Raw genomic sequence first — 57671 nt, 5'->3', positions numbered from 1 at the left:
TTCCTTGCCGTTCCGGTCGAGAAATTTGACCGAGACGACAGCGGGGCGTTCGACCTCGGCATAATAATCCGGGATAGACAGGCAGCCTTCCTCATAGACCGAGCGCTCGTCGGAGGATTTGACGATCTCCGGGTTGATGAAGACCTGCGGCTGCTTTTCCTCGCCCTCGCGCGACACGTCGATGACCAGCATGCGGCGCGGCACGCCGATCTGGATCGCCGCAAGGCCGATGCCCGGCGCGTCGTACATGGTTTCCAGCATATCGTCGGCAAGACGCTGCAGATCGGCATCGACCCGCTCGATCGGCTTGGAGGCCTGGCGGAGAATAGGATCGGGAAGAATGATGAGTGGCTTGATGGTCATGGCGTTCCCATAACCCATCTTTTCCGACTATGGAATTATCCGGCAGGCGGGGAAGACGCTTTTTTGCATCCCCGCCCGGAATTTCGCCATATTCGCCGCGGGCCGCTGGCCGAGCTGGCAGACTTTTGAGCCAGGACGGCACAATCCTCGCCGACACGCGAAATCGTTCGATCGAGCCGCAATTTTCCGCAGGCGCCGGCAGGAGCCGCTGCCTGCGAGGATATTGGGGACCGCCAATTCCGTTCACGTTTTGATCTATATATTGCCGTCTCTTCTGGTATGGTTGCGGCATGTCCGTCAATTCCGATTCGTTCACTCTGTCGTTTGCCTCGATCAGCCCGGCCATGCTGGCGCTTGCCGGCGGCATTCTCCTGGCCCTCATCCTTCTGGTCATCGTGCTTCTGCTGCGGGGCGCAAGTCTTCGCCGCGAGCAGGCCGAGGAAGCGAGTTTTCGCGCTGGAGAAAGCGAGGCGCGCATGGCCGAGCTTCTGAAGATCCAGGCGGAGATGCAAGGCCGTATCGCGGCGATGACCGAAGTCTTCGGCGCGCGGCAGAGCGAGCTCAACCAGGCGATCAGCCAACGCCTCGACGGCATGTCGCAGCGCGTCAACTCGACGATCACCGAGCAGACCAAATCGACGCATGAGAATCTGCAGCGGCTGCAGGAGCGGCTGGCGGTGATCGATGCGGCGCAGAACAATATTCAGACGCTTGCCAAGGATGTCGTCGGGCTGCAGGCCATTCTGTCCAACAAACAGACGCGCGGCGCCTTCGGCCAGTCGCGAATGGAAACCATCGTTGCCGACGGCCTGCCGATGGGCGCCTATGCCTTTCAGCAGACGCTGTCGAACGGCTCCCGGCCGGACTGCACGATCCGCATGCCGAACGGCGCGCCGCCGCTGGTGATCGATGCGAAATTTCCGCTCGAAGCCTGGAACGCGATCCGCGACGCCGGCAGCCCGGAGGCCGGCAAGATCGCCGGCCAGCAGTTCCGCCGCGACATGGAGGTCCATATAAGGGACATTTCCGAGAAATACCTGATCCAGGGGGAAACCCAGGATACGGCCTTTCTCTTCGTGCCGTCGGAATCGATCTTCGCCGAGATCCACGAAAACTTCGAGCCGGTGGTGCAGAAGGCGCACCGCGCGCGCATCGTCATCGTCTCGCCGTCGCTGCTGATGCTGTCGATCCAGGTGATCCAGGCCGTGCTCAAGGATCAGCGCATGCGGGCGCAGGCGCATCTGATCCAGGGCGAAGTGGCGATCCTGATGGACGATCTCGGCCGCCTCGATGAGCGGGTGCGCAAGCTGCAGGGCCATTTTGCCATGGCGCAGAAGGATATCGACATGGTCGTTACCTCGGCCGACAAACTGACCAAGCGCGGCGCCAAGATCGAAGCGCTGGAATTCGAGGCCGGCGGCGACAGCAAACCGGGCCGCGACGCCGAACCCGCAGCCAAATCGGTGGAAAGCCGCACCGGTCTTCTCAAGCTCAGGGTGGTTGACGAAGAGTGACCGCTTCGGGCAGTGTCTCGCCCGCATGCGCCAAAGGACGGGACACCCCTGATGATCACAGTTTTCGGGTCCATCAACATGGATCTCATCGCCACCACCGAACGTCTGCCGAAGCCCGGCGAGACGGTGGCCGGCAATGGTTTTGCCACCGCTGCCGGCGGCAAGGGCGCCAACCAGGCGCTGGCCGCGCGGCGCGCCGGCCGCTATGTCCATATGGCCGGCGCTGTCGGCAAGGATAGCTTCGCCGCCGATGCCCTTGCCCTGCTCGATGATGCGGGAACCGATCTTTCTCTGGTCAAGCATGTCGACGGTCCCACCGGCACGGCGCTGATCCTTGTCGGCGGCGACGGCGAAAACATGATTGCCGTCGTTCCCGGCGCCAATGGCCTGGTCACCCCCAACGATGCCGAGACGGCAATCGGCGGCATGACGGAAGGCGATATCCTGATGCTGCAGTTCGAAGTGCCGGCCGATGCCATCGAACGCGCGCTCTCGGCCGCCCGCGCCAAGGGCGTCACCAGCATCCTCAACCTTGCTCCCTTGATTCCCGATGCGCCGCGTCTTGGCCGGCTTGCCGATATCGTCATTGCCAATGAGACCGAGTTCGAGCGGCTCGCCGGACAGGACGGCATGGACACACCAGCGCGCGAAGCAGCCCTGACACGACTGCATGCCGAAACCGGCCAGACGCTGATCGTGACGCTTGGCGGCGACGGCGTCATCGCCATCCGCGACGGGGCGATCTCAAGGGCGCAGGGTCTGAAGATCGAACCGGTCGACACGGTCGGCGCCGGTGACACTTTCTGCGGCTATTTCGCAGCGAGCCTCGACGAGGGCCTGGATTTTGCCTCGGCGCTGCGCCGTGCCGCCGTTGCCGGTTCACTCGCCTGCCTCAAATCCGGGGCACAGCCTTCGATCCCTCGGGGTGAGGACGTCGTAGCCAGGATATAAGCCGCGTCTCTTTGCGAAGCCGCCGGCAGAGCCCTTAATTTTAAGGGGAATTCTTGCCTTTTTGCCGCGGCCCACGGCTCAAGTTTCATTCAAATTTAACAGATCCGCGGCGATGTTGCTGCTGGTCGCCGGTGACACATGCCTTTGATCCGGCGTCCACTGCATAATTCAAATGCTGCGGCGTCCTTTGCGCGTCTTTAAAAGATGCACCGCGCTGCAGGCGGCGGCTCCATGACGGGGCGATGCCTTCGCTCCTGCGCCGGAGAATGCCCGTTCGGCGCATCCTTGCCCGAGGATTCCCATGTCCATTTTCCGCATGAAATCGCTTGCTGCGAAACTCATCGTCATCACCGGCATCGCCATCGCGCTTGTCCTTGTCGTTTCGAACTTTTTCCTCATCGGCCAGACCCGGGACCGCGTCCAGACGCTGACGATGGATCAGGCGAACCTCGAGGCGAAAGCGATCGCCAATGAAATCGCCGCCAATGTCGGCGAACTCGCCAGCGCCGCACGCACCATGTCCGGCGTCATCGGCCGCGGCCATGAAGGCAAATCGCTCGATCGCAAGGGCATGATCAACGTGCTGAAGGCCAATCTCGAACAGAACGCCTTCGCCTTCGGCAGCTGGTTCTGCGAACAGCTCGGCGCGCTTGACGGCAAGACCACCGAGATCGCCAACAACAATGATGAGGGCACGAACAAGAACGGCGCGTTTGCGCCCTACTGGTCGAAAACCAAGGACGGCGGCATCCAATATTCGACGTTCGACAATGATTATACCGCCGAATGGTGGAAGCTCGCCGCCGACAGCGGCAAGGGCGCGATCACCACGCCTTATATGGCCGAAGGTACCGACGTTCCGACGCTGTTGACCTCGATCGCCTATCCCGTGATGTCAGGTGGCAAGATGATCGGCGTCGGCGGCGTCGACATCTCGCTGAAATCGCTGACCGACAAGCTGCAGGCGCTGCATCCCTTCGGCTCGGGCCGCGTCACGCTGCTGTCGCAGACCGGCAACTGGATCGTCGCGCCGATCCCCGACCTGATGACCAAGCAGTATGACGGCGAAGGCGCCGACACCGTCAAATCGGCGCTGTCGAGCAAACAGCCAGGCCTCGTCAGGAACCTCACCTATGACGGCCTCGATCCCTTCGACCGTGTCGTCTATCCGTTCGCGGTTCCCGGCGTCAACGCCACCTGGATCGTGCTCGTCGATGTGCCGCATACGGCGATCAACGCACCGGTGCAGGATCAGACCACCATGATGATCGTCAACGGCCTGATCGTGCTCGGCGCGGTGATGCTGGCGCTCTATTTCGCCGTCCGCTCGCTGGTGCAGCGGCCGCTCGGCGGGCTGGTTGCCAGCGTCGAAGCGCTCGGTGACGGCAAGTATGACGAGCCGGTCGCCGCCCAGGACCGTACCGACGAAATCGGTTCGGTCGCCAAGGCACTCGAAGGCTTCCGCTTCACGCTCGCCGACAGCCGTCGTCTCGAAGACGAGGCCGCCAGGGAGCGGCAGGCGGCGGAGACCGAGCGCGGCCGTTCGGAATCGGAACGCCAGCAATCGGTATCGCTGCAGCGCCATATCGTCTCGATCGTCGGCACCGGCCTTTCGGCGCTGTCGCAAGGCAATCTCAGCCACCGCATCACCGATGATTTCCCCGGCGAATACGGCAAGCTGAAACAGGACTTCAACGCCGCCCTTGCGAGCCTCGAAGAAACCATCAATACGATGAACCTCAGCGTCGCCAATATCGGCTTGGGCACCGGCGAAATCAGCAACAGCGCCTCCGACCTCGCCAAGCGCACCGAACAGCAGGCGGCAAGCCTGGAGGAGACGGCGGCGGCGCTCAACGAACTCACCGCCCAGGTCGATTCCAGCGCCGACAACGCCCGTACGGCCGCCGACAACGTCAACCTCGCCTGCCAGGATGCCGAAAAGTCCGGCGAAGTGGTGCAGAAGGCGATCGCCTCGATGCAGGGCATCGAACAGTCTTCGACGGAAGTTTCGAGGATCATTAGCGTCATCGACGAGATCGCCTTCCAGACCAACCTGCTGGCGCTGAACGCCGGTGTCGAGGCGGCGCGTGCCGGGGAAGCCGGCAAGGGCTTTGCCGTCGTCGCCCAGGAGGTGCGCGAACTGGCGCAGCGTTCGGCCAATGCCGCCAAGGAAATCAAGACGCTGATCAACACCTCGGCCGTCCAGGTCAAGGAAGGCGTCGATCTCGTCGGGCGAGCCGGCGGCACGCTGCACAAGATCGCCGAACAGGTGATGAGCATCAACGATCTCATCCGGCAGATCTCGGCATCGGCCAGCGAACAGGCCGTCGGCCTGAAGGAGATCAACCAGGCCATGAACCAGATGGACCAGGTGACGCAGCAGAATGCGGCGATGGTGGAGGAAGCAACGGCCGCCAGCGTCGCCCTCAACGACGAGGCACAGACGCTGAAGGCGCTTGCTACCCGTTTCAGGGTCGCAGGCTCGAGCAATGCCGCAGCACTGACCTCGGTTGCCCAGCAGATGCGGGCGCCGACTGCCTCGGCCGCTTCGCCGCATGCCACCCCCGCGGTCCGCCGTGCGGCAGCGCCATCGCGCGGTTCGGCTGCCGTGGCGCAGGATAGCTGGGAAGAGTTCTGAGCATCAGGTCCTTACCATGCAAAAGGCGCCGGGATGAGCCGGCGCCTTTTGCATTTCAGGGATGAATGACGCTCAGGCAGCGTTCGACGTCTGCTCTTCGTTGAGGAAGGCGTAGATTGCCGAAGCGGAATCAGTAGCGCGCAGCTTGGCGACCAGATCGTGATCGCGCAGCACGCGGGCGATCCGCGACAGGGCCTTGAGATGATCGGCGCCCGCACCTTCCGGCGCCAGCAGCAGGAAGACGAGGTCGACAGGCTGGTCGTCCAGGGCTTCGAAATCGACCGGCTGCTCCAGCCGGGCGAAGATGCCGACGATCGAATGGATGTTGACCAGCTTGCCGTGGGGAATGGCGATGCCGTTGCCGACGCCGGTCGAGCCAAGGCGTTCGCGCTGCAGGATGACGTCGAAGATCTCCCGTTCGGAGAGCCCGGTGATCCTGGCGGCTCTTGCGGCCAATTCCTGAAGCAACTGTTTCTTGGAATTTACTCTGAGGGCGGGAATGATCGCATCCTGATGGAGCAAATCTGCCAATGCCATTTCTTTTTCCTTCTGTCGCCGGGATCAAATGCAACGAGCGGCGGCGATACCGCCGCTCACCGCCTGATCTCAGCCTTTGATATTGGCTGAATCGATCCAGCCAATATTTCCGTCGTGCCGACGGTAAACGATGTTCAAGTGTTCCTTGCCGGGGCTGCGGAACAGGAGAAGCGGCTCGTCGGTCATGTCGAGCGCCATCACGGCGGTGGCGACCGACATGGTCTTCAGCTGCTTCGTGCTTTCGGCGACGATGGCGGGCGCGAAATCGTCGGGGATTTCATCCTCGTGGTCAGGAACGGAATCCATGACCGTGTAGGAGACTTCTGCAAAACCGTTCAGATGGTTTCCGGCATGATGGTCCTTCAGCTTGCGCTTGTAGCGGCGCAGGCGCTTTTCGATGCGCTCCGAGGCGGCGTCGAAAGCCAGCAGCGGGTCCGTCGCCTCGCCGGCCGCATGCAGCACCACCCCACTGTCGAGATGAAGCTTGCAGTCTGCCGAGTAACGAGAACTCGCCTTTTCCACGGTCACCTGACCCGAATATCCCCCGTCGAAGTATTTCGTGATGGCCATACCAATTTGGTCCTCGATCTTTTGACGGAACGAGTCACCAATTTCCATATGTTTACCGGACACACGCACACTCATGGAGTTTCCCTTCTTATCGTCGTTTGCGGGTATCAGTTTACGCCAAGCCTCAGGTTCATCCAAGCACTTCGCGCAATCTCAAGCAAGATCGGCGTCAGCCTGCTGGTCCTTGGTGCCCTTCTGATGCTGGGGATAACTCCAGACGCCGTTTGCGGCATCGATTGCGGCGGGCTTCTAGCCAGCCGCCGTTGAAAAGTCAATAGGGCGAAAAATCGGCATCACTAATACACGCGAAGCACGCAGCGAAAACACGGAAATTACAGCATATTTCATCGGCCGCTTGCCAATGGTTTCTAGTGGATTCTCGCTGTGGTTGCTCTAACCCGCGCAGGGATCGTCATGGCTGCGACACCGAAAATGACGCAAACGAGTCCAATCCAGGCCGTCGGACTCAGCCTTTCGCCGAGGAAAACGATACCGATCGCGACACCGATCGGCACCCTGAGATAGGCTTGCGACGTCGTTCCGACCGAGCCCAACGTTTGGACGAGACGGAAATAGATCGCAAAGGCAAGCGCCGTCGAAAAGGCGGAAAGAGCCAGCAGCGCCAGAATCGATGCGGCCGAGGGATCGAGCGTCCACGGCCGGTCGACGAGGAGGCTGACCGGCAAGAGAATGACGGCGCCCGAGATCAACGAGCCGGCCGCCGGCACGGCGGGATCGAGCCCCTTGAAATTCTTGCTGAAAATTGCCGCACCGGCGTAGCAGGCGGTCGCCAGGATGATGGCGAGCTGCGCCATCAGGCTTTTGCCGAGACCGCCGAGCACCTCGACGCCGATGACCAGGCAGATGCCGGCAAGCCCTGATATCACGCCGAAAAGCTTTCGCGCCGTCACCTGCTCATGGCGGGCTATCAGCACGGTCAGCAGGAAGGTGAAGATCGGCGTTGCCGAATTGAGGATCACCGCCAGCCCGGCATCGACGGATTGTTCCGCCCAGGCAATCAGCGTGAAGGGAATGACGCTGTTCAGACAGGCCTGAACGACAAACCGCCGCCACGTCTCGCCGTCAGTCGGCAGGCGGATTCGCCGGTAGCGAAGGACGATAAGCAGGATGCCGCCGGCAATCAGCGTGCGGACGGCGATCAAAGTCACCGGCGGGATCGTCTCGACACCGATCTTGATGAAAGTATAGGAGGACCCCCAGAGGGTCGCCAGCGCCAGCAGCAGGAGAAGCTCCCTGGCAAGCTTCGGATTTTGCGGCGTCATGGTCGGCTTTCCCCAGTTCGTTGAAGACGTCGGAGAGATAACGGGGATTTGGAGCTGGATGCTTCGATCAAGACCGAAGCATTGCGGCGTCAGAAACCGGCGACCTTGGCGAGCGCGCGTTTTTCGCGGCGCCGCTGGACCGAGGAGGCGATGTTCATAGCCTCGCGGTATTTGGCAACCGTGCGGCGGGCGAGATCCACACCGCCCTTCTTCAGCATGTCGACGATATCGTCGTCGGAAAGCACCGCGTCAGGGCTCTCCTGCATGATCAGCGCGCGGATCTTGTGACGCACCGCCTCGGCCGAATGGCTGTCGCCGCCGGCAACCGCGCTGATCGAGACGGTGAAGAAATATTTGAGCTCGAAGAGGCCGCGCGGCGTCAGCATGTATTTGTTCGAGGTGACGCGGCTGACGGTGGATTCGTGCATCTTGATCGCCTCGGCGACCGTCTTCAGGTTCAGCGGGCGCAGGTGGTCGACGCCATTCAGCAGGAAGGCATCCTGCTGGCGGACGATCTCACTTGCCACCTTCATGATGGTTTTTGCCCGCTGGTCGAGGCTGCGCGTCAGCCAGTTGGCGCTCTGCAAGCATTCGGAAAGGAAGGCGTGATCGTCGCCATTCTTGGTCACCCGGGCAAAATAGGACTGGTTGACCAAGACGCGCGGCAGCGTATCCGGATTGAGCTCGACCAGCCAGCCGCCCTCGAGGGAAGGCCGGACGACCACATCGGGCATGATCGCTTCGGAAACGCCGGTCTCGAAACCGCTGCCGGGCTTGGGATTGAGCTGCCGGATTTCGCCGAGCATATCGAGAAGGTCTTCCTCATCAACGCCGCAGAGCCGCTTCAGCGTGGCAAAATCGCGCCGCGCCAGCAGTTCGAGATTTTCGACCAGCGCCTGCATGGCGGGGTCGTACCGGTCCTTCTGCCTGAGCTGGATCGCCAGGCATTCCGAGAGGCTGCGGGCGAAAACCCCGGGCGGATCGAGCGTCTGAAGGGCGGCAAGCACACGCTCGGCCGCAGTCAGGCTCGTGCCCAGCCGCTCGCCGGTCTCGACGAGATCGACTTGCAGATAACCAGCATCGTCGAGCTGATCGACGAAGTTCTGGGCAATCAGCCGATCGGCCATGTCGGGCAGGACGAAGGGGATCTGCTGGGCGAGATGATCGCGCAGCGACACCTGGCCGGCGACGAAATCGTCGAGATCGTAATCGGCGCCCTCGCCGCCGCTGCCTGGCATCGATTTCCACTGGCCGACGAGTTCGGGCGCATCGAGGCGCTGCGGCGCGCCGTCATCGGGATAGACATTGGTATAGTTGGCGTCGAGCTCGTCGTTCAGCCGGCTGGTGCTGGCACTGCCGCCATTGTCGTACCAGTCGCTGGAGAGCGCGTCGGTGCGGTTGTCGTAGCCGTCGTCCGAGCCCGCATCTTCCGGAGAATGACCATAGGGCTCGTCCTCGGATTCGCCGCGTTCGGCGCCCGCCTCGCCGTCATTCGACGGAAATTCGAGCAGCGGGTTCTTCTCCACTTCCTGGGCGATGAACTGAGTGAGTTCGACATGGGTCATCTGCAGCAGCTGGATGGATTGCATCAGCTGCGGTGTCATCACCAGCGATTGGTTCTGGCGCAGGAAAAGACTGGCGGACAGTGCCATGACGGACGCGAAACTCCCTCAATTCCTCCGGGAAACCGCGTCCGATCAAGGCTTCAGGCCACGGAAATCCAACTTGGCCCAAAAATTGCTCTTTTGTTGTATTTGGTCAAGCGGAACTATGCCGCAAGGTGAATTTCTGAAGGATCGGCCGTTCAGAGGCTGAAATTATCGCCGAGGTAAAGCCGGCGCACTTCCGGATTGTTGACGATGTCATTCGCCCGGCCATGGGTCAGCACTTCACCGGCATGGATGATGTAGGCCCGGTCGATCAGGCCCAGCGTCTCGCGCACATTGTGGTCGGTGATGAGAACGCCGATGCCGCGCGCCGTCAGGTGGTGGACGAGATTCTGGATGTCGGCGACCGAGATCGGGTCGACGCCGGCGAAGGGCTCGTCGAGCAGCATGAAGGTCGGGTCGGTCGCCAGGGCGCGGGCGATTTCGAGACGGCGGCGCTCACCGCCCGACAGGGCAACTGCCGCACTCTTGCGCAGCTTCTGGATATGGAATTCTTCCAGCAGCTCGTTCAGCTTCTGCTCGCGCTCGGCCTTATCCTTGACGTGCACTTCAAGGACGGCGCGGATATTTTCTTCCACCGTCAGGCCGCGGAAGATCGAGGCTTCCTGCGGCAGGTAACCGACGCCGAGGCGGGAGCGGCGGTACATCGGCATTTTCGTGACGTCGTTGCCGTCGATCTCGATCGTGCCTTCATCCACCGGCACGAGGCCGGTGATCATGTAAAAACAGGTGGTCTTGCCGGCGCCGTTCGGGCCGAGCAGGCCGACGGCCTCGCCACGGCGCACCACCAGCGAGACGCCATTGACGACGCGCCGCGTCGCATAGGTCTTCGTCAGACCGCGTGCGATCAACGTTCCCTGATAGCGGCTTTTGTCGGCGCCGCCCGCAGCTTGTGGCTCGGGCTGGCCGAACATGGTGGATAGCGATGATAATTTCACGTGGGAGGCCGGCTTCTCAGTTCTGCTTCTGCTGCGCATTCGGCTGCGATTTTGGATCGAGCTGAATCTGGACACGCCCGCCGCAGCTTTCAAGCTCCGCCTGACCGGTTTGCATGTGAACGGTCAGTTTGCAGCCGGTAAAGACGTTCGGCCCATCCGACAGAATAACCTTGTTGCCCTGATCCGCCGTGAGGATGAATGTCTGCGAGGCCATATCGAATTTGCCGTCATCGGCGGTCGCCGTCTGCGTGCCCGATGTCAGCAGGACCTTGTCGGTCACCAGGATCTTGTCGATATCGGCGCTGCCCGATGCCAGCGAGGCCGACTGCTGCGGCTGGGCGGCCGGCTGCGTGCCGTCGGCGGCCGGCTTTGCCGCCTTGTCCTTGTAATAGACGGTCATCTTGCCGGACTGCATCGTCGTCGTCCCCTGGACGACCTTGACCTTGCCGGTGAACAAAGCGGTGTGTTCCTGATCGTGGATTTCCAGCTTGTCGCTTTCGATCTGGATCGGCTGGTCGTTGGAAAGCTTCATGCCCGACATCGTGGCCGCCTGCTGCGCGCCCGCGCCCGAGGCCGTCAGAACAAGGGCAAATGCGCCGGCAATGAACGCCAAGCCAGTCTTGCAAGTGGAAATGCGACAATCTTTTGTCATGGATGACCCGGCTGGTTAAGTGCCCTGTTTATGGATGGTGGATGGATCGACATTCATGCGAACATTCCCCTCGAATGTGATCACCCGCCCCTTATCGGTTATCTGGAGCGTCTTCGCAACAATGGAGGCATTGTCCTTGGTGATGGTGACGGGGTCGTCGCTGCGCATGTTTCCGCCCTTGATATCGAGGCGGGCGGACTGGAAATTCGCGTTGAGGCCGCTGCTGAGCACCAGGGTGAAAGGAGCGGTCATATGCAGGTTGTCGGTGGCGCGGTTGTAATCGGCGGTCGAGGCGACGACGCGGGCGATCAGGCCGTCATTCATCGGCACGGCAGCCTTGATGGTCTCCAGCGTGATGAGATCGGGATTGCGGATATCCTGCAACGCCCGCTCGGCGAGCATCGAATAATTGATGCCGTCGGAATTGCGGCCCGCGATCGCCGGCTTTTCCATCACGACCTTGCCGTTTTCGATCTTGGCGCCTTCGAACTTGACGTTTTCGGGCAGATAGATGCTGACCAACGCCACCGCCAGGAGGGCTGCCGCGATGATGAGGGCTGCCACCGGCAGCAAAATCTTCAGCCGCCGCACGCGGGCGGAATGGAACAACGCATCGCCATAGGCGCTCCGGCCGGAGCCCGCATAGGCGGCATTTCCGTTGTTCTTCAGGGTATCGAGCATAGGTCTCGTTCCATGTGCGGTGATTGCCGCGCCTCGTAACAAAGCCGGCCGCCAATCACAGTTCGTTTCGCATTATTACATTGGCTTGCCAATATGGAATTTTTTCTGCAACAAGCAACAAAACGGAAAAACATCAAAAAGTGGCATTCGTACGCGCCGCTGCCACCTATTTCACCGGATCGATCGGCGGCATGCCGATGCCGGGCCAGCGCTGGAGGTTTCTCATGGACAGTTCGATCATCGCCGATCGTCGGCGGCTGCGCCGCAAGCTCGGCTTCTGGCGTATCGCCGCGGTCGCCCTCATCGTGGCGCTTGGCCTGGCCTTCTACAGCTTCGCCTTCGGCAATGCCGGAACGGAGCGCCCGCATATCGCCCATGTGACGATATCGGGGCTGATCGTCGACGATGACGAGCTTCTGGAGCGGCTGAAGAAGGTCGAGACCAGCGATCAGGTGAAGGCCGCGGTGATTTCGATCTCCTCGCCCGGCGGCACCACCTATGGCGGCGAAAAGATCTTCAAGGCGATCCGCGCGATCGCAGCCAAGAAACCCGTCGTCTCCGACGTGCGCACGCTTGCCGCGTCCGCCGGCTACATGATCGCCACCGCCGGCGATACGATCATTGCCGGCGACAGCTCGATCACCGGCTCGATCGGCGTCATCTTCCAGTATCCGCAGATCCAGCCGCTGCTCGACAAGATCGGCGTCTCGCTGCAGGAGATCAAATCCTCGCCGCTGAAGGCCGAGCCCTCACCGTTCCATGAAGCGAGCGAGGAGGCCAAGGCAATGATCCGCAACATGGTGGTCGACAGCTATAACTGGTTCGTCGATCTGGTCGCCGACCGGCGCAAGCTGCCGCGCGACGAGGTGCTCAAACTCGCCGACGGCACGATCTATACCGGCCGCCAGGCGCTCAAGGTGAAACTCGTCGATACGATCGGCGGCGAGCCGGAAATCCGGGCCTATCTCAAATCGCGCGGCGTCGACGCCGACCTGCCGATGGTCGACTGGGACAAGAAGAGCAATACACCCTTTCTGCTCGCTGGGGCTGTTTCGCGGTTGATTACGATCTTCGGTTATGATGATCTCTTGAAAGGCCAGGATATCAATGGAATCCTGCCCCCAAAGTTGCTTCTTGACGGGCTGCTTTCAGTTTGGCAGGTTGGCCGCGATTGATAAGAAATCAATAATTTAAGGGGGCGAACGTGATCAAGTCCGAATTGGTGCAGATTGTTGCAGCGCGCAACCCGCATCTCTATCATCGCGACGTCGAGAATATCGTCAACGCGGTTCTCGACGAGATCACGGATGCACTGGCTGCGGGCAACCGCGTCGAATTGCGCGGCTTTGGCGCGTTTTCGGTCAAGAACCGCCCGTCCCGCTCCGGCCGCAACCCGCGCACCGGCGATACCGTCTTCGTCGAGGAGAAGTGGGTTCCCTTCTTCAAGACCGGCAAGGAGCTGCGCGAGCGCCTCAATCCAGGCCAGGCCGACGAAGAGGATTGATCGGCGCACGCCGCCTGCGGCGAATCCGCACTTGATCTCGAAGACCGTTTTCCTATTCTGCTAACGCATCGGCCCCGAAAATCGGAATCGATTTTCGGGGCCGATGCGTAGTTACACTGCGCAGCTCAGAACGGGCGGCGCCATCCGACGCATGGAGACCTCCAATGGCCAAGAAGATCGTCAACCTGTTGATTTTGCTGCCGCTCGGCGTCATCCTCATCGTCTTCTGCGTCGCCAACCGGCAAAGCGTCACGCTCGCCTTCAATCCGTTCCGGCCGGAAGATCAGGTGCTTGCGGTTTCTGCACCCTTCTTCGTCTTCCTGGTCGTTGCGCTGATCGCAGGCATGCTGATCGGCTCGGCCGCCACCTGGTTCAGCCAGGGCAAACACCGCAAACGCGCCCGCACCGAGGCCAAGGAAGCCATCCGCTGGCAGGGCGAGGCCGACCGCCACAAGAGCCGCGCCGAGGAAATCGCCGGGCAGCTGCCCGCACGATAACCGGCTCGATTTCGGCGACGCTTCGGCCGCGGTCAGACCGGGGAAAAGCTCAGTTCCTCATAGTCGCCCTCCGGCGACGTGCCGTTGCCGGTCACGCGGAAACCGTGAGCGAGGTAGAAAGCCTTCGCCCGCCGGTTCTTCACCAGGCACTTCAGCCGGTAGCGGTGGTCTGGCCATTCCGGCAGCGCCTGCAGCAGCGCCGTACCGGCGCCAAAGCCCTGGAAGTCCGGGCTGATATAGAGCATGTGGATGAAATCATCGGCCGGCCAGAGCGACAGGAAGCCGGCTACTCCACCCTTTTCATGCTCGCAGACGAAGACGGTCTCGCCATTGGTATGGGCGGCGAAATCTTCGCGATGGAACTTGCCGGGATCGACCCAGACGAATGTTTCGCGGCGCACGGAAAGATAAATCTCCGCGAGCATTTCCTGGTCTTCCGCCCGCGGCGGCCTGATTGTCCACGTCATGACGTCGATTTAACCCATGGTCCATGCCGCGCCAAGCCCAAAGCGCGTGGCGTCTGGCCGGGATCAGCCGGCCGCCATCTTGGCGACGACGGCGGCATTGAAATCCGAAAAGAACCCTTCGGCGAGCCGCTGTGAGGTCGCATCGAGCAGGCGTGCGCCGAACTGGGCAAGCCTGCCGCCGAGCTCGGCTTTTGCCCGATAATGCAGGATGGTATCAGTGCCGTATTCTTCGAGCACGATATCGGCGGCTCCCCTGGCGAAGCCGGCAAGACCACCCTTGCCTTCGGCCGACAGCGTGTAGCTGTTCGGCGCATCGACATTGGACAGCGTCAGCAGCCCATGGAAGGTGGCCGACAGCAGGCTGAACTTGACCTTGATCGTCGCCTCGAAGGTATCCGGCGACAGCCGCTCGATGCCCTGGCAGCCGGGAATGCAGCCGCGCATGATCTCGGGATCGTTGAGCGCTGCCCAGACGACATCCCGCGGTGCGGCGATGCGTTCTTCGCCGGTGAAATCCATTCGACAGCCCCATCTCCGATTCGTTCACCTTATCCCAGCGGGAAAGGCTTTTGCCAGGCGGAGAGGAATGTTATCCCGCTCGTTCCGGAGCAAGGAACTGGCGATGAGTGACGAATTGAAGCCGTGGAGCGTGACGGCAAGCCGCATCACATATGAGGACCGCTGGATCCGGCTGCGAAGCGACGATTGCGTCACCGCCGACGGGACCGTCGTCGCGCCCTTCCATGTGCTCGACTATCCCGACTGGATCAACGTCGTCCCTGTCATGCCCGACGGGCGCGTGCTGCTGACGCGGGAATACCGGCATGGCCGCGGCGAGATCATCCACGGGCTCGTCGCCGGCGGTGTCGAGCGCGGCGACAGCAAGACCGGCGATGCGGCGATGGCGGCAGCCCGGCGCGAGCTCCGGGAGGAGACCGGCTATGAGGCTTCGACCTTCGTCAAGCTGCTGACCTCCTACCCGAATGCCGCAAGCCACAGCAACGCGGTGACGAGCTGGCTGGCACTCGGCCTCAGCCGGGCCGGCGAACCGCGTTTCGACCCCGGCGAGAAGGTCGAGCTGCTGTTGGCGGATCTTACCGCCATCCTCGACGACCTGCAGTCCGGCACGGTCATCATGCAGTCGATGCATGTCGCAGCCCTGTATGCGGCGGAAAGCTGGCTTCGCAGGCGATCATCGGAGGCTTGAAATACATGCCGCGCCGGCGCGCAGTTGATCCGGCACGCTTTTCTGGGCTACTGCATAATTCAAGGGGCGCTGTAGAAGATGCAGGCGCTCTCACCATATCCCGACAGAGACGCGGAAGAGCACGTTGAAACAAAGAGAACGCCGGCCGGGCCAGAAGAAGACATCAGGTCCTTCCGGTGAAAGCCGCAGGGACGACCGGGCCGGCCGGCCGCCGAAGCCGGTCGCGCGGCCTGCGGCTGCCCGCGAGACGGCGCGCGAGGCTGCCGTGCCTGCCGCCCCCGAACGGCCGCTGATGACACGCAGCGGCGAGCGTCCGGCTGAGCGCGTGCCGGTGATCCTCGAATCGCTCGGGGCCGGCGACTTCCACCTGATCGACAGCGGCAACGGCGAAAAGCTGGAGCAATACGGCCCCTACCGTATCATCCGCCCGGAAGGCCAGGCGCTGTGGCGGCCTTCGCTGCCCTCGCATGTCTGGGAAAAAGTCGATGCCGTCTTCACCGGCGATACCGACGAGGAAGGCAGCGGCCGCTGGCGCTTTCCGAAGGAGGCGCTGGGAGAGACCTGGCCGCTCAACCTGCTTGGCGTCGATTTCCTCGGCCGTTTCACCTCTTTCCGTCATGTCGGCGTCTTCCCCGAGCAGATCGTGCACTGGAGCTGGATGAAGGAGCAGGTCGAAAAGGCCGGCCGGCCGCTGAAGGTGCTGAACCTTTTCGGCTATACCGGCGTCGCCTCGCTGGTTGCCGCCGCAGCCGGCGCCGAAGTCACCCATGTCGACGCCTCGAAGAAGGCGATCGGCTGGGCGCGGGAAAACCAGGCGCTCGGGCGCATGGAGAAACTGCCGATCCGCTGGATCTGCGAGGATGCGATGAAATTCATCCTGCGCGAGGAACGCCGCGGCAGCCAGTACGACATCATCCTCACCGATCCGCCGAAATTCGGCCGCGGCCCGAACGGCGAAGTCTGGCATCTCTTCGAGCATCTGCCTTTGATGCTCGATGTCTGCCGCGAGATCCTGTCGCCGAAGGCCGTTGGCCTGGTGCTGACCGCCTATTCGATCCGCGCCAGCTTCTATTCGATCCACGAGCTGATGCGCGAGACGATGCGGGGCGCCGGCGGCGTGGTCGAATCCGGCGAGCTGGTCATCCGCGAAGCCGGCCTCGACGGCAAGACGCCGGGCCGCGCGCTTTCCACCTCCCTCTTTTCCCGCTGGGTGCCGAAATGAGCAAGGACTTCCACGATCAGGGACCGCGCAGGGTCGGACAGGTGAAGGAAGTCACCTCGCTGGCCAATCCGATCATCAAGGACATCAAGGCGCTGACGAACAAGAAGTCGCGGGAGGAAAGCGGAACATTCCTCGCCGAAGGACTGAAGCTCGTCATCGACGCGATCGAGCTCGGCTGGACGATCCGCACGCTGGTCTATGCCAAAGCCGCCAAGGGCAAGCCGCTGGTCGAGCAGATGGCGGCAAGGACCGTCGCCTCGGGCGGGCTGGTGCTCGAAGTCAGCGAAAAGGTGATCGCCTCGATCACCCGGCGCGACAATCCGCAGATGGTCGTCGGCATCTTCGAGCAGCGCTGGATGCCGCTGCGGGACATTCGGCCGAGGGATGGCGAGACCTGGGTGGCGCTCGACCGGGTGCGCGACCCCGGCAATCTCGGCACCATCATCCGCACAGCCGATGCGGCCGGCGCTTCCGGCATCATCCTGGTCGGAGAGACGACCGATCCCTTTTCGCTCGAGACGGTGCGGGCCACCATGGGTTCGGTCTTTGCCGTTCCGGTGGCGCGGGCAGCGCCGGAGGAGTTCATCGCCTGGCGGAAATCGGCCGGCGTTTCCGTGGTCGCGACGCATCTTGCCGGCGCGGTCGATTACCGCACCATCGACTACCGGAAAAAGCCCGTCGTGCTGCTGATGGGCAATGAGCAATCCGGCCTGCCGGACCAGCTGGCCGGGCAAGCCGACGCGCTTGCCCGCATTCCCCAGCAGGGCCGCGCCGATTCCCTGAACCTCGCCGTCGCCACCGCCGTCATGCTTTTCGAGGCGCGCCGCCATCTCCTCTCACTTGCCGAGGGCAAATGACCGAACTGACGCCTGCCCGCCCCGCGCTGTTTTCGCGCCCCGCGCCCATCCTCTTCTTCATCATCGTCGCCGTTCTCCTCGACCAAATCGTCAAGATCGCTGTCGATCATTACCTGCCGCTGCAGGAGGCCGTGCCGGTCATTCCGATGCTGGCGCTCTACCGCACCTACAATCTCGGCGTCGCCTTTTCGATGCTGGAGGGCATGGATGGCTGGTTCATCGTCGGCATGCGGCTGATCATCGTCGCCTTCGTCATCTGGCTGTGGTACCGCACGGCGAAGGACCGCTGGCTCGCCCATCTCGGTTACGCGCTGATCATCGCCGGCGCGATCGGCAATCTCGTCGACCGCTTCGCCTATGGCCACGTGATCGATTACATCCTGTTTTACACCGACAGCTGGTCCTTCGCGGTGTTCAATCTCGCCGACAGTTTCATCACCATCGGGGCTGGCTGCGTCATTCTCGACGAGCTGCTGCTGCCGAAAAAGGCCGGCCGCTAAAATCTTATCGAATTCCTGAAGGCATTCGGAAGAGGCCTCATGTTAGCCAGATTGCATGCACAATCTGGGACAGTTGCAGGAAAGATTGTCCGCCGCCTTCGGCGGACCCGCCGCCAAGCCGCGTGAAGAGCGGATGGCGGAGTTCTTCTCGCGACCCGGCACATCGGCGCCTCAAGCGGCCGACGACGCCAAGGTGGGGTCTGCAGCGACACGGCGCCTGCTGGTCTATTGGCTTGGCGGCGCTGGCCTGCTTGCCGCATTGATCCTGACGCTGCTTGCTCATGCCGGCGATCCTCTGCTGCTTTCGGGCGGTCTTGTCGTCCTCGGCCTTGCCGTCATATCAAGCTATGCCGTCCTGATGTTTCGCCGGCGCAGGCCCCCTAGCGGCGGCAAATCCCTGCCGGATTGGAACGACGGCGCCAAGCTCTTCGCAGACGTCCATGACGTGCTCGGCGATATCACCGTCAGCCGCAGCATGGACCGGCGCATCATCTCCGCCAACGATACGTTTCGCCGCCTGACCGGGCGGCTGCGTCCCGAAGGACACAGTTGCGAGGAGATCGGGCTTGCCTTTCGCCCCGGCCCGATACCGCACTGCTTCGATGTCGAGATCTCGACACCGGACGGCCAGCGCATCTTTCTCTGGCGCGACGTCGTCACCCGCGACCCGGCAAACGGCCGGCTGCTGCTGCAGAGTGTCGCGCGTGACGTGACCGACGAACGGTTGATCGCGCAGGGCCGCGAGGAGGCCCGCCAGAAGGCCGAATATAACAGCGCCGCCAAATCGAGGCTGCTTGCCACCGTCAGCCACGAGGTGCGCACGCCGCTGTCCGGCCTGCTCGGCATGACGCATCTGCTCGCCGAGACGCGGCTGACGCAGGAGCAGCAGGACTATCTCGCCAATATCCGCCAGTCCGGCCACGCGCTGACGCAGTTGGTCGAGGATCTGCTCGATTTCTCCACCATCGAGGTCGGCCGCTTCGCGCTGCACCCGCGCTCGGAATCGCTGCGCAAGCTTCTGGAAAGCGTCGTCGAGATGCTCGCCCACCGGGCGCATGAAAAGGGCATCGAGATCGGCGCCACGGTATCCTCTGATGTGCCGGAGAATATGAGCTTCGACCCGGCGCGGCTGCGCCAGGTTCTGTTCAACGTCATTGGCAATGCGGTGAAGTTCACCCAGGTCGGCGGCGTCTTCATTCGCGTGTCGCTCGATGCCGACGACCTGTCCATCACCGTCACCGATAGCGGCCCCGGCATGACGGCGGAGGAGCAGGCGCGCGTCTTCGGCGAGTTCGAGCAGGGCGGGACCGTTGCCGACAGGAGCAGCGGCACCGGGCTCGGCCTTGCCATCTCTGCCCGCATCATGCGCGAATTCAATGGCACGCTGACGGTTGCCAGCGAAAAGGGCAGAGGCAGCGAATTCACCATCCGCTTCCCCGTCGATATCGGCAGCGAGCGCCCCGACCGGCGCAATACACTGCTTGCCGGCAACAGCGTCGTGCTCCTGGCGCCGACAGGTGCTGCGCGCACCGCCATCGCCGAGACGATCACCACGCTTGGCGGCCTCTGCCATCTCGTCGCCGACGGCGAGAGCGCGCGGGCGACGCTGCTCGGCTTGGCCAATAGCGGAAAGCGGCCGACCGATATCATCATCGACCATCGCATGTCGGCGGAATTTGCCGCCCATCTTGCCGATCGCGCCGAAATCGCCGCCCTTGGGCTGCGCAAGGTCCTGCTCGTCAATCCGGAGGAGCGCAGCGCCCATCCGCTCGACCTCTTCGATGCCTGGCTCATCCGGCCGCTGCGCGAACAGTCGCTGATCGACGTACTGCGCGGGCGCATGCGCGGCATGGAGAAGCGCGACGCGCTGAACGACAACCAGCCGGGCTTCGGCCTTTCGGCGGCGGAGCCGATAGTTGCCGCCAGCGGGCTCAACATCCTGCTTGGCGAGGACGATCCGATCAACGCCATGCTGGTGCGCGTCGTGCTCGAAAAGGGCGGGCATGAGGTGCGCCATGTCGAGGATTTCGAAGCGCTGCTCGATTGCGCTCTCTGCGAGGCGAATGCCCGGCCCGATATCATCATCAGCGACCTGTCGATGCCCGGCGGCAACGGCATCGACATGCTTGGACGCCTGCGCGGCCACGAAAGACGGCTCGATCTGGCTTCGGTGCCGGTGATTGTGCTGACCGCCGACAAGAGCGACGAATCGCGCCGCCAGGTGTTGCTGAACGGCGCCAACCGGGTGATGGTGAAGCCGGTCGACCCGGTGCGGCTGCTGACCGAAGTTCAGGCGGTCGCCGCACTTTCCGCCCGCCGGGCGGAGGCGCGATAACGTGCCGCGGGCCCGGCATGCTTCTTGCGTTCACAAATTCAATATGTCACTTTCCTGTCGCAGAGAAGTGTTTTATGGCGTCGATAAGCCGGCAACGGGAGAATCGCCATGTCCGCCATCGACATCCTGAATCGTGACACCACCGAGGCTGCACCGCCCTCGACGGCGGCTGCGCAGAAGGACGGCGACATCCTCGGCCGCATCGGCAATCTGGAAACCCGACTTGCCCGCACGGCGCGCGAGATCGATGCCGCCCAGGCCGTGCGTTACCGTGTCTTCGTCGACGAAATGAAGGCGCAACTGCCGCTGGAGGCCATGCGCCGCCAGCGTGATGTCGATGCTTATGACGCCTTCTGCGACCATCTTCTCGTTCTCGACCGGACGATCGAGGGTGACCCGGAAGACCAGATCGTCGGCACCTACCGGCTGCTGCGCCAGGATGTCGCCATGGCCAATGGCGGTTTTTACTCGGCTTCCGAATTCGAGATCGAGGGCCTCCTTGCCAAACATCCGGATAAGCGCTTCATGGAACTCGGCCGTTCCTGCGTGCTGCCGGAATATCGCACCAAACGCACCGTCGAGCTGCTGTGGCAGGGCAACTGGGCCTATGCGCTGAAGCACGGTGTCAGCGCCATGTTCGGCTGCGCCTCGTTCCCCGGCGTCTATCTGGAGGGCCATGCGCTGGCGCTGTCTTTCCTCTACCATAATGTGCTGGCGAAGAACGAATGGGCCGTCAGCGCATTGCCGCATCTCGCCCGCAACATGGACCTGATGCCGGTCGAGGCCGTCAACCCGAAGCGGGCGCTGATGGCGCTACCGCCGCTGATCAAGGGTTACATGCGCTTGGGCGCGATGGTCGGCTCCAGCGCCGTCATCGATCACGCCTTCAACACGACCGACGTGCTGATCGTGCTGCCGATCTCCAGCATTTCCGACCGCTACCTGAATTATTACGGCGCCGACGCCGGCCGCTTCGCGAGCTAAAGCTCTTTGTTTCGATGCATGTCGTTATCCCGGAACCGCTGCACACTTCCGGGCGACGTGCATTAAAACTGAAAGATCGCGACGCGCTTTAGGCTCGCCGATGGCGCGCCCTCATATCTCGAATCGCCTTCGCGTGTCCGACGGGTTCTCGCCATACGCCGCCCGATAGGTTGCCGCAAAACGGCCGAGGTGAAAGAATCCCCACTTCAGACAGATGTCCCGCAACGGCTGCCGGTTTGAAGGATCGCGCAGATCCTCCCGGACCGCTTGCAGGCGGATCGTCCTGAGGTAGGCCGACGGCGTGGTTCCCTTGAAGGCGCGAAAGCCGACTTCCAGAGCACGAATGGAAATGCCTGCCGCCTCCGCGACACTCTGCATTGTCAACGGCTGTGCGATGTTCGCATGCATAAATTCAATTGCCCGACGGACGTGCCGCGGCGCGATCAGGTGGATTTTCTTGTCAAGAAGATGCGAGAGCCGATGAGGAATCGTGCGCACCACCAGATCGGCAAACATCTGCATCAGGTTCAGCATGGCAATCGGCGAGTGAAGCAGCGGGCCGTTGTTGCGCATGCCGATGATCATCGTTTGGGCGAGATTGCCGATCAACTGTCCCGCTGCCGTGGAACGATCAACGACCGGCACCAAGTCCAATGACCCGATCAGCGGGGTCTCCAAGACGGAGGCGACGGTCTGCGCCAGGATCGTCCAGCTCAGACTGAGTGTGTCCGAGCGGTGCGGGGCTGCCCTCACGGAAACCCGTTCCGGCTCGATATTGTTCATCAACAACAGCCGACCGGGTGTCGCTTCGGCCACAGTCCGACCAAAGGCTGCGTCGAGAGCACCGGTGCGCGGAACGACGATGGCCAGAGTTTCCGGCGTTCCCTGTCCCGTTCTTGCACCCCAGCCGCCGGAATCCTGGTTGCTGACCAGCGACAACCTCTCATCACCCCAAAACCCGACCTTCCAGTCGAGGGGTTTTTCTCGACCATGGCGCCATGCGTCGAACGAACCGAACCCCTTGGTCAGCGCCTCGACCATGTCGTCGAAAGTTGCCCCCTGAAATCGGGGGCTGAAATTGGCGGATGCATTTTCCGGCATGGGAACCCAAACGGCTGATGAAATATTAAATTATGCCTCGCGTATAAGATTATCGCATCAAAAGTATGACTTATATGACTTATCGGATGAACCCTTTCAACCGTCTCCTGGATGCGTAAGCCACAAAAAGCTGTGCCCGGCCGAGGTGCTGTCGGCCGGGCACGAAATGCGTCTCACAGGGAAGGCCGAGAGTTTACGAACCCGCGCCATAGGCGGCGATCGCCGCCATGTTGACGATGTCGCTGTCCTTGGCGCCCATCGAGGTGATCTGCACCGGCTTGTCGAGACCAACGAGGATCGGGCCGATCACCGTGGAGCCGCCGAGCTCCTGCAACATCTTGGTCGAGATCGAGGCCGAGTGGAAAGCCGGCATGACGAGCACGTTGGCGGGACCCGAGAGGCGGCAGAAGGGATATTGCTCCATCACCTTGCGGTTCAGTGCGACATCGGCGGCCATCTCACCGTCATATTCGAAATCGACGCGGCGCTTGTCGAGGATCTTCACCGCCTCGCGCACCCGCTCGGAGCGTTCGCCGGAGGGATGGCCGAAGGTGGAATAGGCAAGCATGGCGACACGCGGCTGATAACCCATGCGCCGCGCCAGACCGGCGGCCTCTTCGGCGATATCGGCAAGCTGCTCGGCCGTCGGCATGTCGTGCACCGCGGTATCGGCCACGAAGACCGTGCGGCCGCGGCAGAGCGCCAACGAGACGCCGATGACGCGGTGGCCGGGCTTTTCATCGATGCAGCGGCGCACATCTTCCAGCGCTGTCGAATAATTGCGGGTGATGCCCGTCACCATGCCGTCGGCATCGCCGAGCGCCACCATGGTGGCGGCGAAGTGGTTGCGGTCGTTGTGGATCAACCGCTGGACGTCGCGGTGGAGATAACCGTGCCGCTGCAGCCTGGCATAGAGATAGTCGATATAGGCCTCGACCCGGGTGGAAATACGAGCATTGACGATTTCCAGCCCCGGCCGGTTGAGATCGATGCCTGCGCGTTCGGCCGTCGATCGGATCAGGTCCTCGCGGCCGAGCAGGATGGCGGTGCCGAGCTGCTGGTTGGCGTAAGAGAGTGCTGCGCGCAGGACCTGTTCTTCCTCGGCCTCGGCAAAGACGATCCGCTTCGGGCGGCGGCGCACCCGCTCGTAGAGGCTGGCAAGCGTCGAGGCGATCGGATCGCGGCGCGCCGAAAGCTCGCGGGCATAACCCGCCATGTCGGTGATGACCTTGCGGGCGACGCCGGTTTCGATCGCCGCTTCCGCGACCGCGACCGGGATCGCCGAGATCAGCCGCGGGTCGAAAGGAACCGGGATGATGTATTGCGAGCCGAAGCGCGGCCGGTTGCCCTGATAGGCGGCAACCACGTCATCCGGCACGTCCTCGCGGGCAAGATTTGCCAGCGCCTTGACGGCGGCGATCTTCATCGCGTCGTTGATTGTCGAGGCGCGCACGTCGAGGGCGCCGCGGAAGATATAGGGAAAGCCGAGAACGTTGTTGACCTGGTTCGGGTAGTCCGAGCGGCCGGTCGCCATGATGGCGTCGTCGCGGATGCGGGCCACCTCTTCCGGGGTGATTTCGGGATCGGGATTGGCCATGGCGAAGATGATCGGCCGATCCGCCATCGAGCGGATCATCTCGGCCGAGAAGGCGCCCTTCTGCGACAAGCCGAAAACGACATCGGCGCCGTCCATCGCCTCCTCAAGCGTGCGTGTATCGGTCTTTGCCGCATGCGCCGATTTCCACTGGTTCATGCCCTCGGTGCGGCCCTGATAGATGACGCCCTTGGTGTCGCAGAGGATGATATTTTCCGGCGCAAAGCCCATCGCCTTGATGAGCTCGATACAGGCGATCGCCGCAGCACCGGCGCCGTTGCAGACAAGCTTGGTCGTCTTCAGGTCGCGGCCGGTCAGTTCCAGCGCGTTGATCAGGCCGGCGGCGGCGATGATCGCCGTTCCGTGCTGGTCGTCGTGGAAGACCGGGATGTCCATCAGCTCGCGCAGCCGGCTTTCGATGACGAAACAATCCGGCGCTTTGATATCCTCGAGGTTGATGCCGCCGAAGGAGGGGCCGAGGAAGCGCACGCAGTTGATGAACTCGTCGACATTTTCCGTATCGATTTCGAGGTCGATCGAATCGACGTCGGCGAAGCGCTTGAACAGCACCGCCTTGCCTTCCATCACGGGCTTGGAGGCCAGCGCGCCGAGATTGCCGAGACCGAGGATCGCCGTGCCGTTGGAAATGACGGCGACCATATTGCCGCGGGCGGTGTAATCGTAAGCCGTCTGCGGATCGGCGGCGATCGCCTTGACGGGCACGGCGACACCCGGCGAATAGGCAAGCGACAGGTCGCGCTGGGTCGCCATCGGCTTGGTCGGGACGACTTCCAGTTTGCCGGGCCGGCCCGTGGCGTGAAAATCGAGCGCCTCCTGGTCGGTAACTGATGTCGCCGGCCGGTCTTTCTTATCGATATCGGGCATAAATCCTCCAACGTCCTGTGGGCGACGCTTCGCTCTTCCTCAAATGCTGTTGTCATCTATAGCGGCGCGCGGATAGGGTTGGCACCTGTTTTTTTGGGAAAAACTGCACCTCCGTGAACGCACGAATAGACACAGAGAATGAAGCCTTTTCGGCTGCCGAGCTTGCCACGGCGGAAAGCCGTGCCTCGGCGACGCCGATGATGGAGCAATATATCGAGATCAAGGCGAACAATCCGGGTTCGCTGCTCTTCTATCGCATGGGCGATTTCTACGAGCTGTTCTTCGAGGATGCGCTGGAAGCCTCCCGCGCCCTCGGCATCACGCTGACGAAGCGCGGCCAGCACATGGGCCAGGATATCCCGATGTGCGGCGTTCCGGTGCATGCGGCCGACGACTATCTGCAGAAACTGATCTCGCTCGGTTTCCGCGTCGCCGTCTGCGAGCAGATCGAGGATCCGGCCGAAGCGAAAAAACGCGGTGGCAAATCCGTCGTCAAACGCGATGTCGTCCGCCTGGTCACGCCGGGCACGATCACCGAGGAAAAGCTGCTTTCGCCCTCGGAATCCAACTATCTGATGGCGCTGACCCGCATTCGCGGCGGGGCAGAGCCCTTGCTGGCGCTTGCCTGGATCGATATTTCCACCGGCGTCTTCCGGCTGGCCGAAACCGAAGCCTCGCGGCTGCTTGCCGATATCCTGCGCATCGATCCGCGCGAACTGATCCTGCCGGAGACGATCTTCCACGATCCGGAACTCAAGCCGGTCTTCGACGTGCTCGGCCGCACCGCGGTGCCGCAGCCTGCCGTGCTCTTCGACAGCGCCAGCGCCGAAGGCCGGATCGCGCGGTATTTCGGTGTCTCGACGCTCGATGGCTTCGGCACCTTCTCGCGCGCCGAACTGGCGGCGGCGGCCGCCGCCGTCGCCTATGTCGAGAAGACGCAGATCGCCGAGCGGCCGCCGCTTGGAAAGCCGGAGCGGGAAAGTGCGGCGTCGACGCTGTTCATCGATCCCGCCACCCGCGCCAACCTGGAGCTGGCCCGCACGCTGTCGGGCGACCGCAACGGCTCATTGCTGAAAGCGATCGACCGCACCGTTACCGGCGGCGGCGCGCGGCTTCTGGCCGAGCGGCTGATGTCGCCGCTGACCGACCCCGCCCGCATCAATGCGCGGCTCGATTCGATCGGCTTCCTGATCGACGAACCCTCGCTCTGCGGCAATCTCCGCGACACGCTGAAACATGTGCCCGACATGCCGCGGGCGCTGTCGCGCCTGGCGCTCGACCGCGGCGGCCCGCGCGATCTCTCAGCCATCCGCCAGGGCCTGCAGGCAGCGAACGACGTGGTAGCCATGCTCGCAAGCGCGATGCTGCCGGAAGAGCTTGGCCAGGCACTGTCCGGGCTGCGGGCCCTTCCCGCAACGCTCGAAACCCTGCTGGCCGAGACGCTTGCCGACGAATTGCCGCTGCTGAAGCGTGACGGCGGCTTCCTGCGCGACGGCGCCAGCGCCGAGCTCGACGAGGTCCGGGCGCTGCGCGACCAGTCGCGCCGGGTGATCGCCGGTCTGCAACTGCAATATGCCGAAGAGACCGGCATCCGGTCTCTGAAGATCAAGCACAACAACATCCTCGGCTATTTCATCGAGGTGACCGCCGGCAATGCCTCGCCGATGACGGACACGGCTGAGGCCAAGGCCCGCTTCATCCACCGCCAGACGATGGCGAGCGCGATGCGTTTCACCACCACCGAACTTGCCGATCTCGAAAGCCGCATCGCCAATGCCGCCGATCGGGCGCTGACGATCGAGCTCGCCGCTTTCGAGAAGATGACGGCGGCCGTGGTTGCGGAAGCCGAGGCGATCAAATCCGGCGCGAGGGCGCTTGCCGTCATCGACGTTGCAGCTAGCCTGGCGCTTCTCGCCGAGCAGCAGGCCTATTGCCGTCCGCAGGTCGACGGCTCGAAGATGTTTGCCATCGAGGGCGGCCGCCATCCGGTCGTCGAACAGGCGCTGCGGCGGCAGGCGGGCGGCCCCTTCGTCGCCAACAATTGCGATCTTTCGCCGAAGGCAGGCGACAAGGACGGCGCGATCTGGCTCTTGACCGGCCCGAACATGGGCGGCAAATCGACCTTCCTGCGGCAGAACGCGCTGATAGCCATCCTGGCGCAGATGGGCTCCTTCGTGCCGGCGACCTCAGCCCATATCGGCATCGTCGACCGGCTTTTCTCGCGCGTCGGCGCCTCCGACGACCTGGCGCGTGGGCGCTCCACCTTCATGGTCGAGATGGTCGAGACCGCTGCGATCCTCAACCAGGCGAGCGACCGCTCGCTCGTCATCCTCGACGAGATCGGCCGCGGCACCGCCACCTTCGATGGCCTGTCGATCGCCTGGGCCTCCGTCGAGCACCTGCACGAGGCCAACCGCTGCCGCGGCCTCTTCGCCACGCATTTCCATGAGCTGACCGTGCTTTCGGAAAAGCTTGGCCGGCTATCGAACGCCACGATGCGCGTCAAGGAATGGGACGGCGACGTCATCTTCCTGCATGAGGTCGGGCCGGGGGCGGCCGATCGCTCCTACGGCATCCAGGTCGCCCGCCTTGCCGGGCTTCCGGCCTCGGTGGTGACGCGGGCCCGCGATGTGCTCACCCGTCTCGAAGATGCCGACCGCAAGAACCCGGCGAGCCAGCTGATCGACGACCTGCCGCTCTTCCAGGTGGCGGTGCGCCGCGAGGATACCGCTCGCGGACCCTCAAAGGTCGAGGAGACGCTGAAGGCGATGAGCCTTGACGACATGACGCCGCGCGAGGCAATGGACGCGCTTTACGACCTCAAGAAAAAATTGAAATAGGGCAGCGGCACGCGATGTTCATGGAAAAGCTGATACGCGAAACGGAGCGCCTCTCGCTCATCTGCTCCATGCTCGACACGATGCGGCGCGCCGACGCCGATCGCAATGCGCGCGGCTGGACGTCGCCGATCGGCATGCTGAAAATTACCCGCTGCTGCGCTATGATCTCGGAACTCGGAACGTCGATCGCCAAGGCCGGCTATCGCGAGTGCGACAGACAGTCGCTTGAGGAGATCATGAGAGAGACGCGGCAGGTGCTGCATTTGCTGAATGCGCGGGCCACCACCTGAGTTTTCAGGAAAGCCGTCGCGCGGCTGACCAACACCATTTCGCCAAATTTAAAGGTTCTTGCAATATGAGGGCCCGTGTCAATCGCCTGATAAAGGGGTTATAGCGCATGCGGACGAAACACGAGGCGAGCCCGGATGCGGCCGCCCGGCATGAACAGGAAACCGCCCCGGCGACAGCGATGCGCGAGCTTGATTTTTCCCATATTCTCGACGTCGAGCTGTTGCAGAAGCAGTGCGACGCCGTTGCCGAGGCCAACCGCAACCGGCCCGACGTGCTGCGCGCCGACCTGCTGGCGGTTCTGAAAAAAGCAAGCACGGAAGGCCGGCAGAAGGCGCGGGCCGCACTGATGGCCGATGGCGGCGGGCTGAATTGCGCCTATCGGATTTCCTGGCTGCAGGACCAGATCATCACCGTCCTCTACAAGTTCGCCACCGCCCATATCTTTCCGCAGCAGAAGGACAAGTTCGCGGTTACCGCCGTCGGCGGCTACGGCCGCGACACGCTGGCGCCCGGCTCGGATATCGACCTGCTCTTCCTCTTCCCGCCGCGACCGACCGAGGAGACGCACAAGGCGGTGGAGTTCATGCTCTACGTGCTCTGGGACATGGGCTTTAAAGTCGGCCATGCCACCCGCACGGTGGAGGAATGCATCGCGCTTTCCAAGTCCGACATGACGATCCGCACGGCCATCCTGGAGATGCGCTACATCTGCGGCCTGCAGCGGCTGGAAACCGAGCTCGAGACCCGCTTCGACAAGGAAATCGTCACCGGCACCGGCCCCGAGTTCATCGCCGCCAAGCTTGCCGAGCGCGACGAGCGCCACCGCAAGGCGGGCGACACGCGCTATCTCGTCGAGCCGAACGTCAAGGAAGGCAAGGGCGGGCTTCGCGACCTGCACACGCTGTTCTGGATCTCGAAATATTATTATCACGTGCGCGACCAGGCCGAACTGGTCAAGCTCGGCGTCTTGTCGAAGCACGAATACCGTCTGCTCGAGAAAGCCGACGATTTTCTCTGGGCGGTGCGCTGCCATATGCACTTCCTCACAGGCAAGGCCGAGGAGCGCCTGTCTTTCGACATTCAGCGCGAAATCGCCGAAGCCTTCGGTTATCACACCCGCCCGGGCCTTTCGGCCGTCGAGCGTTTCATGAAGCACTATTTCCTCGTCGCCAAGGATGTCGGTGATCTCACCCGCATCCTTTGCGCCGCACTTGAAGACCAGCAGGCGAAGTCGATCCCGGGCCTGACCGGCGTCATCAGCCGCTTCACCCATCGCAACCGCAAGATCGCCGGCAGCGTCGAATTCGTCGAGGATCGCGGCCGCATCGCGCTTGCCGATGCCGACGTGTTCAAGCGCGATCCCGTCAGCATCCTCCGGCTCTTCCACGTCGCCGACATCAACGGGCTGGAATTCCATCCGGACGCGCTGAAACGCGTCACTCGTTCGCTTGCCCTGATCGACAATCGGCTCAGGGAAAACGACGAGGCGAACCGGCTGTTCATGTCGATCCTGACGTCGAAGCGCGATCCGGCGCTCATCCTGCGGCGGATGAACGAGGCCGGCGTGCTTGGCCGCTTCATCCCCGAATTCGGCAAGATCGTCGCGATGATGCAGTTCAACATGTATCACCACTATACGGTCGACGAACATCTGATCCGCACCGTCGACGTGCTCTCCGAGATCGATCAGGCACGCGCCGAGGATCTGCATCCGCTCGCCAACAAGCTGTTCTCAGGCATCGAAGACCGCGAGGCGCTTTTTGTCGCAGTTCTCCTGCACGACATCGCCAAGGGCCGCCTGGAGGATCATTCGATTGCCGGCGCCCGCGTCGCCCGCAAGCTCTGCGGCCGCTTCGGCCTGTCGCAGAAGCAGACGGAAATCGTCGTCTGGCTGATCGAGGAACATCTGACCATGTCGATGGTGGCGCAGACCCGCGACCTCACCGACCGCAAGACGATCACCGATTTTGCCGACCGGGTGCAGTCGCTCGACCGGCTGAAAATGCTGCTGATCCTGACGATCTGCGATATCCGCGCTGTCGGCCCCGGCGTCTGGAACGGCTGGAAAGGCCAGCTTCTGCGCACGCTCTATTATGAAACCGAACTGCTGCTGGCCGGCGGCTTTTCGGAAGTCTCCCGCAAGGAGCGCGCCAACGCCGCCGCCGAGGCGCTGCATGCCGCCCTTGCCGACTGGAGCCAGAAGGACCGCAATACCTATACCAAGCTGCACTACCAGCCCTATCTGCTCTCCGTGCCGCTTGAGGACCAGATCCGCCATGCCCATTTCATCCGCCAGGCCGACAAATCAGGCCAGGCGCTCGCCACCACGGTGCGCACCGACAGCTTCCACGCGATCACCGAAATCACCGTGCTGTCGCCCGACCATCCGCGCCTGCTCGCCGTTATCGCCGGCGCCTGTGCTGCGGCCGGCGCCAACATCGTCGACGCGCAGATCTTCACGACGTCGGACGGTCGGGCGCTCGACACCATCCATGTCAGCCGCGAATTTACCGACGATGCCGACGAGCTGCGTCGAGCCGCGACGATCGGACGGATGATCGAGGACGTGCTGTCCGGCCGCAAGCGGCTGCCGGAGGTCATTGCCACGCGGGCGCGCAATCGCAAAAAGAGCAAGGCCTTCGTCATTCCGCCGTCGGTCAACATCACCAACAGCCTGTCGAACAAGTTCACGGTCATCGAGGTCGAATGCCTCGACCGGCCGGGCCTCCTGTCTGAGATCACCGCCGTGCTCTCCGATCTGTCGCTCGACATCCAGTCGGCCCGCATCACAACCTTCGGCGAGAAGGTGATCGACACATTCTACGTCACCGACCTTGTGGGACAGAAGATCTCCGGCGACAGCAAGCGCGCCAATATCACCGCCCGGATGAAGGCCGTCATGGCCGAGGAGGAAGACGAACTGCGCGAGCGCATGCCCTCCGGCATCATCGCGCCGGCCGCCACCGCCCGGACATCGCCGTCAGCCGAGAAGAAAGCCGATTCCCCCGCATGAGCCAATACGCATGAGCCTCGTCAAGAAATTCGCAACCGTCGGCGGCGCCACTCTCGGCAGCCGCATCTTCGGTTTCGCCCGCGAAACGCTGATGGCCGCCGCACTCGGCACCGGGCCGATGGCCGACGTCTTCTACGCCGCCTTCCGCTTCCCCAACCTGTTTCGCCGGCTGTTTGCCGAGGGCGCCTTCAACGCCGCCTTCGTGCCGCTTTTTGCCAAGGAGATCGAGGCGAACGGCACGGAGGGCGCCAAGCGCTTTTCGGAGGAAGTCTTCGGCGTGCTGTTTTCGGTGCTGCTCCTCATCACCATCGTGATGGAGCTTGCCATGCCGCTTTTGGTGCGCTTCGTCATCGCGCCGGGTTTTGCCGACGATCCCGACAAGTTCTCGATCACCATCCGCATGGCGGCGGTGATGTTTCCCTATCTGATGTGCATGTCGCTGACGGCGATGATGAGCGGCATGCTGAATTCGCTGCATCATTTCTTTGCCGCGGCAATCGCGCCGGTTTTCCTGAACGTGGTGATGATCGGGGCGCTGTTTTATGCGCTCTATACCGGCGCCGATCCGCTGGCGACGGCATGGTACCTGTCGTGGGGTGTCCTTGCCGCCGGCGTGCTGCAGCTCGCCGTCGTCTATATCGGCGTGCTTGCGGCCGGCATGAGCATCGGCTTCCGCTTCCCGAAGATGACGCCGAACGTCAAGCGGCTGCTGATCCTTGCGGTGCCGGCCGCGGTGACCGGCGGCATTACCCAGATCAACCAGCTGATCGGCCAGGCAATCGCCTCGTCGCGCGACGGCGCGATCGCAGCCCTGCAATATGCCGACCGGATCTATCAGCTGCCGCTCGGCGTCGTCGGCGTCGCCGTCGGCGTGGTGCTGCTGCCGGAACTTGCGCGGGCGCTGAAGGGCGGCAACCTGCGCGAAGCCGGAAACCTGCAGAACCGCTCGATCGAATTCGTGCTGTTCCTGACGATCCCCGCCGCCTTCGCGCTGTGGATCCTCTCCGACGAGATCATCCGCGTGCTCTACGAGCGCGGCGCCTTCCATCAGGAAAACACCGCCGTCGTCGGCGCGATCCTGGCGATCTACGGCATCGGCCTGCCGGCCTTCGTGCTGATCAAGGCGCTGCAGCCGGGCTTCTATGCCCGCGAGGACACCAAGACGCCGATGCGCTTCTCGGCGGTCGCCGTTGCCACCAACTGCGCCACGGCGCTCACCCTCTTTCCCTTTATGGGCGCGCCCGGCATCGCCGTTGCCGAAGCCACCGCCGGCTGGATCAGCACCGTGCTGCTGTTCACCACGCTGTTGCGCCGCGGACATCTGACATGGGAATGGGCGCTGGCAAAACGCACCGCCCTGCTGATCGTCGCCGCGGCGGTGATGGGGGCTGCCATCGTCTTCCTCAAGCAGTATTTCGCACCCTGGCTTGCATCAGGCGCGCCGCTGCTGACCAAGATCGGCACGCTGGGGCTGCTGATCGCGATTTCCATGCTGGTCTATTTCGCCGCCGCCTTCCTGATCGGCGGCGCCGATCTCGGCATGATCCGCCGCAATCTGAACCGCAAGCCGGCGGCGGCAGAGGATGCGCAAGGCTAGAGAGATTGCCGAGAGCAGCCCCTCATCCGGCTGCCGCCACCTTCTCCCCGTAAACGGGGCGAAGGAAATATGCCGCAACCTCTCCGTCCCCATCTACCCTCTCGCGCGGCACGTCCCCTCTCCCCGTCAGGACGGGGGTCCGAAGGACGGGTCGAGACCGGTGGCTCGACCCCGGCAAGGGTGAGGGTGAGGGGTGGCATTCCGGATCACCTTCAACAATCCACCCATCGCCTCTGCGGCCCGACATCGACATGAACGATGCCGTTGCAATAGGTGCCGATGCCGCCGATGCCGGGCGCGCTTCTGGCGGCTGCGATGATGGAGCGTTCCGACAGGCCCGGCATCCTGATATCGGCCGCCAGGCATTTTCCATGCAGGGAGCCATGGCGGCGGGGATGCGACCGGAGGCCGGAGGTGATCATCGGCCGGCGTCCAGTTTTTGCGGCGATATGCGACAGCACCGCTTGAAGACTTGCGGGAAAACAGCCGGTGCGGACACTGACGGTCTGGACCGTGTAGGCGAGACGCGCCTCCTGCTTGGGAAGATGAATGACCGGCCGTTTGCTGTCTTGACCGACGGCGCTGGTTGCGGATTGTAGGGCGAAAAGGCCTGCCATGGTGAGCAAACTGGCGGTCTGCATGGTTCCTCCTGGCGGTTGACAGGGCGGCCATCGCACACCCCTGCGCGGTCGAGGATTTTCAATTCAATAAAAGCTTTTCTGTGAAATTTTATACTCAATTATAAGTAAGGCGCTTGATCAATTCGGCTTAAAATAACGGATATTACCGAACCAACCAGGAATAAACATCTCAATCAGGAGATATGACATGACGATCCAGTCGCTTTTCCTCGTCACCCTCGTCGTCGACGACTACGACCGCGCCAAGGCTTTCTATTGCGGCGCCCTCGGTTTCGACTGCCTTCAGGACGAGCCGCAGCCGGAGGGCAAGCGCTGGGTGGTGGTGAAGCCCAGAGGAGGAGCCATGGTTGGAGACGGGGCAGCCTTTCTGCTGGCGCAGGCCGCAAACGAGACGCAGCGGGCGGCGATCGGCAATCAGACGGGCGGCCGTGTCGGCTTCTTTCTGAAGACCGATGATTTCGCCCGCGACCATGCCGCGATGCTTGCAGCCGGCGTGCGCTTTCTGGAAGAGCCGCGGCATGAGGTTTACGGCACGGTCGCGGTGTTTGCCGATCCCTACGGCAACAGCTTCGATCTGATCCAGCATGCCGCAGGCCAAACCCCTTGATTGCGGCCGGTTGCCCGTGCATAAGCCGCGGCGTTAGCAACATGGGCGAACAACCCTGCTGCCATGCAGCAAACCAAAGCTGTGGGCCCTCCACCAGCCTATTGAGGACGACATGAGCGAATTCAAGAAACTCGTATTCTCCGGCGTGCAGCCGACCGGCAATCTGCATCTCGGCAATTATCTCGGCGCGATCCGACGCTTCGTGGCGCTGCAGGAAGGCAATGACTGCATCTATTGCGTCGTCGACATGCATGCGCTCACCGCCCAGCTCGTGCATGAGGACATGCCCGGCCAGACGCGCTCGATCGCCGCCGCCTTCATCGCCGCCGGTATCGATCCGGAAAAGCATATCGTCTTCAACCAGTCGGCCGTGCCGCAGCATGCCGAACTTGCCTGGATCTTCAATTGCGTCGCCCGCATCGGCTGGATGAACCGCATGACGCAGTTCAAGGACAAGGCCGGCAAGGACCGCGAGCAGGCCTCGCTCGGCCTTTACGCCTATCCGAGCCTGATGGCCGCCGATATTCTTGTCTACCGCGCCACCCATGTGCCTGTTGGTGAGGATCAGAAGCAGCATCTGGAGCTTGCCCGCGATATCGCGATGAAGTTCAACCTCGATTATGCCGAGCATATTCGCAAGACCGGCTACGGCGTCGACATCACCGTCGGCAACGAGCCGGTGCATGCCTATTTCCCCATGGTGGAGCCGCTGATCGGCGGACCGGCGCCGCGGGTCATGTCGCTGCGCGACGGCACCAAGAAAATGTCGAAATCCGATCCGTCCGATCTCTCACGCATCAACCTGATGGATGACGAGGACGCGATCTCGAAGAAGATCCGCAAGGCAAAGACCGATCCGGACGGCTTGCCGAGCGAGGTGGACGGGCTGCAGGGCCGGCCGGAAGCCGACAATCTGGTGGCGATCTATGCGGCGCTGACCGACAAATCGAAGGCCGAGGTGCTTGCCGAATTCGGCGGCCAGCAATTCTCCGTCTTCAAGCCGGCGCTGGTCGATCTCGCCATCCATGTGCTGGCGCCGATCACCGGCGAGATGCGCCGGCTGATGGACGATACCAGCCATATCGACGCCATCCTGCGCAAGGGCGGCGAACGCGCCAGGGCCCGCGCCGAGGTGACGATGCGCCAGGTCCGCGACGTGATCGGCTTCCTCTACTGAGGGTGATCTCTTCTTCTCCCGCTTAGGGGCGAAGGGAACCTTCTCCCGGGGGGAGAAGAGGAAAAACTGGGCTTGCAAATTTTCCGCTTCGGGTGTCAGAGTCCGCGCCATGGTATCGAAGCGACTCTCACGGCTCGAAGGTCATCGCCGCAAATTCATGGCGGTGATCGACGGTACACCCGAATGCCAGCGCGCCGTTCATTATGCCGGCCGGCGCGCGAAGAATTCCAATGGCGGGCTGGTGCTGCTCTACGTCATTCCCGACGGGGATTTCCAGCAATGGCTCGGCGTCGAGGCGATCATGCGGGCCGAGGCGCGCGAGGAGGCCGAGGCAGTCGTTGCCAAGATCGCCCAGATCGTGCGCGAGACGATCGGCATCGAGCCGGAGATCGTCATCCGCGAAGGTGGTGCGGCCGAACAGATCAATGCCGTGATCGAGGACGACCGCGATGTGGCGATCCTCGTTCTGGCCGCCGGTTCGGCGAAGGAAGGTCCGGGACCGCTGGTTTCGTCGATCGCCGGCCGCGCGGCGGCGTTTCCGATCCCGGTCACTGTGCTGCCGGATACGCTGACCAATGAGGAAATCGACGCCCTCTGCTGATAATTTCTTGAGTAAAAATCTCTTGAATGGCACCGGCAATCGGCTTATCTTCTTTTGAAGAGTTCTAAAGACGGCGTGGCATGGGCCGGCCGCATGGAGACCCAGATGTTCATTCAGACCGAAGCCACGCCGAACCCCGCCACGCAGAAGTTCCTGCCGGGCAAGGTGGTGATGGAAAACGGCACGGCCGAGTTCCGCAGTGCCGAGGAGGCCGAAGCTTCGCCTCTCGCTGCCCGCCTGTTCGAAATACCAGGCGTCACCGGCGTCTATTTCGGCTATGATTTCATTTCCGTCTCCAAGGACGATGCCGAATGGCAGCATCTTAAGCCGGCTATATTGGGCTCGATCATGGAGCATTTCATGTCGGGCAAGCCGGTCATGGGCGATGCCTCCATCCTCTCCGAAGACGTCGACGCCGGCGACGAGTTTTTTGACGAAGGCGACGAGTCGATCGTGCTGACCATCAAGGAGCTGCTGGAGACCCGCGTGCGCCCCGCCGTTGCCCAGGACGGCGGCGACATCACCTTCCGCGGCTTCAAGGACGGCAAGGTCTATCTGAACATGAAGGGTTCCTGCGCCGGCTGCCCGTCTTCGACGGCAACGCTGAAGCACGGCGTCCAGAACCTGCTGCGCCATTTCGTTCCGGAAGTGCAGGAAGTGATTGCCGCTTAAAAACGTGAGTTCGTCCGGCCGTTCATCTCCCGTTCGGCCGGATGAATTTATCATCGGGCGACAATAGATTTTTCGGAAATTGATGGCATGATTGTTCTGGCGCTCGACACGGCAGGTGTAGACTGCGCTGCCGCCGTTTACGACAGCGGCAGGAATACGATGCTGGGGGAGGCATCGGACATGATCGGCAAGGGGCATGCTGAACATTTGATCGGTATCGTCGATCGCGCGCTCGATCAGGCTGATATGACGCTTTCCGATATCGACCGCATTGCCGTCACCATCGGTCCCGGCTCGTTTACCGGTATCCGCGTCGGCGTTGCCGCAGCCCGCGGTTTTGCGCTTTCCCTCAACGTGCCCGCCGTCGGCATCACCACGCTCGAGGTCATGGCATCAGCCCAGCGCGAAAAGACGCCCGGCCACGCCGTGCTGGCCGCGATGGACGCCAAGCGGGACGAAATCTACCTCCAGTCCTTCTCACCGGACGGTTCGCCGCTCGACGCGCCACGGGCGCTCAGCGTGGCGCAAGCGCAGGCTTTTGCCGCCGGTTTCGACGGCGAGATCACCGGTTCGGCGACGCCGCTGCTGAAGGCGGGCGCTGATGGCGATCACAGCAACAATTTCCCGATCTCCGTCGTGGCGCGCCTCGGTGCTGCCGCCTCCCCCGATGCCGGAAAGCCGAAGCCCCTTTATCTGCGCGGACCCGATGCCAAGCCGCAGGCCGGGTATGCGATTGCCCGACGAGTATGACGATGCTGGAAGCCTATCTGACGCTGAAGCCGGAATTCGAGATCATCGCCATGGAGCGCGAGGATTGCCGCGATGTCGCCGTCCTGCACGGCGAGCGTTTTGCCCGGCCCTGGGGCGATGGTGAATTTCACGGCCTCCTGATGCAGGACACCGTGTTCGGCTTCGTCGCCCGTCAGACCAACGCCATCCTGAAAAAGCCGCTGCCCGGCTTCATCCTTGCCCGCCACGTCGCCGGCGAGGCGGAGATCCTGACGATCGCCGTGCAGGCGAAGGTCGCCCGCGCCGGGCTTGGCTGGCGGCTGATGCAGGCGGCGATGCGGGAAGCCCGCGCCCGCGGCGGCGAGAGCATGTTTCTCGAGGTCGACGACGGCAATATGGCAGCGCTTGGCCTCTATCGCAAGCTCGGCTTCGAAAAGGTCGGGGAACGCAAGGGTTATTACAAGCAGGAAAACGGCGCCCTCTCCACGGCGCTTGTCATGAAGCGCGTTCTTCGCTAGTTCCCTGACAGAGAGGGACATGCTGGCGGGCGCAAACGCCGTCCGGCATTGTCGCAGGACGAATATCTTTTGAAGGCGGGCCATGCCTGATGTAGCCAAGACCCTTGAGGAGCTTTGCACCGAACGCGGCATGCGCATGACCGAGCAGCGCCGCGTGATTGCGCGCATCCTCGAAGATTCGGAAGACCATCCCGATGTCGAAGAGCTCTACCGCCGCTCGGTGAAGGTCGATGCGAAGATCTCGATCTCGACCGTCTACCGCACGGTAAAACTGTTCGAGGATGCCGGCATCATCGCCCGCCATGATTTCCGCGACGGGCGCTCGCGCTATGAAACGGTGCCGGAAGAGCATCACGACCACCTGATCGACCTGAAGACCGGCACGGTCATCGAATTCCGCTCGCCGGAGATCGAGGCGCTGCAGGAGCGCATCGCCCGCGAGCACGGCTTCAAGCTGGTCGACCACCGGCTGGAACTCTACGGCGTTCCGCTGAAGAAGGAAGACCTCTGAAGCAATGGCCGCCGGGGAGACCAGCATTTGATCGCCTGGCTGCGCATTGCCTGTGCTGCGGTCGTCATCCTGATCGTCAGCATCGTGCTCGTGCCGCTGCAGCTGCTCGCCCTGCGTTTCGACTGGCGGCTTCGGCGCCGGCTGCCGCGCGTCTGGCACCGTATCATCTGCTATTGTCTCGGCATCCGCGTCCGCGTCACCGGCCAGCTGGAAGCGCGCCGACCGCTGATGCTCTGCTCCAATCATTCCTCCTGGATGGATATCATGGTGCTGTCGGCGGTTGCCGACGTCGCCTTCATCGCCAAGATCGAAGTGGCGGAATGGCCGATCTTCGGCACACTCGCCAAGCTGCAGAAGAGCGTCTTCGTCGTTCGCGAGGAGAGGCGCAAGACCGGCCATCAGGCAAACGAGATCGCCGGGCGCATGGCCGACGGCGAGATCGTCGTGCTCTTCCCCGAGGGCACGACCTCGGACGGCAACCGGCTGCTGGAGGTCAAGTCCTCGCTGTTTGGCGCTGCTGCAATGGCCGTGCCCGCTTCGCCCACAGGAACCGTCGTGGTGCAGCCGGTGGCGGTTGCCTATACAAGAGTGCACGGCATCGCCATGGGCCGCTATCACCGGCCGCTCGCCGCCTGGCCGGGGGATATCGAGCTGCTGCCGCACCTGATCGATATCGTGCGATGCGGCGCGATCGACGCCGAGGTTTCCTTCGGTGAGGCGGTGGAATACCGCTCCGACACCAATCGCAAGGAGGTGAGCGCGACCATCGCCTCGCGCATCCGCAACCTCTTAAATAGCCGCCTGCGTGGGCGGGAAATCTCCTGAAAGAAGATTTCGATTTTCTCAGGCGGCAAAAACCACTAAATAGCGCGCCATGACACAGGACAACGCCCTCCTTCAGGCCCCGGAGCCGACGCTCCGCGATGGTTCCAACAGCCGCAAGGTCTTCATCAAGACCTATGGCTGCCAGATGAACGTCTATGATTCCACGCGCATGAGCGATGCGCTCGCCCGCGACGGCTATGAACCGACCGAAGATATGGAAGAGGCGGACCTCGTTCTGCTCAACACCTGCCATATACGAGAGAAGGCGGCCGAGAAGGTCTATTCGGCGCTCGGACGGCTGCGCGACATGAAAAAGAAGAAGGGGGCGGACGGACGGGAGATGATGATCGGCGTTGCCGGCTGCGTCGCCCAGGCCGAAGGCGAGGAGATCCTGCGCCGGGCGCCCGCCGTCGACGTCGTCATCGGCCCGCAGACCTATCACCGCCTGCCGGAGGCGCTGCGCCGGGCCAAGGAGGGCCAGCGCGTCGTCGATACGGACTATGCGATCGAGGACAAGTTCGAGCATCTGCCGATTGCCGAGAGCCGGAAGATCCGCGCCCGCGGCGTCACCGCCTTCCTGACGGTGCAGGAGGGCTGCGACAAGTTCTGCACCTTCTGCGTGGTGCCCTATACGCGCGGCTCGGAAGTGTCGCGGCCGGTTGCCCAGATCGTCGAGGAAGCCGAAAAGCTCGTCGAGGGGGGCGTGCGCGAGATCACCCTGCTCGGACAGAACGTCAATGCCTGGCACGGCGCCGGACCGCGCGGCGAGGCATGGAGCCTCGGCGACCTGATCTACCGGCTTGCCGAGATCCCCGGCCTGGCGCGGCTGCGCTACACCACCAGCCATCCGCGCGACATGGACGACCGGCTGATCGACGCCCATCGCGATCTCCGGGCGCTGATGCCCTATCTGCACCTGCCGGTGCAATCGGGCTCCGACCGCATCCTCAAAGCCATGAACCGGCGCCACACGGCAGCCGAATATCTGGCGTTGATTGCGCGCATCCGCACGGTGCGCCCCGATATCGCGCTGTCGGGCGATTTCATTACCGGCTTTCCGGGGGAGACAGACGCCGATTTTGAGGATACACTCAGGCTTGTGGAGGAGGTCCGTTATGCACAGGCCTTTTCGTTCAAATACTCGACACGGCCGGGCACGCCCGGCGCGGAACTGAAGGACCAGGTGCCGGAACAGATCAAGGCAGAACGGCTGGAACGCCTGCAAGCGCTTCTCCTGAAGCAGCAGCAGGAATTTGCCGAATCCTGCATCGGCAAAGAGATCGACCTGTTGCTGGAAAAGCCCGGTCGCATGCCGGAACAGCTGATCGGCCGTTCTCCCTGGCTTCAATCCGTGAATGTTGATGCAAAAGCATCGCAAATCGGTGACATTATTAAAGTGCGAATCACCGGAACCGGAAACAACAGCCTGTTTGCCGAACGCGCAGAGGCTGCGGTTTAACCCAAGGAGCCCGACCGCTTGAACGGACAAGAATTGGTTTCTTCTTCACCGCGCCACCCCCGCACGCCGAGCGACTCCAATCACTTCGTCCTGACGTTCGAGAACAACCGCTTCGCCAGCGAGCTTTTCGGTCAATTCGACCAGAACCTCAAGCTGCTCGAGGAACGGCTCAACATCGATGCGCGGGCCCGCGGCAATTCGGTCGTCATCACAGGCGATGTCGTGACCACCAACCAGGCGCGGCGTACGCTCGACTATCTCTATGAAAAACTTCAGAAAGGCGGCAGCGTGGAACGATCCGACGTCGAGGGCGCAATCCGCATGGCGGTCGCCGCCGACGATCAGCTCAGCCTTCCCACCATGGAGCGCAAGGCCAAGCTGACGATGGCGCAGGTTTCCACCCGCAAGAAGACGATCATTGCCCGCACCCCGACGCAGGACGCCTATATCCGGGCGCTGGAGCGTGCCGAGCTGGTCTTCGGCGTCGGCCCGGCCGGCACCGGCAAGACCTATCTCGCCGTCGCCCATGCCGCCCAGCTCCTGGAGCGCGGCGCGGTCGAAAAGATCATCCTGTCGCGCCCGGCCGTCGAAGCGGGCGAGCGCTTGGGCTTTCTGCCCGGCGACATGAAGGAAAAGGTCGATCCCTATCTCCGCCCGCTCTATGACGCGCTCTACGACATGATCCCCGCCGACAAGGTCGACCGGGCGATCACCGCCGGCGTCATCGAAATCGCGCCGCTCGCCTTCATGCGCGGCCGCACGCTTGCCAACGCCGCCATCATCCTCGACGAAGCGCAGAACACGACATCGATGCAGATGAAGATGTTCCTGACGCGTCTCGGCGAGAATGCGCGGATGATCGTCACCGGCGACCCGAGCCAGATCGACCTGCCGCGCGGCGTCAAATCCGGCCTCGTCGAGGCGCTGCAGCTTCTGAACGGCGTCGAGGGCATCTCGATCGTGCGCTTCAAGGATACCGACGTCGTCCGCCATCCGCTGGTCGGGCGCATCGTCAGGGCCTATGATTCCACCTATGCCGCCGAAGCCGAAGCGGTCAGCCGGCAGGACTGATGGCAGAACTCGACATCCAGATCAGCGTCGACGACATCGGCTGGCCGGGCGAGGAGACGCTGCTGTCCTTTTGCGAACGCGTGCTCGGCGCAGCCGTGATCTATCTCCGCGACAGCGAGAAACAGCCCTTCCCGACGATGCCGCCCGAGGTCTCGCTTGTCTTCACCGACGACGCCTCGATCCAGGACATCAATGCCGAATGGCGCGGCAAGGACAAGGCGACTAACGTGCTCTCCTTTCCGGCCTTTCCGGTTCGGCCCGGCAAGATGCCCGGTCCGATGCTCGGCGACATCATCATCGCCCGGGAGACTGTGGAGCGGGAAACCATCGAGCTCGAAAAGAGTTTCGACGACCACCTGACCCATCTTCTGGTGCACGGTTTCTTGCATCTTCTCGGCTACGACCATATGAATAGTGACGAAGCCGAAATTATGGAGGGGCTGGAGACTCGCATTTTGGCGCAGCTCGGCCTATCTGATCCCTACGAGGGTCAAGACCTTAAAATGGAACCATGAGCGACTTTACGACGAAGCCGGCGGCAGACGCCAAGGACTCCGAGCCATCCTCCTCTTCGGACGAGGCGGGCAGTAGTAGTCGGCCATCCGGCCGATCTCAATCCTTCTGGTCGCGCGCCGCGCGCATCCTTCGCCCGCAGCAGGGCTCGCTGCGTGAGGATCTTGCCGACGCGCTGATGACCGATGCGGCCGGCAACGATGCTTTTTCGCCCGACGAACGGGCAATGCTGCACAATATCCTGCGCTTTCGCGAGGTGCGCGTCGCCGACGTGATGGTGCCGCGCGCCGATATCGAGGCGGTCGACCAGAACATCACCATCGGCGAACTGATGATCCTGTTCGAGGAATCCGGCCGCTCGCGCATGCCCGTCTATGCCGACACGCTCGACGATCCGCGCGGCATGGTGCATATCCGCGATCTGCTCTCCTATGTCGCCAAGCAGGCGCGCAACAAGCGCCGCGGCCCGACGAAACCGGCCGCGGCCCTGCCGGCGCTGCCGGCAATCGAGGTTGCGCCCGAAAATATCCAGAAGACCACGCGGCCGGCCAAGCCGAATTTGGATCTCGCCCGCGTCGACCTGCAGAAGACGCTGACGGAAGCCGGCATCATCCGCAAGATCCTGTTCGTGCCGCCGTCGATGCTGGCCTCCGACCTGTTGCGCCGCATGCAGGTGAACCGCACGCAGATGGCGCTTGTTATCGACGAATATGGCGGCACCGACGGGCTCGCTTCGCATGAGGACATCGTCGAAATGGTGGTCGGCGACATCGACGACGAACATGACGACGAAGAGGTGATGTTCAAGCGGGTCGCCGAAGACGTCTTCATCGCCGACGCCCGCGTCGAACTGGAAGAGATCGCCGCAGCGATCGGGCCGGATTTCGACATTAGCGAGCAGGTCGACGAGGTCGATACGCTGGGCGGCCTGATCTTCTCCGCGCTCGGCCGCATCCCGGTGCGTGGCGAGGTCGTGCAGGCGCTGCCGGGCTTCGAATTCCACATCCTCGACGCCGATCCGCGCCGCATCAAGCGGCTGCGCATCACCCGCAAGCGCCATGCGATCCGCCGCCGCGCCAAGGTGGATGGCGACGTCCCGCCCGGCTCCGATGCCGGCGACGACCGGCCGGCGGAATCGACCGCCAACTGACACGACAAAGAGCCGCTTTTTTGAAAGACTGCGAATGGGTTGATTCGCGGTTTTTGATGGGAGTGCGCATGGAGCGGCTTGCGGACAGGGTTATCCTCGTCTGGGGTTTCAAACGGTCGCTGCTGGCCATCGCCGCCGGAGCATTCGCCGTGCTGGCGCTGCCGCCCTTCGGCTTCTTCGCAGCAATGTTCGTCTCCTTCACACTGCTCGTCTGGCTGATCGACGGGGCCGCGGCTTCGCCTGATAGCGGCCTGGTCGGCAGGCTGTGGCCGGCATTTGCCACCGGCTGGCTGTTCGGCTTCGGCTATTTCGTCGCCGGTCTCTGGTGGCTCGGCCATGCGCTGCTGGTCGATCAGGAGGAATTCGCCTGGGCGCTGCCACTCGCCATTCTCGGGCTGCCGGCCTGTCTGGCGATTTTCTATGGGCTGGCGGCGGCCCTTGCCCGCATCTTCTGGTCCGACGGCATGGGACGGATCGCCGCACTGGCAGCCGGCTTCGGGCTGATGGAATGGCTTCGCAGCGTAATCCTGACAGGCTTTCCCTGGAACGCCATCGGCTACGGCATAATGCCGGTTCCGCTGATGATGCAGTCGGCGCATGTGATCGGGGCGATGGGGGTGACGGCGCTTGCCGTCTTCGTCTTCTCTGCGCCGGCTCTTGCCGGCACCCGGCAAGGCGCACGGGCGGGTATCGCGCTTGCCGTCCTGCTGTTTGCCGCCCATCTCGGCTACGGCGCTTATGCCCTTTATGTGGCGCCGCGGGCCGAAGCCTTGCCGGAGGATAAGCGGCCGGTGGTGCGGCTGGTGCAGCCTGATATCGACCAGGCGGCGAAGATGGACAACGACGCCGACCGCAATGCGATCTTCGAGACGCATCTGAAGCTGTCGGCCGAAGCACCGAAAAATGGCGGGCGCAAGCCCGATATCATCGTCTGGCCGGAAACCGCCATCCCCTTCATCCTGACTGACAACCAGGATGCGCTGACGCGGATCGCCGATACGCTCGACGACAACCAGATCCTGATCGCCGGGGCCGTGCGCGCCGAGGAGATGGGACCCGGCACGCCGACGCGCTACTATAATTCCATCTATGTGATCGACGGCCGCGGTCAGATCATCGCCGCCTCCGACAAGGTGCATCTGGTGCCGTTCGGCGAATACCTGCCCTTCGAGGACCTGCTGACCGAATTCGGCATCCAGAACGTCGTCGAAATGCCAGGAGGATTTTCGGCAGCAGTGAGCCGGCACCTGCTGGCGCTGCCCGGCGGGCTCAATCTCTATCCGCTGATCTGCTACGAGATCATTTTCCCCGATGAAATGACCGGCGACATCGAAGACGCCAATGCGATCCTCAATATCACCAATGATGCCTGGTTCGGTGCGACGCCCGGCCCCTATCAGCATTTCCAGCAGGCGCGGGTACGGGCTGTGGAAACCGGACTGCCGCTGATTCGCGACGCCAACAGCGGTATTTCAGCAATTGTGAATGCACAGGGGGAAATTATTGCCGGCCTCGATCTCGAACAAACCGGCTTTATTGATGCAACTGTTGATAGGTTCGGCGTAGAAGCGGGGACGACATTCCCCCGGCAAACATACTTCTGGTTGACCGAAGCGCTGCTCATTTTGATTGCGCTGGTTTCTCGTAGAGGTTTTATTTCCGGGTTGAATTGACCAAAAACCCCTAAAATTGCATAGTGATGACAATCGGCGTTCCGGACGTATGTTCAAAGGTGGGTTCTCACCGCTTGCAACGTGGCGTTTGGGATGGATCAGGGGCATGCCGGTTAAACAGGTTGAAATTCTTAGCTAGGGCACGACCATGATTGAAAACAAAAAGAAGCCGAATCCGATCGACATCCACGTTGGCAGCCGTATTCGTCTTCGCCGAACAATGCTGGGCATGAGCCAGGAAAAACTCGGCGAAAGCCTCGGCATCACATTCCAGCAGATCCAGAAATACGAAAAGGGCACCAACCGCGTCGGCGCAAGCCGTCTGCAGAACATCTCGAACATCCTCAATGTTCCGGTTTCCTTTTTCTTCGAGGACGCACCCGGCGAACATGCAGGCGCCGGCGGCGGCATGGCCGAAGCCTCCAGCTCGAATTACGTCGTCGATTTCCTCTCCTCTTCCGAAGGCCTGCAGCTCAACCGCGCCTTCGTCAAGATTTCCGATCCGAAGGTTCGCCGCAAGGTCGTGGAACTGGTGAAGGCTCTGGCAGCCGAGGCCGACTCCGACTGAGCCACACCCATCGCAGAATCCCAAAGGCGGTCGAAAGGCCGCCTTTTCTACGTTTTTGGGGCAAAATTTGTCACTTTGCCGCAGATATAAAGATATATTTATGTCCTTCTGCGCTTGTCATCGGGCCTCGAACTGAGTACCTACTAGCTAGCTTTTATTCTTTGAGGGGAATCCCGGAATGCGCGCGAATTATCTCTTTACCAGCGAATCTGTTGCCGAAGGTCATCCTGACAAGGTCTGCGACCGCATCTCCGACGAGATCGTCGATCTGGTCTACCGCGAAGCGGCCAAAACAGGCGTCAATCCGTGGGGCGTGCGCATTGCCTGCGAAACGCTGGCGACCACCAACCGCGTCGTCATCGCCGGCGAAGTCCGCCTGCCGCCGAGCCTGATGAAGAAGGACAAAGACGGCAAGGACGTCATCAATCCGTCGAAGTTCAAGGCCGCCGCCCGCCGCGCCATCAAGGATATCGGTTACGAGCAGGACGGCTTCCACTGGAAGAAGGCCAAGATCGACGTGCTCCTGCACTCGCAGTCGGCCGACATCGCGCAGGGCGTCGACAGCGCCGCCGACCAGCAGGGCGACGAAGGCGCCGGCGACCAGGGCATCATGTTCGGTTACGCCTGCCGCGAAACGCCGGATCTGATGCCGGCGCCGATCTATTATTCACACAAGATCCTGCAGCTGCTCGCGGTTGCCCGCAAGAAGGGTGACGGCGAAGTCGCCAAGCTCGGCCCCGACGCCAAGAGCCAGGTGACCGTGCGCTACGTCGACGGCAAGCCGTCCGAAGCGACGTCGATCGTGCTTTCGACCCAGCATCTCGACGAAAGCTGGGATTCGAAGAAGGTCCGCGCCGTCGTCGAGCCCTATATCCGCGAAGCGCTCGGCGAACTGAAGATCGCTGACGATTGCAAGTGGTACATCAACCCGACCGGCAAGTTCGTCATCGGCGGACCGGACGGCGATGCAGGCCTCACCGGCCGCAAGATCATCGTCGACACCTACGGCGGTGCCGCTCCGCATGGCGGCGGCGCATTCTCCGGCAAGGACACGACGAAGGTCGACCGTTCGGCTGCTTATGCCGCCCGCTATCTGGCGAAAAACGTCGTTGCCGCCGGCCTTGCCGACCGCTGCACGATCCAGATTTCCTACGCGATCGGCGTCGCCCAGCCGCTGTCGATCTATGTCGACCTGCACGGCACCGGCAAGTTCAGCGAAGATCAGGTCGAAGCAGCGATCCGCAAGAACATGGACCTGTCTCCGTCAGGCATCCGCCGCCATCTCGACCTCAACAAGCCGATCTATGCGAAGACCTCCGCTTATGGCCATTTCGGCCGCAAGGCCGGCCGCGACGGCTCGTTCTCCTGGGAGCGCACGGACCTCGTCAAGGCGCTCAAGGAAAGCGTGAAGGCCTGAGATAAAGCATGACGGATATGGAACGCCGCGGCCGGGCGACTGAAGCCTTCTTCGGTCGCCGCAAGGGCAAGGCCCTGCGCGAACACCAGGCCGAGACGCTGAACAGCCTGCTGCCGGCATTCCTTATCGATCTGTCAGCGGCTCCACCGGAGCCGCTGACATCCCTCTTCCCGGCTCCGGTCGAAAAGTTGCGGCTGGAAATCGGCTTCGGCGGCGGCGAACATCTGATTCACCGCGCCCTGGAGAGGCCTTCGACCGGCTTTGTCGGCGTCGAACCCTTCGTCAATTCCATGCAGAAGCTGCTGTCGCGCATCGGTGAGACCGGGGCGCGCAATATCCGCGTCTACAACGACGACGCGACGCAACTGCTCGACTGGCTGCCGGACGCTTCGGTCGATCAGATCGACCTGCTCTATCCCGATCCCTGGCCGAAGCGAAAGCACTGGAAACGGCGCTTCGTCTCGAAGACCAATCTCGACCGCTTTCACCGCGTGCTGAAGCCCGGCGCCCTGTTCTGCTTCGCCTCCGACATCGACACCTATGTGAACTGGACGCTGCTCAAATGCCGCGACCATGGCGGCTTCGACTGGATGGCCGACAATGCGGCGGATTGGCTGACACCCTACGAGGGCTGGCCGAGCACCCGCTACGAGGCCAAGGCCCGGCGCGAGGGCCGGTCTTCGGCCTATCTGACATTCAGGAAAATCTGAGGCTCGGCGAAGTCGGCGAACATGACGCAATGTTCGTCGGCGTGAGGCGACTAGCAGCGGTTGAAGGGCGATAGTGAGAGGCGTGCCGTGCGGCCCCCTCATCCGACCCTTCGGGCCACCTTCTCCCCGCTGGGGAGAAGAGGGAGATTGCCGCTTCGCCTATGACCCCATTGAAAATGGAGTGCTCGGAAGAGGCGGATTCGTTGGGCAGTCTCGGCGCGCCTTGCTCACCTCTTCTCCTCAGCGGGGAGAAGGTGGCCGCAGGGTCAGATGAGGGGGCCACACGGCACCAACGACGATCAGTTTATCTCGAAGCGGCATCGCTACAAATGCCTGATGCACCGCAATCGCGGCGCAACGCGACAAGCGCTGTCTGACGGTCAGTGCAGGCTGACCGTCTTCAGTTCGTCCTCGGCAGCCTTGAAGAAGGTGCTGGAGCGGTTGTCCGTCAAGAGGATCGGCGTGCCGTCGGCGCCGAAAAGTGCCCAGAGATCGACGTTCGGATCGATATCCGGCGCCTCGGGAAAGCACTTGGCGACCTCTTCGGTGCGCATCTTTCTGATATAGGCGACCTCGCCGCTGCCGATGTGGGCAAGCTCGGATTTGGTCAAGTGAGACGTGGCTTCTTTCATCAACATTCCTGTTCCTCCGGAAGAAGGGACCAACGGTTCGACAAACCGTTGTGCTACTGTGAGACCGAAATGTTAATTTTCTTGACCATGCGGGCGGGCTCCGGTCGAATTAGATCGACGGAGAGCAAACCGTTTTTCAGGCCGGCGCCGAGCACCTGCATGCCGTCGGCCAGAACGAAGGTGCGCTGGAACTGACGGGCGGCGATGCCGCGATAGAGATAGTCCCGTTCGCCGTGCTCCACCTGACGGCCGCGAATCAGAAGCTGGTTCTCCTCAATGGAAACATCGAGTTCCTCCTCGCCGAAACCGGCGACAGCCAGCGTAATGCGCAGACGTTCCGGCGCGCCGCTGTCGGCGCCGATGCGTTCGATATTGTAAGGCGGATATCCGTCGCTGGCCTTGGAAATGCGCTCCAGCGTCTTTTCCATGGCATCGAAGCCCAGAAGCAGCGGGCTGGCGAAAGGGGTAATGCGGCTCATCTCTTTTCAAGTCCTTGATGCAAGCGACCATCCCGGACCTTAAGGGCAGCATCCGGATGCCGCTAATATGGGGACCGCATCCCGGCGCTGCAAGACGCGGGTGACGTCTCGGCACCACCCCTCAATTTTAAGGTGGTGACGGCTCCTTGCTTGACAAAGCGGCGGCTGCCTCGCATCAAAACGAGCCGGCGCAGAATGTGCCGATTTGTGACGAGAAATGAAGAAAACGGTGCATCGGATGGCAAGCGCAAGAAAGATCATCATCGACACGGATCCCGGCCAGGACGACGCGGCCGCCATCCTGCTGGCCTTCGGCAGTCCCGACGAGCTGGAGCTGCTGGGGATCACCACGGTCGCCGGCAACGTGCCGCTATCGCTGACCAGCCGCAATGCGCGCATCGTCTGCGAACTCTGCGGCCGGACGGAGACGAAGGTCTTTGCCGGCGCCGACGCGCCGATCGCCCGCAAGCTGGTGACCGCCGAACATGTGCACGGCAAGACCGGCCTCGACGGTCCTGAGCTCAGCGAGCCGACGATGGCGCTGCAGACCGGCCATGCCGTCGACTTCATCATCGAGACGCTGCGGCGTGAGGAAGAAGGCACGGTGACGCTCTGCACGCTCGGGCCGCTGACCAATATCGGCATGGCCTTGCAGAAGGCGCCCGACATCGCTCCGCGCATCCGCGAATTGGTGATGATGGGCGGCGGCTTTTTCGAGGGCGGCAACATCACGCCGGCAGCCGAATTCAACATTTACGTCGATCCCGAGGCCGCCGATATCGTCTTCCGCTCAGGCGTGCCGATCGTGATGATGCCGCTTGACGTGACCCACCAGTTGCTGACCCGCAAGGATCGGGTGAAGCGCATGGCCGAGATCGGCACGGCGCCGGCAAAGGCGATGGTCGAGATGCTGGAATTCTTCGAACGCTTCGATATCGAGAAATACGGCTCCGACGGCGGGCCGCTGCATGACCCCACCGTGATCGCCTATCTGCTGAAGCCGGAGCTTTTCAAGGGCCGGGACTGCAATGTCGAGATCGAGATCCACTCCGAACTCACGGTCGGCATGACGGTCGTCGACTGGTGGCATGTCACCGAGCGCAAGCGCAACGCAAAAGTCATGCGCCACGTCGATGCGGACGGCTTCTTCGATCTGTTGATCGAACGCTTCGCCCGCATCTGATTTCGGCACCCTTCTCCGAAGGGAGAAGGTTTCAGGCGTCCTTCTCGTCGAAGACCGAATTGGTTTCAGCTTCGGCGGCCTTCGGGCCGCCCTTGGCGACGCCGACCATGGCCGGGCGCAGCACGCGCTCGCCGATGGAAAAGCCTGCCTGCACGACCTGGACGACCGTGTTGTTCGGCACATCCGGGTTCGGCACTTCGAACATCGCCTGATGGAAATTCGGGTCGAATTTCTGGCCGACCGGCTCCAGCTTGCGAACGCCGTGGCGCTCGAGCGCCGACAGCATGGCGCGCTCGGTCATCTCGACGCCCTCGATCAGCGTGGTCAGGCCGGCATCGGCCGCATCCTTGACCTCTGCAGGGATGGCATCCAGCGCTCGGCGCAGATTGTCCGAGACGGCGAGCATGTCACGCGCGAAACCGGCGACGGAATAGGACTTGGCGTCCTTGACCTCACGCTCGGTGCGGCGGCGCAGATTGTCCATCTCGGCGGCAAGGCGCAGATAGCGGTCGCGCAGTTCGCCGTTTTCGGCTTTCAGAAGCTCGAGTGCATCAGGCTGGGGGGCCTCTTCCTGCGCAATATCGTTCTCGACGTAGGCGGCAGCGTCGGCTGCGGCATCGGCCGCAGTTGCGTCAGGTCCGTTTTTCGTCGTGTCATCGGTCATGACGGTCTCCGGTTGGTGTCTTCAGATGCGCCCGATATCGAGGTTTGACCGAAAAAAATCAAGTCTGCGTGACAAAGAAGGGAAAATTCCGCGGTCTTCGTCAAACTGGTCAAAGCGGATTGCGCGAAAGCCGGGAGACGAGCTGGGCGGTGTAGTCCACCATCGGCACGATGCGGGAGTAATTGAGCCGCGTCGGGCCGATGACGCCGACGGCGCCGACGATGCGATCGTCGTCGTCACGATAGGGCGCGACGATGAGCGACGAGCCGGACAGCGAGAAGAGCTTGTTTTCCGAGCCGATGAAGATGCGCACGCCCGAGCCGGTTTCGGCGAGATTGAGGATCTCGATCAGGCTGTCCTTCTTTTCGAGATCGTCGAACAGCAGCCGCAGCCGGTCGAGATCCTCGGCGCCGGCCAGACCTTCAAGCAGGTTGGCGCGGCCGCGGATGATCAGCTGCGCCGGCTTGCCCTCGTCCGGGCTGCCGGCCCATACGGCGATGCCGCGCTCGACGAGATCGCGCGACAGGGCATCGAGTTCGTGACGGACGTTATCCTTCAGCTGGCTGAGCTGTTTGCGCAGCTCCGGCAGGGTCTGGCCGGACATGTGGGCATTGAGAAAATTTGCCGCCTCGGCCAGCTGCGAGGAGGTGACGCCCGCCGGCAGTTCGATGATGCGGTTTTCCACCTGGTCGTGATCGCCGACGAGCACGGCCAGCGCCTTTGTCGGCTCCAGCCGGATGAACTCGACATGTTTGAGCACCGGATCGCTTTTCGAGGTGATGACCAGGCCGGCGCCGCGCGAAATGCCGGATAGCATGCGGCTCGCCTCGTTCATCATCGATTCCACCGGATTGCCGCCGCTTTCGGCCCGCACCTGGCGGTCGATGCTGGCGCGGTCCTCGGCGGAGAGATCACCGACCTGCATGAAGGCATCGACGAAGAAACGCAGGCCGATCTGGGTCGGCAGCCGGCCGGCGCTGATATGCGGCGAATAGATGAGGCCGAGATCTTCGAGATCGCTCATGACGTTGCGCACCGAGGCCGGCGACAGCGACATCGGCAGCAGGCGGGACAGATTGCGCGAACCGAGCGGCTCGCCGCTCTCCAGATAGCCTTCGACGATGCGGCGAAAAATTTCCCTGGAGCGCTCGTCCAGCGCAGCAACGGCATCCGAAACCGATGTCGACCTGATGCCCATGAAACTCTCGAACCCGCGCTGATGATACTTCGCGAAAAGTAAGTCAAACTCGCAGCCGTGGCAAAAGGGAATTTGCAAATAGGCGCCGCCAATCGTAGAAGCGGTCAACAAACCCCAGGAGATAAGAATGCGGCCTTCAGGCAGAAAAATCGACCAGATGCGCAAGGTCTCGTTCGAGCGCAATTTTTCCAAGCATGCGGAAGGCTCCTGCCTGGTGAAATTCGGCGACACGCATGTGCTCTGCACGGCCAGCCTTGAGGAAAAGACGCCGCCATGGCTGCGCAATAGCGGCAAGGGATGGGTCACGGCTGAGTACGGCATGCTGCCGCGGGCGACCGGCGAGCGCATGAAGCGCGAGGCGGCAGCCGGCAAGCAGGGCGGCCGCACTCAGGAAATCCAGCGGCTGATCGGCCGGTCGCTGCGCGCCGTCGTCGATCTGCAGGCGCTCGGCGAGCGGCAGATCACCCTTGATTGCGACGTCATCCAGGCCGATGGCGGCACGCGGACAGCCTCGATCACCGGCGGCTGGATCGCGCTTTACGACTGCCTGAAATGGATGGAAAGCCGCAACATGATCAAGGTCGACCGGGTCCTGAAGGACCATGTCGCCGCCATCTCCTGCGGCGTCTTCGCCAGCCAGCCGGTGATCGACCTCGATTACCTCGAGGATTCCTCGGCCGAAACCGACGCCAACTTCGTCATGACCGGCGCCGGCGGGATCGTCGAAATCCAGGGCACGGCCGAAGGCACGCCGTTTTCCGAAGAGGAATTCACCTCGCTGATGGGTCTTGCCAAGAACGGCATCGGCGAACTCGTCGCCCTGCAGAAACAGGCGATTGCGGGATGAACCCCATGCTGGAAGGCATGTTGGAAACGGCGCTTTATGTGCGGGATCTCGACGAGGCCGAGGCGTTCTACGAGAGCGTTCTCGGACTTGAAAAGATTACCCGCGCCGCCAACCGGCATGTCTTCTTCCGCTGCGGCCCCGGTGTTCTGCTGATCTTCAATCCCGAGGAAACGGTCAAGCCGCCGGCACCTGACGCCCTGCAAGTGCCGCCGCACGGCACGACCGGAGGGGGCCATGCCTGCTTCCGGGTCTCCGGCCGCAACATCGATGCGATGGCTGAGCGGCTGAGAGCGGCGGGCGTGGCGATCGAATCCGAAGTGCATTGGCCGAACGGCGGCCGCTCGATCTATTTCCGCGATCCTGCCGGCAACAGCCTGGAATGCGCGGAGGCTAAAATCTGGGGCATCGAACAGGATATCTGAATGCGCAAGCTTGAAACGAAGACCATCGTCGTTGCCAGCCACAATGCCGGCAAGATCCGCGAGATCCAGGAATTGATCGGGCCGCTCGGCTTCACCGCCAAGTCGGCCGCCGAGCTGAATTTCGTCGAACCCGATGAAACCGGCACGAGCTTCGAGGAGAATGCGACGATCAAGGCGGTCGCTTCGGCCAATGCAGCCGGCATGCCGGCGCTTTCGGACGATTCCGGGCTGGTGGTCGACGCGCTTGACGGCGATCCCGGTGTCTACACCGCCAATTGGGCGGAGACACCGAGCGGCACGCGCGATTTCGACATGGCGATGGCGAAGGTGGAAAAGGCGCTGCAGGATGCGGGCGCGACGACGCCCGAACAGCGCACCGCACGTTTCGTCAGCGTGCTCTGCCTCGCCTGGCCGGACGGGCATACCGAACTCTTCCGCGGCGAAGTGGAGGGCAGCGTCGTCTGGCCGCCGCGCGGCGGCCAAGGCTTCGGCTACGATCCGGTCTTCCAGCCGGAAGGGTATGGCGTCACCTTCGGCGAGATGAGTGGCGAGGAAAAACACGGCTGGAGCGTCGGCAAGCCGCAGGCGCTATCGCACCGGGCCCGCGCCTTCAAACTCTTTGTCGAAACCTGCCTGGAGGCATAAGGTCACCACGTGGACAATTTCGACACGCCAGGCTCCTCGCGCGATGCGGCGCTGCTGCCCGATACCGGCGAGCCCGGCTTCGGCGTCTATGTGCATTGGCCCTTCTGCGCGGCGAAGTGTCCCTATTGCGATTTCAACAGCCATGTGCGCCACCAGCCGGTCGATCAGGAGCGCTTTGCATCAGCCTTCCTGAAGGAGATGGCGGCGGTCCGGGCGATGAGCGGGCCGAAGACGGTGACGAGCATCTTCCTCGGCGGCGGCACGCCGTCGCTGATGAAGCCGGAAACGGTCTCCGCCATTCTCGACGGCATTGCCCGGCACTGGCACGTGCCTGCCGGTATCGAGATCACCATGGAAGCCAATCCTTCGAGCGTCGAGGCCGATCGCTTCCGCGGTTACCGAGCGGCAGGCGTCAACCGCGTCTCGCTCGGCGTGCAGGCGCTTGATGATCGGGACCTGAAATTCCTCGGCCGGCTGCATGATGTCGCCGACGCGCTGAAGGCGATCCGGCTGGCGCGCGACATTTTTCCGCGCATGTCTTTCGACCTCATCTATGCCCGGCCGGACCAGACGGTCGAGCAATGGGAAAGGGAGCTGAAGCAAGCGATCTCCTATGCGGTCGATCATCTTTCGCTCTATCAACTCACCATCGAGGAAGGCACGCCGTTTTATGGCCTGCACAAAGCAGGCAAGCTGATCGTGCCGGATGGCGAGCAGTCGGCTGTGCTCTACGAGGCGACGCAGGAAATCACCGCGCGCGAGGGCATGCCGGCCTATGAGGTTTCCAACCACGCCCGGCCGGGTGCTGAAAGCCGGCATAACCTGACCTATTGGCGTTACGGCGATTATGCCGGCATCGGCCCCGGCGCGCACGGCCGGCTGACGCGCGGCCCCGAGAAGATCGCGACGGCGACCGAGCGCAAGCCGGAGGCCTGGCTCGACATGGTCGAGCGCGACGGCCACGGCATTCTCGACGAGGAGCGGCTCGGCTACGAGGAACAGTCCGACGAATTGCTGCTGATGGGACTGCGGCTCCGGGAAGGCGTCGATCTTGCCCGCTGGCAACAGCTTTCCGGCCGCGACCTCGACCCGAAACGCGAAGAGTTTCTGCTCGAACACAAATTCATCGAGCGGATCGGCAATTCACGCCTGCGCTGCACACCCTCAGGCATGCTGATCCTCGATTCCGTCGTCGCCGATCTCGCCTGCTGACGCCCACGCAATGCATTGGTTCCAGCGCGGCCGACATCGCGGGCCGCGCTGGAACGTAATCTCAGCCGTGGCTGGTGGCGCCGGCCTTGAACAGGCCGCCGGTCGGCGTCTTTAAAAACATCTCCAGCGGAATATGCTCCTGGTGCAGGAAGCCGGTGGCTGGCAGCAGACCGTCGCGGACCATCTCGATGACGGCGACGACAGAGGCCGATGTCGTCCAGGCGATTGCCGTGCGGCGTGCACCGGCAATCTCGATCGGGTAATAGGCGCGCACGAACTCCTTGCGGCGCAGGCTGCCGTTCTCCGTGCCCTCGGCGGCGACATGGACATAGACGACATCGTCTTCAACCGGCGGCTTGGCATTGGTGAGGATCTCGCCGGCAAGCTTGCGCTTGTCGCGCATCAGAAGCTCGTGGAAGAAGAAGTTCATCAGCTCCATATGGCCGGGATAACGCATGGTCTTGTAGTCGAGATTGTCGATCTTGCCGAGCATGGTGTCGCACATGGTGCCAAGGCCGCCCGAGGTGGTGAAGGCTTCGAGCTTGACGCCGCCGACATAGACGGTCTCGTGCCATTCCATCGGCGAGACCAGCTTGCGCACGCCACCCTCGATGACCTCGCAATCGTTCAGATATTCGTTGACGACGCCTTCGGGCGACCAGTTGAAGGCGTAACCCAGCAGTCCCGTCGGATGCTGCGGCAGGGCGCCGACACGCATGCGGATCGAACGGCAGCGATCGAAGCCGTCGGCAAGGCTGGCGCCGACAATGCCGACGAAACCGGGCGCCAGGCCGCATTGCGGCGCCATCAGGCCGCGGGCGGTCTTCGACAATTCGATGATGAAATTGGTTGTGGGAACGTCTTCGGTCAGGTCGAAATAATGAATGCCGGCGAGATGGGCGGCACGCGCCAATTCGATGTTCAGATGGTAGGGAAGGCAGGAGAGCACCGCCTCGACATTCGACAACAGTTCGCCGACCACCTGCGGGTCGGAGATATCGCCGGCGCGGCACTTGAAGGGAACGTCGCTCAGCGGCAGTTGCGCATCGACGCCGATGACCTCGAAACCGCCTTCATGCAACAGCGTCGCCGCCAGCCGTCCGACCTTGCCCAGGCCGAGAACGGCGATCTTTCTAAAACTCATTTATGATCCTCCCATGCGCCATCTCGGCGCTTCAGTCTTTGCCCGGCACACGCCGCTCCAAATCGGGCATGCGCGGGATGGCCGGAGGTATAGAATAAAAAGCTCATAAAGCAAAACGGCCGGAATCGCTTCCGGCCGCCAAAGTTTTTCCGAAAATCGGGTCGTTATTCGTTGATCAGCCGCTTCAGCAGCTCGACTTCGTGCGACAGCTTGGTGTCGCCGGAAATCAGCTCTTCGATCTTGCGCACGGCGTGCAGCACGGTCGTGTGATCGCGCCCGCCGAAACGGCGGCCGATCTCGGGGAAGGAGCGCGGCGTCAGCGTCTTCGACAGATACATGGCGATCTGGCGCGGCTTGACGATGACGCGGGTGCGGCGGTTCGAGACCAGTTCCTGGCGCGAGACGTTGTAGTGCCTGGCGACGATGCGCTGGATATCCTCGATGCGGACGCGGCGGGGTTCGCCGGAGCCGACGAGATGGGCGAGCAGTTCGTCGACGCGCTCGATCGACAGGTTCGGCTCGAAGGAGCGGCGGAAGACCAGCTGGTTGAAAGCACCTTCCAGCTCGCGGCCGCTGGCCGTGACGTTGCGGGCGACGTGCTGGAGCAGTTCGGCCGGAATGTCGAGCGACGGATCTTCAAGCCGGGCCGCAGCAAGGCGACGCCGGAGGATCTCGAGGCGCATCTCATAATCCGGCGCGTCGAATTCGATCGCGACACCGCCCTGCAGGCGCGAGCGTACACGCGGGTCGAGCGATTCCAGCTCCCAGGGGGCGCGGTCGGCGGCGACGACGACCTGCTTGGCGCTGTCGAGCAGCATGTTGAGGAGATGGCAGAATTCGTGCTGGATCATCTTGCCCTGCAGGAACTGCATGTCGTCGATGATCAACAGATCGATGTTGCGCAGCGAATCCTTCAGCGTCAGCGCATCATTGTCGCGGATCGCGGTGGCGAAGCGCCACATGAAATACTCGGCCGTCAGATAGACGACGCGCAGCGCCCGCGGGTTCTGCACCGCCGCATTGGCGATTGCCTGCAGCAGGTGGGTCTTGCCGAGGCCGACCGTCGAATGGATGAACAGCGGATTGAAGCGCACGGCGCCGGAACCGGCTTCGGCGATGGTCTTGGCGGCCGCAAGTGCGACGCGGTTCGAGCTGCCTTCGACGAAGGTGTCGAAAGTGAAGCGGCTGTCGAGCGGCGAACCGAAGAGCGGCGAACCAAAGCTTGCGGGCCTTGCCGCGGCAACTGAAGAAACCGCCTGCTGGACGGCCTGGCCGGCCGGCTGGGCGCTTGCGGGGCGGCGCGCCTGTGGGGCAACGACCGGCTCGGGCTGGACTGCCTCATCGAGCGCCTTCGTGCCGCTGCGCGTCGCTGTGCGCACCAGGACTTCGATCTTCATAATTTCCGGATCTTCGGCCTGGAACAGACCGGTGATGAGATCGAGATAACGATTGTTGATCCACGACTTCAGGAAGGTGGTGGGAACCGACAGGCGAACCACGCTCTTCGATACCGAATGCAGCTTCAGCCGGGCGAACCAGCTGGCATAGACGTCAGGGCCGACCTGGGCCTTCAAGCGCGCGCTGACGCGCTCAAACAGGATGCTGTGCTTCATTTCCGCCTTTGTGTCTCCCCCTTCGAGGCGAATGGAGCCAAACGCCTGCGGTGCCACATCCCCATTATCGGGCCCGCCCGCCGTCATCGTATTCATCTGCAT

56 protein-coding genes (1 of these 56 running past the window's edge) are annotated in these 57671 nt (G+C 62.7%); 37 read left to right on the top strand and 19 right to left on the bottom strand.

Features of this window, described 5'->3' with window-relative positions; all coding sequences use genetic code 11:
• Positions 1-363: the 5' portion of a peptide deformylase gene (gene def, locus CO657_RS00280; protein ID WP_054182254.1), read on the bottom strand. The gene continues 153 nt to the left of window position 1, outside the view; only the first 363 of its 516 coding nucleotides appear in the window; its start codon is at positions 361-363; its stop codon lies beyond the left edge, outside the window.
• Positions 364-653: 290 nt separating this feature from the next.
• Between def and CO657_RS00275 the strand changes: the two genes are divergently transcribed.
• The 3 genes from CO657_RS00275 (at position 654) to CO657_RS00265 (ending at position 5466) form a co-directional block, all read left to right on the top strand.
• Entirely contained in the window at positions 654-1877 is a 1224-nt protein-coding gene (locus CO657_RS00275) for a DNA recombination protein RmuC (RefSeq protein WP_012556401.1), read from the top strand.
• Between the two features lie 51 nt (positions 1878-1928).
• Complete coding sequence (locus CO657_RS00270; RefSeq protein ID WP_054182019.1) at positions 1929-2828, top strand: ribokinase; 900 nt, start codon at positions 1929-1931, stop codon at positions 2826-2828.
• Positions 2829-3129: 301 nt separating this feature from the next.
• Positions 3130-5466, top strand: a complete 2337-nt coding sequence (locus CO657_RS00265) for a methyl-accepting chemotaxis protein (RefSeq protein WP_012556399.1) — start codon at positions 3130-3132, stop codon at positions 5464-5466.
• Positions 5467-5538: 72 nt separating this feature from the next.
• On the opposite strand, the gene ptsN is transcribed toward CO657_RS00265, so the two are convergent.
• From ptsN to lptC, 7 genes are all read right to left on the bottom strand, one after another.
• Positions 5539-6003 carry a PTS IIA-like nitrogen regulatory protein PtsN gene (gene ptsN, locus CO657_RS00260; RefSeq protein WP_003570770.1) on the bottom strand — a complete coding sequence of 155 codons (465 nt, stop codon included), beginning with the start codon at positions 6001-6003 and terminating at the stop codon, positions 5539-5541.
• Between the two features lie 69 nt (positions 6004-6072).
• The gene (gene hpf / locus CO657_RS00255; protein ID WP_003588952.1) at positions 6073-6648 is read right to left on the bottom strand and encodes a ribosome hibernation-promoting factor, HPF/YfiA family; all 576 of its coding nucleotides are present in this window, start codon (positions 6646-6648) and stop codon (positions 6073-6075) included.
• A gap of 293 nt (positions 6649-6941) precedes the next feature.
• Complete coding sequence (locus CO657_RS00250) at positions 6942-7856, bottom strand: DMT family transporter (protein WP_054182020.1); 915 nt, start codon at positions 7854-7856, stop codon at positions 6942-6944.
• A gap of 89 nt (positions 7857-7945) precedes the next feature.
• Positions 7946-9508 carry an RNA polymerase factor sigma-54 gene (gene rpoN / locus CO657_RS00245; RefSeq protein ID WP_054182021.1) on the bottom strand — a complete coding sequence of 521 codons (1563 nt, stop codon included), beginning with the start codon at positions 9506-9508 and terminating at the stop codon, positions 7946-7948.
• 152 nt (positions 9509-9660) lie between these two features.
• Positions 9661-10437: an LPS export ABC transporter ATP-binding protein gene (lptB, locus tag CO657_RS00240; protein ID WP_003588955.1), complete on the bottom strand. Its 777-nt coding sequence runs from the start codon at positions 10435-10437 to the stop codon at positions 9661-9663.
• A gap of 40 nt (positions 10438-10477) precedes the next feature.
• On the bottom strand, positions 10478-11113 hold the full coding sequence (locus tag CO657_RS00235) for an LptA/OstA family protein (RefSeq protein ID WP_003588956.1): 636 nt from the start codon (positions 11111-11113) through the stop codon (positions 10478-10480).
• Between the two features lie 15 nt (positions 11114-11128).
• Complete coding sequence (gene lptC / locus CO657_RS00230; protein WP_012556395.1) at positions 11129-11794, bottom strand: LPS export ABC transporter periplasmic protein LptC; 666 nt, start codon at positions 11792-11794, stop codon at positions 11129-11131.
• Positions 11795-12018: 224 nt separating this feature from the next.
• On the opposite strand from lptC, the gene sppA reads away from it, so the two are divergent.
• From sppA to CO657_RS00215, 3 genes are all read left to right on the top strand, one after another.
• On the top strand, positions 12019-12969 hold the full coding sequence (sppA, locus tag CO657_RS00225) for a signal peptide peptidase SppA (RefSeq protein ID WP_054182255.1): 951 nt from the start codon (positions 12019-12021) through the stop codon (positions 12967-12969).
• A gap of 29 nt (positions 12970-12998) precedes the next feature.
• Entirely contained in the window at positions 12999-13298 is a 300-nt protein-coding gene (locus CO657_RS00220) for an integration host factor subunit beta (protein ID WP_003544934.1), read from the top strand.
• A gap of 164 nt (positions 13299-13462) precedes the next feature.
• Entirely contained in the window at positions 13463-13795 is a 333-nt protein-coding gene (locus tag CO657_RS00215) for a LapA family protein (RefSeq protein ID WP_003570781.1), read from the top strand.
• Positions 13796-13827: 32 nt separating this feature from the next.
• Here CO657_RS00215 and CO657_RS00210 read toward each other — a convergent pair whose 3' ends face one another.
• Positions 13828-14262 (bottom strand): GNAT family N-acetyltransferase, encoded by a 435-nt coding sequence (locus CO657_RS00210; RefSeq protein WP_054182022.1) that lies wholly within the window; start codon positions 14260-14262, stop codon positions 13828-13830.
• 63 nt (positions 14263-14325) lie between these two features.
• Positions 14326-14781 carry an SRPBCC family protein gene (locus tag CO657_RS00205; protein ID WP_054182023.1) on the bottom strand — a complete coding sequence of 152 codons (456 nt, stop codon included), beginning with the start codon at positions 14779-14781 and terminating at the stop codon, positions 14326-14328.
• Between the two features lie 103 nt (positions 14782-14884).
• Here CO657_RS00205 and CO657_RS00200 point away from each other — a divergent pair, with 103 nt between their 5' ends.
• The 6 genes from CO657_RS00200 (at position 14885) to olsB (ending at position 21367) form a co-directional block, all read left to right on the top strand.
• Positions 14885-15469, top strand: a complete 585-nt coding sequence (locus tag CO657_RS00200; RefSeq protein ID WP_097609943.1) for an NUDIX hydrolase — start codon at positions 14885-14887, stop codon at positions 15467-15469.
• Between the two features lie 124 nt (positions 15470-15593).
• The gene (locus tag CO657_RS00195) at positions 15594-16691 is read left to right on the top strand and encodes a class I SAM-dependent methyltransferase (protein WP_054182025.1); all 1098 of its coding nucleotides are present in this window, start codon (positions 15594-15596) and stop codon (positions 16689-16691) included.
• Positions 16688-17548 (top strand): TrmH family RNA methyltransferase, encoded by an 861-nt coding sequence (locus tag CO657_RS00190; protein ID WP_012556390.1) that lies wholly within the window; start codon positions 16688-16690, stop codon positions 17546-17548. The genes CO657_RS00195 and CO657_RS00190 overlap by 4 nt, the downstream gene beginning before the upstream one ends.
• A complete protein-coding gene (gene lspA, locus CO657_RS00185; protein WP_054182026.1) occupies positions 17545-18048 on the top strand; it encodes a signal peptidase II in 504 nt (167 codons plus the stop codon). Before CO657_RS00190 ends, lspA begins: the two co-directional genes overlap by 4 nt.
• A 55-nt stretch (positions 18049-18103) precedes the next feature.
• Positions 18104-20383 (top strand): PAS domain-containing hybrid sensor histidine kinase/response regulator, encoded by a 2280-nt coding sequence (locus CO657_RS00180; RefSeq protein WP_054182027.1) that lies wholly within the window; start codon positions 18104-18106, stop codon positions 20381-20383.
• Between the two features lie 108 nt (positions 20384-20491).
• Positions 20492-21367: a l-ornithine N(alpha)-acyltransferase gene (olsB, locus tag CO657_RS00175; RefSeq protein WP_054182028.1), complete on the top strand. Its 876-nt coding sequence runs from the start codon at positions 20492-20494 to the stop codon at positions 21365-21367.
• Between the two features lie 111 nt (positions 21368-21478).
• On the opposite strand, the gene CO657_RS00170 is transcribed toward olsB, so the two are convergent.
• On the bottom strand, positions 21479-22468 hold the full coding sequence (locus CO657_RS00170) for a helix-turn-helix transcriptional regulator (RefSeq protein ID WP_054182029.1): 990 nt from the start codon (positions 22466-22468) through the stop codon (positions 21479-21481).
• A gap of 193 nt (positions 22469-22661) precedes the next feature.
• Entirely contained in the window at positions 22662-24947 is a 2286-nt protein-coding gene (locus CO657_RS00165; protein ID WP_003588976.1) for an NADP-dependent malic enzyme, read from the bottom strand.
• A gap of 113 nt (positions 24948-25060) precedes the next feature.
• Here CO657_RS00165 and mutS point away from each other — a divergent pair, with 113 nt between their 5' ends.
• The 4 genes from mutS to murJ all read left to right on the top strand — a co-directional run bounded on the left by mutS (position 25061) and on the right by murJ (position 32688).
• The gene (mutS, locus tag CO657_RS00160) at positions 25061-27787 is read left to right on the top strand and encodes a DNA mismatch repair protein MutS (protein ID WP_054182030.1); all 2727 of its coding nucleotides are present in this window, start codon (positions 25061-25063) and stop codon (positions 27785-27787) included.
• A 14-nt stretch (positions 27788-27801) separates the two neighbouring features.
• Positions 27802-28077, top strand: coding sequence for a hypothetical protein (locus CO657_RS00155; RefSeq protein WP_054182031.1), 276 nt, complete (start codon positions 27802-27804; stop codon positions 28075-28077).
• A 107-nt stretch (positions 28078-28184) separates the two neighbouring features.
• Positions 28185-31091, top strand: coding sequence for a [protein-PII] uridylyltransferase (locus CO657_RS00150; RefSeq protein WP_054182032.1), 2907 nt, complete (start codon positions 28185-28187; stop codon positions 31089-31091).
• 10 nt (positions 31092-31101) lie between these two features.
• Positions 31102-32688, top strand: coding sequence for a murein biosynthesis integral membrane protein MurJ (murJ, locus tag CO657_RS00145; protein WP_054182033.1), 1587 nt, complete (start codon positions 31102-31104; stop codon positions 32686-32688).
• 212 nt (positions 32689-32900) lie between these two features.
• Here murJ and CO657_RS00140 read toward each other — a convergent pair whose 3' ends face one another.
• On the bottom strand, positions 32901-33329 hold the full coding sequence (locus tag CO657_RS00140) for a YcbK family protein (RefSeq protein WP_003588982.1): 429 nt from the start codon (positions 33327-33329) through the stop codon (positions 32901-32903).
• Positions 33330-33516: 187 nt separating this feature from the next.
• Between CO657_RS00140 and CO657_RS00135 the strand changes: the two genes are divergently transcribed.
• From CO657_RS00135 to trmB, 16 genes are all read left to right on the top strand, one after another.
• Positions 33517-33936 carry a VOC family protein gene (locus CO657_RS00135; protein ID WP_054182034.1) on the top strand — a complete coding sequence of 140 codons (420 nt, stop codon included), beginning with the start codon at positions 33517-33519 and terminating at the stop codon, positions 33934-33936.
• Between the two features lie 112 nt (positions 33937-34048).
• Positions 34049-35113 (top strand): tryptophan--tRNA ligase, encoded by a 1065-nt coding sequence (trpS, locus tag CO657_RS00130; RefSeq protein ID WP_054182035.1) that lies wholly within the window; start codon positions 34049-34051, stop codon positions 35111-35113.
• Between the two features lie 109 nt (positions 35114-35222).
• On the top strand, positions 35223-35714 hold the full coding sequence (locus CO657_RS00125) for a universal stress protein (protein ID WP_003583845.1): 492 nt from the start codon (positions 35223-35225) through the stop codon (positions 35712-35714).
• 105 nt (positions 35715-35819) lie between these two features.
• Positions 35820-36386: a NifU family protein gene (locus CO657_RS00120; protein WP_003588987.1), complete on the top strand. Its 567-nt coding sequence runs from the start codon at positions 35820-35822 to the stop codon at positions 36384-36386.
• A gap of 87 nt (positions 36387-36473) precedes the next feature.
• Positions 36474-37136: a tRNA (adenosine(37)-N6)-threonylcarbamoyltransferase complex dimerization subunit type 1 TsaB gene (gene tsaB / locus CO657_RS00115; protein WP_003588988.1), complete on the top strand. Its 663-nt coding sequence runs from the start codon at positions 36474-36476 to the stop codon at positions 37134-37136.
• On the top strand, positions 37133-37633 hold the full coding sequence (locus CO657_RS00110) for a GNAT family N-acetyltransferase (protein ID WP_197283869.1): 501 nt from the start codon (positions 37133-37135) through the stop codon (positions 37631-37633). Before tsaB ends, CO657_RS00110 begins: the two co-directional genes overlap by 4 nt.
• A gap of 82 nt (positions 37634-37715) precedes the next feature.
• Complete coding sequence (locus CO657_RS00105; protein ID WP_012556376.1) at positions 37716-38144, top strand: Fur family transcriptional regulator; 429 nt, start codon at positions 37716-37718, stop codon at positions 38142-38144.
• Positions 38145-38171: 27 nt separating this feature from the next.
• Complete coding sequence (gene olsA / locus CO657_RS00100) at positions 38172-38969, top strand: lyso-ornithine lipid O-acyltransferase (protein WP_054182037.1); 798 nt, start codon at positions 38172-38174, stop codon at positions 38967-38969.
• Positions 38970-39018: 49 nt separating this feature from the next.
• Positions 39019-40428: a tRNA (N6-isopentenyl adenosine(37)-C2)-methylthiotransferase MiaB gene (gene miaB / locus CO657_RS00095; protein ID WP_054182038.1), complete on the top strand. Its 1410-nt coding sequence runs from the start codon at positions 39019-39021 to the stop codon at positions 40426-40428.
• A gap of 18 nt (positions 40429-40446) precedes the next feature.
• Positions 40447-41499: a PhoH family protein gene (locus CO657_RS00090; protein WP_003588996.1), complete on the top strand. Its 1053-nt coding sequence runs from the start codon at positions 40447-40449 to the stop codon at positions 41497-41499.
• On the top strand, positions 41499-42014 hold the full coding sequence (gene ybeY, locus CO657_RS00085; RefSeq protein WP_003588998.1) for an rRNA maturation RNase YbeY: 516 nt from the start codon (positions 41499-41501) through the stop codon (positions 42012-42014). Before CO657_RS00090 ends, ybeY begins: the two co-directional genes overlap by 1 nt.
• A complete protein-coding gene (locus CO657_RS00080) occupies positions 42011-43162 on the top strand; it encodes a hemolysin family protein (RefSeq protein WP_012556373.1) in 1152 nt (383 codons plus the stop codon). Before ybeY ends, CO657_RS00080 begins: the two co-directional genes overlap by 4 nt.
• A gap of 68 nt (positions 43163-43230) precedes the next feature.
• Positions 43231-44835 (top strand): apolipoprotein N-acyltransferase, encoded by a 1605-nt coding sequence (lnt, locus tag CO657_RS00075; RefSeq protein ID WP_054182039.1) that lies wholly within the window; start codon positions 43231-43233, stop codon positions 44833-44835.
• Between the two features lie 148 nt (positions 44836-44983).
• Positions 44984-45403: a helix-turn-helix domain-containing protein gene (locus tag CO657_RS00070; protein ID WP_003589003.1), complete on the top strand. Its 420-nt coding sequence runs from the start codon at positions 44984-44986 to the stop codon at positions 45401-45403.
• A gap of 178 nt (positions 45404-45581) precedes the next feature.
• Entirely contained in the window at positions 45582-46820 is a 1239-nt protein-coding gene (gene metK, locus CO657_RS00065) for a methionine adenosyltransferase (RefSeq protein WP_003589005.1), read from the top strand.
• 8 nt (positions 46821-46828) lie between these two features.
• Complete coding sequence (trmB, locus tag CO657_RS00060; protein WP_054182040.1) at positions 46829-47530, top strand: tRNA (guanine(46)-N(7))-methyltransferase TrmB; 702 nt, start codon at positions 46829-46831, stop codon at positions 47528-47530.
• A gap of 380 nt (positions 47531-47910) precedes the next feature.
• Here the strand turns inward: trmB and CO657_RS00055 are convergent, their stop codons facing one another.
• Positions 47911-48168 carry a BQ00720 family protein gene (locus CO657_RS00055; protein WP_003570822.1) on the bottom strand — a complete coding sequence of 86 codons (258 nt, stop codon included), beginning with the start codon at positions 48166-48168 and terminating at the stop codon, positions 47911-47913.
• A 47-nt stretch (positions 48169-48215) separates the two neighbouring features.
• Positions 48216-48641: an Hsp20 family protein gene (locus CO657_RS00050; RefSeq protein ID WP_003589008.1), complete on the bottom strand. Its 426-nt coding sequence runs from the start codon at positions 48639-48641 to the stop codon at positions 48216-48218.
• A gap of 238 nt (positions 48642-48879) precedes the next feature.
• On the opposite strand from CO657_RS00050, the gene CO657_RS00045 reads away from it, so the two are divergent.
• Entirely contained in the window at positions 48880-49824 is a 945-nt protein-coding gene (locus CO657_RS00045) for a nucleoside hydrolase (RefSeq protein ID WP_054182256.1), read from the top strand.
• Positions 49825-49855: 31 nt separating this feature from the next.
• Here the strand turns inward: CO657_RS00045 and grpE are convergent, their stop codons facing one another.
• Positions 49856-50488 (bottom strand): nucleotide exchange factor GrpE, encoded by a 633-nt coding sequence (gene grpE / locus CO657_RS00040; RefSeq protein WP_054182041.1) that lies wholly within the window; start codon positions 50486-50488, stop codon positions 49856-49858.
• A gap of 109 nt (positions 50489-50597) precedes the next feature.
• Entirely contained in the window at positions 50598-51686 is a 1089-nt protein-coding gene (hrcA, locus tag CO657_RS00035) for a heat-inducible transcriptional repressor HrcA (RefSeq protein ID WP_003570826.1), read from the bottom strand.
• Positions 51687-51813: 127 nt separating this feature from the next.
• On the opposite strand from hrcA, the gene rph reads away from it, so the two are divergent.
• From rph to hemW, 4 genes are read left to right on the top strand one after another with little or no spacing between them, the layout of a single operon-like run.
• A complete protein-coding gene (gene rph, locus CO657_RS00030; RefSeq protein WP_003589014.1) occupies positions 51814-52533 on the top strand; it encodes a ribonuclease PH in 720 nt (239 codons plus the stop codon).
• Entirely contained in the window at positions 52530-52955 is a 426-nt protein-coding gene (locus CO657_RS00025) for a VOC family protein (protein ID WP_054182042.1), read from the top strand. The genes rph and CO657_RS00025 overlap by 4 nt, the downstream gene beginning before the upstream one ends.
• Positions 52956-53600 (top strand): RdgB/HAM1 family non-canonical purine NTP pyrophosphatase, encoded by a 645-nt coding sequence (rdgB, locus tag CO657_RS00020; RefSeq protein ID WP_003589017.1) that lies wholly within the window; start codon positions 52956-52958, stop codon positions 53598-53600.
• A gap of 9 nt (positions 53601-53609) precedes the next feature.
• Complete coding sequence (hemW, locus tag CO657_RS00015; protein ID WP_054182043.1) at positions 53610-54812, top strand: radical SAM family heme chaperone HemW; 1203 nt, start codon at positions 53610-53612, stop codon at positions 54810-54812.
• 61 nt (positions 54813-54873) lie between these two features.
• On the opposite strand, the gene CO657_RS00010 is transcribed toward hemW, so the two are convergent.
• Positions 54874-55956 (bottom strand): saccharopine dehydrogenase family protein, encoded by a 1083-nt coding sequence (locus tag CO657_RS00010; RefSeq protein ID WP_054182044.1) that lies wholly within the window; start codon positions 55954-55956, stop codon positions 54874-54876.
• 164 nt (positions 55957-56120) lie between these two features.
• Positions 56121-57671 (bottom strand): chromosomal replication initiator protein DnaA, encoded by a 1551-nt coding sequence (dnaA, locus tag CO657_RS00005; RefSeq protein WP_012556363.1) that lies wholly within the window; start codon positions 57669-57671, stop codon positions 56121-56123.

The sequence above is a fragment of the Rhizobium acidisoli genome, assembly GCF_002531755.2.
GTDB classification, from domain to species: Bacteria; Pseudomonadota; Alphaproteobacteria; order Rhizobiales; family Rhizobiaceae; genus Rhizobium; species Rhizobium acidisoli.
The sequence above is the reverse complement of the archived record's forward strand: the minus strand, read 5'-3'. Positions and strand labels throughout refer to the sequence as shown.

Coding starts and splice junctions, on each gene's coding strand:
- rdgB (WP_003589017.1), top strand. CDS start 52,956: ATGCGCAAGCTTGAAACGAAGACCATCGTCGTTGCCAGCCACAATGCC.
- hpf (WP_003588952.1), bottom strand. CDS start 6,648: ATGAGTGTGCGTGTGTCCGGTAAACATATGGAAATTGGTGACTCGTTC.
- CO657_RS00210 (WP_054182022.1), bottom strand. CDS start 14,262: ATGACGTGGACAATCAGGCCGCCGCGGGCGGAAGACCAGGAAATGCTC.
- CO657_RS00125 (WP_003583845.1), top strand. CDS start 35,223: ATGGTATCGAAGCGACTCTCACGGCTCGAAGGTCATCGCCGCAAATTC.
- ptsN (WP_003570770.1), bottom strand. CDS start 6,003: ATGGCATTGGCAGATTTGCTCCATCAGGATGCGATCATTCCCGCCCTC.
- lspA (WP_054182026.1), top strand. CDS start 17,545: ATGACCGAACTGACGCCTGCCCGCCCCGCGCTGTTTTCGCGCCCCGCG.
- lptC (WP_012556395.1), bottom strand. CDS start 11,794: ATGCTCGATACCCTGAAGAACAACGGAAATGCCGCCTATGCGGGCTCC.
- CO657_RS00200 (WP_097609943.1), top strand. CDS start 14,885: ATGAGTGACGAATTGAAGCCGTGGAGCGTGACGGCAAGCCGCATCACA.
- CO657_RS00180 (WP_054182027.1), top strand. CDS start 18,104: ATGCACAATCTGGGACAGTTGCAGGAAAGATTGTCCGCCGCCTTCGGC.
- lnt (WP_054182039.1), top strand. CDS start 43,231: ATGGAGCGGCTTGCGGACAGGGTTATCCTCGTCTGGGGTTTCAAACGG.
- CO657_RS00270 (WP_054182019.1), top strand. CDS start 1,929: ATGATCACAGTTTTCGGGTCCATCAACATGGATCTCATCGCCACCACC.
- miaB (WP_054182038.1), top strand. CDS start 39,019: ATGACACAGGACAACGCCCTCCTTCAGGCCCCGGAGCCGACGCTCCGC.
- murJ (WP_054182033.1), top strand. CDS start 31,102: ATGAGCCTCGTCAAGAAATTCGCAACCGTCGGCGGCGCCACTCTCGGC.
- CO657_RS00080 (WP_012556373.1), top strand. CDS start 42,011: ATGAGCGACTTTACGACGAAGCCGGCGGCAGACGCCAAGGACTCCGAG.
- rpoN (WP_054182021.1), bottom strand. CDS start 9,508: ATGGCACTGTCCGCCAGTCTTTTCCTGCGCCAGAACCAATCGCTGGTG.
- CO657_RS00250 (WP_054182020.1), bottom strand. CDS start 7,856: ATGACGCCGCAAAATCCGAAGCTTGCCAGGGAGCTTCTCCTGCTGCTG.
- CO657_RS00205 (WP_054182023.1), bottom strand. CDS start 14,781: ATGGATTTCACCGGCGAAGAACGCATCGCCGCACCGCGGGATGTCGTC.
- rph (WP_003589014.1), top strand. CDS start 51,814: ATGCGGCCTTCAGGCAGAAAAATCGACCAGATGCGCAAGGTCTCGTTC.
- CO657_RS00215 (WP_003570781.1), top strand. CDS start 13,463: ATGGCCAAGAAGATCGTCAACCTGTTGATTTTGCTGCCGCTCGGCGTC.
- ybeY (WP_003588998.1), top strand. CDS start 41,499: ATGGCAGAACTCGACATCCAGATCAGCGTCGACGACATCGGCTGGCCG.
- dnaA (WP_012556363.1), bottom strand. CDS start 57,671: ATGCAGATGAATACGATGACGGCGGGCGGGCCCGATAATGGGGATGTG.
- CO657_RS00190 (WP_012556390.1), top strand. CDS start 16,688: ATGAGCAAGGACTTCCACGATCAGGGACCGCGCAGGGTCGGACAGGTG.
- CO657_RS00070 (WP_003589003.1), top strand. CDS start 44,984: ATGATTGAAAACAAAAAGAAGCCGAATCCGATCGACATCCACGTTGGC.
- CO657_RS00120 (WP_003588987.1), top strand. CDS start 35,820: ATGTTCATTCAGACCGAAGCCACGCCGAACCCCGCCACGCAGAAGTTC.
- metK (WP_003589005.1), top strand. CDS start 45,582: ATGCGCGCGAATTATCTCTTTACCAGCGAATCTGTTGCCGAAGGTCAT.
- CO657_RS00010 (WP_054182044.1), bottom strand. CDS start 55,956: ATGAGTTTTAGAAAGATCGCCGTTCTCGGCCTGGGCAAGGTCGGACGG.
- CO657_RS00135 (WP_054182034.1), top strand. CDS start 33,517: ATGACGATCCAGTCGCTTTTCCTCGTCACCCTCGTCGTCGACGACTAC.
- tsaB (WP_003588988.1), top strand. CDS start 36,474: ATGATTGTTCTGGCGCTCGACACGGCAGGTGTAGACTGCGCTGCCGCC.
- CO657_RS00025 (WP_054182042.1), top strand. CDS start 52,530: ATGAACCCCATGCTGGAAGGCATGTTGGAAACGGCGCTTTATGTGCGG.
- CO657_RS00275 (WP_012556401.1), top strand. CDS start 654: ATGTCCGTCAATTCCGATTCGTTCACTCTGTCGTTTGCCTCGATCAGC.
- CO657_RS00235 (WP_003588956.1), bottom strand. CDS start 11,113: ATGACAAAAGATTGTCGCATTTCCACTTGCAAGACTGGCTTGGCGTTC.
- CO657_RS00050 (WP_003589008.1), bottom strand. CDS start 48,641: ATGAGCCGCATTACCCCTTTCGCCAGCCCGCTGCTTCTGGGCTTCGAT.
- CO657_RS00265 (WP_012556399.1), top strand. CDS start 3,130: ATGTCCATTTTCCGCATGAAATCGCTTGCTGCGAAACTCATCGTCATC.
- CO657_RS00110 (WP_197283869.1), top strand. CDS start 37,133: ATGACGATGCTGGAAGCCTATCTGACGCTGAAGCCGGAATTCGAGATC.
- CO657_RS00150 (WP_054182032.1), top strand. CDS start 28,185: ATGCGGACGAAACACGAGGCGAGCCCGGATGCGGCCGCCCGGCATGAA.
- CO657_RS00165 (WP_003588976.1), bottom strand. CDS start 24,947: ATGCCCGATATCGATAAGAAAGACCGGCCGGCGACATCAGTTACCGAC.
- trpS (WP_054182035.1), top strand. CDS start 34,049: ATGAGCGAATTCAAGAAACTCGTATTCTCCGGCGTGCAGCCGACCGGC.
- sppA (WP_054182255.1), top strand. CDS start 12,019: ATGGACAGTTCGATCATCGCCGATCGTCGGCGGCTGCGCCGCAAGCTC.
- CO657_RS00045 (WP_054182256.1), top strand. CDS start 48,880: ATGGCAAGCGCAAGAAAGATCATCATCGACACGGATCCCGGCCAGGAC.
- CO657_RS00105 (WP_012556376.1), top strand. CDS start 37,716: ATGCCTGATGTAGCCAAGACCCTTGAGGAGCTTTGCACCGAACGCGGC.
- CO657_RS00170 (WP_054182029.1), bottom strand. CDS start 22,468: ATGCCGGAAAATGCATCCGCCAATTTCAGCCCCCGATTTCAGGGGGCA.
- CO657_RS00155 (WP_054182031.1), top strand. CDS start 27,802: ATGTTCATGGAAAAGCTGATACGCGAAACGGAGCGCCTCTCGCTCATC.
- trmB (WP_054182040.1), top strand. CDS start 46,829: ATGACGGATATGGAACGCCGCGGCCGGGCGACTGAAGCCTTCTTCGGT.
- hrcA (WP_003570826.1), bottom strand. CDS start 51,686: ATGGGCATCAGGTCGACATCGGTTTCGGATGCCGTTGCTGCGCTGGAC.
- lptB (WP_003588955.1), bottom strand. CDS start 10,437: ATGTTCGGCCAGCCCGAGCCACAAGCTGCGGGCGGCGCCGACAAAAGC.
- CO657_RS00140 (WP_003588982.1), bottom strand. CDS start 33,329: ATGCAGACCGCCAGTTTGCTCACCATGGCAGGCCTTTTCGCCCTACAA.
- olsB (WP_054182028.1), top strand. CDS start 20,492: ATGTCCGCCATCGACATCCTGAATCGTGACACCACCGAGGCTGCACCG.
- grpE (WP_054182041.1), bottom strand. CDS start 50,488: ATGACCGATGACACGACGAAAAACGGACCTGACGCAACTGCGGCCGAT.
- CO657_RS00055 (WP_003570822.1), bottom strand. CDS start 48,168: ATGTTGATGAAAGAAGCCACGTCTCACTTGACCAAATCCGAGCTTGCC.